We start from the raw sequence: 57,465 nt of genomic DNA, 5'->3' as shown, positions 1-57,465 counted from the left end.
GTCCTATCTCGATACACTCAATGCCGGCAGGCAGCGCAGGCCGCAGACCACGCTCGAGCAGTTGAACCAGTCGCTGGAGACGCTGGAGCAGCGGCTGGAGCGGACGCGCGAGGATCCGATGGCACGTCCCGATCCCCGCCAACCAGATCTGCGCCAACCCGATCCCCGCCAATATGGTGCCGACGCGCGCTATCCCGCCGCCCGGCCCTCTGGCCAGCAGCGCTGGTATGAGGACCCGCAGCCCGCGCCGCGTCCGAAGAGCCCGCTGCAGGGAGCCGCCGCTTTCGAGCAGAATTACCAGGCCATTGCCCGCGATATCGATCGCGTGCGCGGCCAGGAGGATGGCGTTGCCATGGTCGGCAAGATCGCCGGCGAATTGCGCGGCATGCGCGAGGAACTGCGCCACCAGATGACCGCAGGTCTGCAGCGGGAATTCGAAGCGCTGCGCAAGGACATCGAGCGGGCATTCCAGTCAGGCGCAAGGCCCGGTGCTTCGGCCAAGGGCAGTGCTGAACTCGGCCTTGAGTTCGAGCGGCTTTCGGGCGCCATCCAGACCCTGGCCGAGAAGAGCGACGACAGAAGCGTCAACATGCTGCGGCTCGAGCTTGAACAGGTCAAAGCCGCACTCGAAACGCTGGCACGCGAAGAGAGTGTGCAGAAGGTCGACCGCCGCTGGGACGATTTCGATCGCCGCTGGACGGCGTTCGAAGACCGCGTCGACGCCGACCAGCGCAAGCGCTCGGACGACCCGGGCCTGTCCGCTCTGACCGCCCGGCTGGAGCAGATCAGCAATGCCGTCAACAATTTGCCGGAATCGTTGTCGCTGCGCTCGCTGGAGGAGAAGGTGCGCACGCTTGCCGGCGCTGTCGACCATTTCGCCAGCCAGCAGGACAATCGCGGCAGCGACACACTTGGCATGATCGACGAGCGGCTGGACGAGATCTCCCGCGCCATCGTCGCATCCACGGTCGCGGCGCAAGCCAATTCATTCGACCACGAGGCTTTCGAGCGCATCGAGAGGCGGATCGACTCGCTTGCCAGCCAGATCGAGGAAGTGGCGCAGGATCGTCCAGGCAACGCGGTCATGGACCGGCTGAGCACGCTGTCCGGTCGGGTCGACGAGCTCGGCGGTCGCGCCAATCTGCCCGAGCAGGCGATGGAGCGCCTGGCCAAGCAGATCGCACTCATCGCCGACAAGATCGACCAGGCGCCCGCCATGCCTGACGCCGACTACATCTTCCATGGGCTGGAGCAGCGCTTCGACGTGCTGTCGAGCATGATGGAACGCCGCCAGGGTGACGCCATCGAACAGGGCAACATGCTGTTCCGCGATCTCGAGCGCAGACTGGACGAGGTTGCCGACAGGCTCGACCAGCGCATGCCGCAGGTCGACAGCGCCGGCATCATGGAAGCCATCGATGCCCGCTTTACGGCGCTCGCCAAGCGTATGGAAACGCGTGTGCCCGATCCCGCGGGCGAAGCCGCGATCCGCGGCCTGGAGAGCCGGCTCGAAGACATTTCAAGCCGGCTGGACGCGTCGGCCGCACAGGTCGCCGGCATCGATCCGGCGCTGATCCGCAGCCTGGAAGCACAGGTTGCCGGCCTGTCCGCTCATCTTTCCAAGCCCAGCACCCCGCTGCCGGAATTCGAGGACATCAGCCCGCGTCTCAACGAAATTGAAAAGTCGCTCGCAGGAACCCGCGATTCCATCCTTGGCGCGGCGCGCGAAGCGGCCGAGAACGCAGTGCAATCGCTGGCCGGTTCGAGCGCCAATACGACCGCGGTTTCCGGCCTCGCCCAGGATTTGAAGACACTTGAAACGCTGACGCGGCGCTCCGACGAGCGCAATTCGAGAACGTTCGAGGCCATCCACGACACGTTGCTCAAGATCGTCGACCGGCTAGGTTCGCTCGAACCCGGCGAGCCGGTCGAGGCGATGAGCGAATTGCTGGATGCGGCACCGGCCGAGCCGAGCAACTGGCGCGGCGCCCGGCGGCCCAAGATGGCTGTCGACGCGCCGTCGATGGATATCGATCAGCCCCTGCCATTGACCGGGGACATGGCCGATCTCGATGGCCGTGCCGCCGCCATCCTGCGCAACGAGCCGAGTGCGCGTGGCGACCTGGGTACGCGTGGCGACCTGGGTATTGGTATCGGCACGCGCACGCCGGCCGAGGCTGCGGCGGCGGCTGCCATGGCCGCGCTCGGTTCGGACACGATCGCCGAGAAAGGCGAACAGGCAGGCGGCCGCAAGTCGTTGTTCGGTGGCCTGGCTCGCGCCTTCAAGGGCAAGAAGGAGGCGGACATGCCGCCACTGGCCGGCTCGGCGCCGAGTGCCCCGATCCCGAGCGTCGATCTCGACGAGCCGCTCGATCCGAAAATGGCCAACCGGCCGCTGGAGCCCGGCTCCGGCGCACCTGACCTCAATGCCATCATGAAGCGCGTGCGTGACGAGCGCGGCCAGCCGGCCAAGCCCAGCGACACCGATGCCGCCAAATCGGATTTCATCGCCGCGGCCCGGCGCGCGGCGCAGGCCGCGGCCGGCGCGGCCGGTGCGCGGAAGCGCCAGTCGACGGTGACCGGACCGGTGAAGGCGCTGCGGATCGGCGACCTGCTCAAGGCACGGCGCAAGCCAATCCTGATGGGGACAACCGCGATCCTGCTGGCGCTGGGCGCTCTGCAACTGGGCAAGGCCTTCTTCGCTGATCCGGCCCAGGTGGCGAGCAACGATGTCGCGCCGATCGTCGCCTCGCAGCCGGTGCAGACCGCCTCGCTCGATGCCGCGAGCCAGCCAAAGACGGACGCGCAGCCCGCGGCAGTGGAAAGCGCGCCGGACCATGCCGTCAGACAGGCCGAGCCGTCCGCACCGGCAACCAAGGACGACATGGCCGCGCAAAGCATGATTGCCACGCCGTCAGGCGCCGAGCCGTCGATGGGTGCCGCGCCGACCGCCGAGCCGGTTCCGGCGCCCGTCGCCTTGGCCACATCGGCCGATGCGAACCCAGCGGTGTCCGAGACAACAGCCCCGGCTGCGCCGCCCTCGACCGTTCCGGTCGCCCCGGAAGCTGCCGATACCGACACCGGCATCCAGCCTATGGCGGCAGAGCCGACCATCGCCAAGGACACCACGGGCGCGGTTCCGCCGGTGGACGCTTCGCCGGCGACGACGGCAAAGTTCGACATTCCCGCTGACGCCGGCCCGCCCGCCTTGCGTGATGCCGCCGCCGGCGGCGACGCCAAGGCGCTGTTCGAAATCGGCTCGCGCTATGCCGAGTCGCGCGGCGTCAAGGAAGACATGGCGGCAGCGGCCAAATGGTACGAGAAATCGGCGGAACTCGGCTTCGCGCCGGCCGAATACCGCATCGGAAATTTCTACGAAAAGGGCATCGGCGTCGCGCGCGACATCAAGAAAGCGAAGACCTGGTACCAGCTTGCCGCAGCACAGGGTAACGCCAGCGGCATGCACAATCTGGCCGTCCTGTTCGCCATGGCGGCAGACGGCGTGACCGACAATGAATCGGCCGCGCACTGGTTCCAGGCGGCGGCCGACGTCGGCGTCAAGGACAGCCAGTTCAACCTCGGCATCCTCGCCGCCAAGGGCGTCGGCATGAAGCAGAACCTCGAGGAATCCTACAAATGGTTCGCGCTCGTCGCCAAGACCGGCGACAAGGATGCGGCGGCCAAGCGTGACGAGATCGCCAATGCGCTGCGGCCCGAGCAACTCGAACGCGCCCGCGCCGCGACCGAACTGTGGAAGGCCAAGCCGCTGGATGCGGCGGCCAATTCGGCCGACATTCCCGAATCCTGGCAGGACGGCACACCGCAGACGACAGCCAGCATCGACATGAAGAAAGCCGTCCAGAACATCCAGCGCATTCTCAACAAGAACGGCTACGACGCCGGCGGCGCCGACGGCAAGATGGGCCAGAAGACGAAGACCGCGATCATGGCTTTCCAGACCGACAACAAGATGCCGGCGACCGGCGAAGTCGATGAAAAACTGGTCAAGGCGCTGCTGGCGCGCAAATAACGGCAGAGGCGTCGTTTCCACGACGCCTCTGCCACACATTCGCCTGTTAACTGATTGAGATGTTTTTTGTTTCGGCGGCGTAGCGTGGTTTGACTTCGCAGCACCTCCGGCGCAAGAACGAATTGGCTTGTCGGTCCAAGATGCCCGCAACGGTTGCATTCGCCGACAGGCAGAACTGATCGAGACTGACGGGTGGGCATCTATCTCCCGATCGCGGAAATTTCCGTCAATATCTTCGTCCTGCTGGCCATGGGCGCGGCGGTGGGTTTCCTGTCGGGCATGTTCGGCGTCGGCGGCGGCTTCCTCATCACGCCGCTGTTGATCTTCTACAACATACCCCCGGCGATCGCTGTCGCCACCGGCGCCAACCAGGTCATCGCCTCCTCCGTCTCCGGCGTCCTTTCGCACATGAAGCGGGGTACGCTCGATTTCAAGCTCGGCGGGGTGTTGCTGGCCGGCGGCATTGTCGGCTCCACCGGCGGCATCTACGTCTTCGCCTTCCTGCGCCGCCTCGGCCAGCTCGACCTGTTCATCTCGCTGCTCTACGTCGTGCTGCTCGGCACCGTCGGCGGGCTGATGCTGGTCGAAAGCGTCAATGCGCTGCGCGCCACGCGCAGCGGTGCGGCGCCGGTGCTGAAGAAATCCGGCCAGCACAACTGGATCCACCGCTTGCCGCTGAAGATGCGGTTCAGGGCGTCAAAACTGTTCGTCAGCGTCATCCCCGTACTTGGCCTTGGCGCCGGCATCGGCTTCCTGTCGTCGATCATGGGCGTCGGCGGCGGCTTCATCATGGTGCCGGCACTGATCTATCTGCTGAAAGTGCCGACCAACGTCGTCATCGGCACCTCGCTGTTCCAGATCATCTTCACCTCCGCCTATACGACGCTGGTCCACGCCACCACCAACCAGACGGTCGATGTCGTGCTGGCCTTCCTGCTGATGGCGGGCGGCGTTGCCGGTGCGCAGTACGGCGCCAAGGCAGGCCAGAGGCTGCGCGGCGAGCAGCTCAGGGCCTTGCTGGCGCTGCTGGTGCTGGCGGTGGCGATACGATTGGCGATCGATCTTTTCGTCACCCCGCCCAACCTCTATTCGCTGTCTGCCGCAGGCCTCAACTGATGAAGGCTCGCAACACATTCGCAACCGCCATTCTCCTGACGCTGCTTGCGGCCGCCGTGCCGGCGAAGGCACAGGTCCCGCTGACCGAAGGCATCCAGATCGGTCTCTCCACCGACAACGTCTCGATCACCGCCGGCTTTTCCGGGGCTGACCTGACCATCTTCGGTTCGCTGGAAAACCCGGATCCACTCGTCGCGCGCCAGGGCCGCTACGACGTCATCGTCGTGCTCGAAGGTCCGCCCAAACCGGTGGTGGTGCGCCGCAAGGACAGGGTGCTCGGCGTCTGGGTCAATCTGGACTCCGAGACCTTCGAGAACGTGCCGGTCTCCTATTCGGTGGCGACGACGCGGCCGCTGCAGGACATCACCGAACCCAACAGCTACAAGCAGCTGTCGCTCGGCGCCTCCAATCTCTACATGCAGCCCGCCGATGCCGGCGACAGCCCGGCGACGATCGAGGAGTTCACGGCGGCACTGCGGGAGCGCAAGTCGGCGACCGGCCTCTACAGCGAGAATGTCGGCGGCGTGCAATTTTTGTCGCAGAACCTTTTCCGCGCCACCGTCAGGCTGGCACCGAATGTGCCAGTTGGAACCCATAAAGCCCGCGCGTTCCTGTTCAAGAGCGGCCTGTTCATCAAGGAAAGCTCGGCCCAGCTCGAAATCCGCAAATCCGGTTTCGAGCAGTCGATCTTCCGTGTCGCGCACAATTACTCCTTCCTCTATGGCGTCTTCGCGATATCGCTGGCCATGCTGACCGGCTGGCTCGGAAGGCTGATCTTCCGGCGGGATTAATGCATGTCGCCCAAAAGTGGCCCCGGTTTTGGGAGACGACATGCATCGAACCAAAGACCTGAAGTGCGTCGCGTGAATCCGCTCAAACGCGACGCACTTCAGAACTTTTCCCGAAAAGTGGTTTCCCTTTGCCGAGGCATGCGGTAGACCGCGCTCCCCAGCCAAATGGCAGACACAAACAATTCGGTTCGGCAGAGCAGCCCGTCCCCGGACAGCGCGCGATTTCTCATGGCGCCTCTTGGCTCGCCGACGACAAATACAGGAACTTGTCATGCGACCAGCCTTCGGCGGCATCGACTTCGGGACTTCGAACTCCACCGTTGGCGTGGTCCGCAACGGGCAGCCGCGCCTCGTCGTGCTTGAGGACGGCCAGGTCACGCTGCCCAGTGCCGTGTTCTTCAACTTCGAGGACAACCGCACCTGCTTCGGCCGCCACGCCATCGCCAACTACACCGACAGCATCGAAGGCCGGCTGATGCGCTCTCTGAAGAGCGTGCTCGGCAGTTCGCTGGCCCATGAAAAGACCCGCATCAAATCGCGGTCGATCGGCTTCATGGAGATCGTCGGCATGTTCCTCGGCCATCTCAAGAAGAGGCTGGAAGCAGATGCCGGCGATACGGTCGAGACCGTCGTGCTTGGCCGGCCGGTGCAATTCGTCGATGACGATGCCGAGGCCGACGCGAAGGCGCAAAGCGAACTCGAGAACGCCGCGCGTGCCCAGGGCTTCAAGCACATCGCTTTCCAGTTCGAGCCGATCGCGGCGGCGCTCGACTACGAGCAGAAGGTGACGCGCGAGGAACTGGCGCTGATCATCGATATGGGCGGCGGCACGTCGGACTTCTCGATCGTGCGCGTCTCGCCGCAGCGCTCCCGGTCGCTCGACCGCAAGGACGACATCCTGGCCAGCCGCGGCGTCCATATCGGCGGCACGGATTTCGATCGGCAGCTGAGCATCGCCCATGTGATGCCGCAGCTCGGCTATTTGACGCCAACCAAGGACGGCAAGCGCAATCTGCCGGCAAGCTATTTCATCGACCTCGCGACATGGCAGCGCATCAACCTGGTCTACACCGCCAGGGCGATGACGCATCTGCGCCAGATCCGTTACGAGGCCGAGCGCGCCGACCTGGTCGACCGCTTCATCCACATCGTCGAGCACCGCTACGGACATGCGCTGGCGGCTCTTGTCGAGAAGGCCAAGATACAGCTGACCGACAGATCGTCCGCAGATGTCGCGGTGAAGCTGCCGGGTGCGGAGTTCGCCGCCGAAATCACGCGCAACGGGCTGGATGCCACGATTGCCCGGGACATCGAGCGGATCACGGCGACGGTGGCGCAGACCATCCGGGACGCTGAGGTGAAGCCATCCGATATCACCGCGGTGTTCCTGACCGGCGGATCGACCGCGATCCCGCTGGCAAGGCGAGAAATCCTGTCGCTGGTGCCGCAGGCGTCCGTCATCGAGGGCGACATGTTCGGCTCAGTCGGACTTGGCCTGGCGCTGGACGCCCAGCGGAAGTTCGGCTGATCCGGCCTGCCTCACCCATGGTCTGCTGACGTACCCAGATGCGCCTTGAGCGCCATCTGGGCCAGGCTTGCCTGGCGATCGCGATGAGTGATCATGGCGAAGTCGCGTTTCGGCAGTTCGAGCGGCACCGATCTCAGACTGCCTTCGGCCACGGCGCGGGCCACGACAAGCTCCGAAATGATGGTGGCGCCGGCTCCTGCCTCGACCGCCTGGCGGATAGCCTCATTACTCGGCAGCACCAGGAATATCTGGAGGTCGGCGAGCGAAATCCCTTCGTGGCGCGCCAGATCCTCCAGCACCTCGCGCGTACCCGAACCACCCTCGCGGATGATCCAGCGCAGGCCCTTGATGTCAGGGCGGCCGGGCGCGACTTCGGGGATCTCCGGATGCGCGCTGGCAACCACCAGCATCAGCCTGTCGACGTCGACCTTGGTGCGGCGCAGTATGTCGGACTCGGTCCGGCCTTCGACCAGGCCGAGATCGGCCGCGCCATCGAGGACATTGGCCTCGACCTGCCTGGTGTTGCCGATGGAGACGCTCAGCCTGACGGCCGGATAGGCTTCGTGGAAGGAAGCCAGCCGGCGCGGCAGCCAGTAGCTGGCGATGGTCTGGCTGGCGGCGATCGAGAGGCTGCCGGTGACGGTCTGTGAGACATGCTCCAGCACATTGCGCGCGGCGGCGGCCCGCTCGAGCACGGCCTTGGCCTCCGGCAGGAACCGGTGGCCGGTCTGGGCAAGCTCGATGTTGCGGCCGACGCGGTTGAACAGATGGACGCCGTGCTGTTCTTCAAGCGCCCGGATGGCGGCCGATGCGGCCGACTGCGAAATGCCCAGCAGTTCCGCCGCCTTGGTCATATGGCCGCGCTCGGCGACGGCGACGAAAATCCGCAACTGGTCCAGGGTCATGTCTGCATTAAGAACCAATATCGATCGAATTTACAAGAACAACTGATTAGACAGATCGATAGCTTTATTCTAAGTTTTCGAACGAAGTTAGAAAAAATTCGCCGAGAGATCGCAGAGAGCAGAATGGTCGGGCGGTTCAGATCCCTGCTTGCGCATTGGACCCGCGGCATAAGACGGCGGCTGGCCGGCGATCGCTACCACCCGGAAGAGCATTACATGCGCGGCCCCGGACCGAAGACGCGGGCCAAGTCCATGGGTCGTACAGGCGCCACCGGATCATGATGCAGGGACCGCCGCGCGGCGCGAATTCGGCACCATCGCAACGCCCGCTTGCCGACACGCGCGCGCCCGATGAAGGCGACGGCGTCGACACCTCGCCTGATGTTTCCGACAGCATCGCCAAGACGACCTGCTACATGTGCGCCTGCCGCTGCGGCATCGATGTGCACATCAAGGATGGCAAGGTCCGCTACATCAACGGCAACAAGGACCACCCGGTCAATCGCGGCGTGATCTGCGGCAAGGGCAGCTCCGGCATCATGCAGCACTACAGCCCGGCTAGGCTCAAGAAGCCCTTGCTGCGCAGCGGGCCGCGCGGCTCGGGGGAGTTCCGCGAGATCGAGTGGGAGGAGGCGTTTTCGATCGCCACTGAACGGCTCTCGGCCATCCGCCGGACCGACCCCAGGAAACTCGCCTTCTTCACCGGCCGCGATCAATCCCAATCCTTGACCGGCTGGTGGGCGAGCCAGTTCGGCACGCCGAACTTTGCCGCCCATGGCGGCTTCTGCTCGGTCAACATGGCGGCGGGCGGCCTCTACACGATCGGCGGTTCGTTCTGGGAGTTCGGCGAGCCCGACTGGGACAACACCCGGTATTTCATGCTGTTCGGGGTCGCCGAAGACCATGATTCCAACCCGATCAAGATCGGCCTCGGCAAACTCAAGGCGCGCGGCGCCAAGGTCGTCTCGATCAATCCGTGCCGCACCGGCTACAATGCCATTGCAGACGACTGGATCGGCGTTCGGCCCGGCACCGATGGGCTGTTCGTGTTCGCCCTCATCCACGAATTGCTCAAGGCGGGCCGCGTCGATCTCGATTATCTGCTGCGCTACACCAATGCCCATGTTCTCGTCATGCAGGAGCCGGGTGCCGCCGATGACGGGCTGTTCGTGCGCGACGCCGACGGAAATCCCCTGGCGTGGGACAGGGTTGCGAAGACGCCTGTCGGCGCCACCGATGCCAGTGCGAAGCCGGCACTGACGGGCAGCTTCACGATCGGCGGGCGCCACTGCGTCCCGGTGTTCCAGCTCATCGCCGACCGCTACCTCGATGAGAGCTATGCGCCGGACGCGGTCGCCGAGCGCTGCGGCATTGCCGCCGATACGATCCGCAGGATCGCCGCCGAACTTGCGCATGTCGCCTTCGAACAGACGATCGAACTGCCGATCGCCTGGACCGATTGGGCCGGGCGCCGGCACGAGACGATCAAGGGGCGGCCTGTCTCGATGCACGCCATGCGCGGCATCTCGGCCCATTCGAACGGCTTTCACACCTGCCGCGCCATCCATCTCCTCCAGGTGTTGCTGGGCACGGTGGATGTTCCCGGCGGTTTCCGTTTCAAGCCGCCCTACCCCCGCTCCGCTCCGCCCGGTCCCAAGCCAGCCGGCAAGACCGTCAAGCCGATGACGCCGCTTGACGGCATGCCACTCGGTTTCGTCTGTGGGCCGGACGATTTGCTGGTTGATGAGGCCGGCACACCGCTTCGTATCGACAAGGCTTATTCCTGGGACGCGCCGCTGGCCGCGCACGGCCTGATGCACACGGTTATCCGCAATGCCTGGGCCGGCGATCCCTACAAGATCGACACGCTGATGATGTACATGTCGAACATGGCGTGGAATTCCTCGATGAACACCGTCGAGACCATTGCCATGCTGACCGACAGCGACGAAGCGGGCAACTACAAGATCCCCTTCATCATCTATTCCGATGCCTATTATTCCGAGACCGTGCCGTTCGCCGACCTCGTGCTGCCCGACACCACCTATCTCGAGCGCCACGACTGCATCAGCCTGCTCGACCGGCCGATCAGCCATGCCGATGGACCGGGCGACGCCATCCGCCATCCCGTCGTCGAGCCTGACCGCGACGTCCGGCCGTTCCAGTCGGTGCTGATCGAACTTGGCGCCCGGCTCGGCCTGCCCGGTTTCATCAACGGCGACGGCTCGGCCAAGTATGCCGACTACGCCGACTACATCGTCAACCATGAGCGCACATCAGGCATCGGCCCGCTCGCCGGCTGGCGCGGCAAGGACGGGACCTCGACCGGCAGGGGCGAGGCCAATCCCGACCAGTTGCAGCGCTACATCGACAATGGCGGCTTCTGGCACCACGATTTCGCGGATGACCAGCGCTACTACAAGATGGCCAACCGCTCCTATCTCGATTTCGCGGTGCAGATGGGTTTTATCCCGAAAGCCGAACCGATCGTTTTCCAGCTCTATTCCGAGCCGCTGCAGCGCTTCAGGCTCGCCGCGCGTGGGCATGGCTCTGTCTTGCCACCAAAGGGCGATCGCCAGCGCATCGAGACCTACATGGACCCGCTGCCCTTCTGGCACATGCCCTTCGAGGAAGCGGCCGTCGATCTCGAAAAATATCCGCTGCATGCCCTGACGCAGCGGCCGATGCACATGTACCATTCCTGGGGCTCGCAGAATGCGTGGCTGCGGCAGATCACCAGCCAGAACCGGCTGTTCGTGCATCACCGGACGGCAGCCGGCCTTGGCCTTGTCGATGACGACTGGGTGTGGATCGAAAGCATCAACGGCAGGGTGAAGGGGCAGATCAAGCTGATCGACGGGGTCAACGAAAGCACGGTCTGGACCTGGAACGCCATCGGCAAAAGGCGCGGCAGCTGGGGGCTGAAGGACGACGCGGCCGAGAGCAACCGCGGCTTCCTGCTCAACCATATCATCGGCGACCAGACCTCGGCTGACGCTCAGGGCAAACGCTATTCGAACTCCGATCCTGTGACCGGCCAGGCGGCATGGTTCGATTTACGCGTGCGCATCGTCAAATGCGCGGCCGAAGAAGCCGGCTTCACCGAGCCGCAATTCGAGCGTTTCCAGCAGCCACCGCATTTCGAACCCTCACCCGACAGACTGACTTTCGGCGCTGAATTCCGCCGGGCAAGAGAGGCGACCGAATGACCTGTCTGCCAAGCCAAAGCGGCAAGAAACTCGGCCTTGTGATCGACCTCGATACCTGCGTCGGCTGCCAGGCCTGTGTCACCGCCTGCAAGGAATGGAACACCGGCGGCCACATGGCACCGCTGACCGACATCGACCCTTATGGCGGCCATGTCGACGGCGTCTGGTTCAACCGCGTGCACGCTTACGAGCACACGACCGAGATGGGCGGGCGCACCGTCAATTTTCCGCGCTCCTGCCTGCATTGCGAGACGCCGGCCTGCGTCACCGTCTGCCCGACCGGCGCGTCCTACAAGCGGGCCTCGGACGGCATCGTGCTGATCGACGAGGACAAATGCATCGGCTGCAAATTGTGCAGTTGGGCCTGCCCGTATGGCGCGCGCGAATTCGATACTGATGTCGGGGTGATGAAGAAGTGCACGCTGTGCGTCGACCGCATCTACAATGACAATCTGGCCGAAGAGGACCGCGTGCCGGCCTGCGTCGCCGCTTGCCCGACCAGTGCCCGCCATTTCGGCGATCTCGGCGATCCCCTGTCGGCGGTTTCGCAACTGGTGGCGGAGCGTGGCGGCGTCGACCTGATGCCTGAGCTCGGCTATCGCCCGACCAACAAATATTTGCCGCCGCGCGCCCACACCACGCGCGCCGCCTCGGTGGCCGCGCCCGCCCTCGAACCGGTGCGGGCCGAAGGCGGTTTCCTCGGCTGGGTCGACCGCATGCTTTCGAACTGACCCATGCATCCAGCCTTCTCCGTCGTCTTCTTCACCACCGCCACCGGTGCGGGCTATGGCCTGCTCGCGCTGCTGGGCGTGCTCGGAGGCTTCCAGATCATCCCGCCCGATTTCTGGCTGGGCTTCATCGGCATGGGGCTGGCACTCGGCCTGATCGTGGCCGGCCTGTTGTCCTCAACGGGTCATCTCGGCCGCCCCGAACGCGCCTGGCGGGCGTTCTCGCAGTGGCGCAGTTCCTGGCTGTCGCGCGAGGGCGTCGCCTCGGTCATCACCTTCATTCCGGCGGGGCTGTTCGGCATCGGCTGGGTGTTTCTCGGCAAGACAGATGGCTGGGCCGGCATCGCCGGATCTCTGGCCGCCATCGGCGCAATCATTACCGTCTGCACCACCGGCATGATCTATGCGTCGCTGAAGCCGATCGCCCAATGGCATAGCCGCTTCACCCTGCCCGGCTACCTCATCTTTTCGGCGATGACCGGCAGCGTGCTGCTGAACGCGCTTTTGCAGGGGTTTGCTCTCGGCTCGAAAATTCTTCTGGTGGCTTCCGCGCTGCTCACCTTGCTCGGCTGGGGCTGGAAGCTCGCGACCTGGCGCTACAACGACCGGCTGGAAATCTCGACCAACGCCAACACCGCGACCGGGCTGGCTGGCGGCACGGTGCGGTCACTTGAATGGCCGCATACCGAGGAGAACTACCTGCTCAAGGAAATGGGTTTTCGCATCGCGCGCAAGCACAGCGCGCGGCTGCGCCAGATCACGCAGGTTCTGGCTTTCGTGTTGCCCTTGGGGCTGCTCGCCATTGTGTTCGCCCTGCCATGGCCGCTGGCAGCGTTGCTGTCGGTACTTGCTGCTGCAATCCAGTTCGCCGGCATGCTGGTCGAACGTTGGCTGTTCTTCGCCGAAGCGAAGCACACGGTTACGCTCTACTATGGCAGGTAAGGTTTGTTTAGCCCGGCCGCAGCATCGAGCCGGAAATGGCAAAGATGCGTTGGGCGCCCAGCATATAAGCCATCAGCGTGTCCAGCCGGAACAGCCCGGCATAGGCGCGGTCGAGCACGTTGAGCGAGCCGGTATAGGCGCCGAAGGCGGGCATGATCATGCGGCCGCCATCGCCGGCAAAGCAGCGGCGCCGCACCGAGCGGCCCTGCTGGACTATGCGGGCGCAGGGATGCAGATGGCCCGCTATTTCGCCTTCGACACGCTGCTTCGACGGCTCATGCCGGAACAGCAGCGAGCCTATAGCAAGTTCACGCACCGTTTCGCCGGGCAGATCGGCTGGCGCTTCCGGGTCGTGATTGCCGGTGACCCAGAACCATTGCCGGCCTGATATCAGCGCTTCCAGCCGCTCGCGGAAACTTGCGTGCATACGTTGGGCGCCGCCGCCATCGTGAAAGCTGTCGCCCAGGCTGATGACGATCGAAGGCTGGTAGTCTGATATCACCGCCTGAAGCCGCAGCAAGGTCGCACCGGTGTCGTAGGGCGGGATCAACGTGCCGCGCCGTGCCAGCGACGAACCCTTTTCCAGATGCAGATCGGACACGGCCAGAAGCCGCAGATCCGGAAAATAGAGCACGCCGCGCGGGTCGCAGACAGCGCGCTCGCCGGCGATGCCGACGAGATCGGCCTCGGCGATCAGCGATATGCGCGCCAGCGAAAATTTCATTCCACACTCATTCCCGGCCCCATGGCCTCCTCGACCAATGTCGCCGCATCCATCAAAAGCGTTTCATCGGCTTCGCCATGGACCGGCATCTTGCCGATCTCGAGCATGATCGGCACGGCGAGCGGCGATATCTGTTCGAGTGCCTTATGCACGATTCGACCCTGGATGCGCGAGAGCATGTCGGCAAGTCTGCTGACATCGAGCAGACCGGTCGCTGCGTCGGCGCGTGTTGCCTGCAGCAGAATGTGGTCCGGTTCATGGCTGCGCAGCACATCGTAGATCAGGTCGGTCGAGACCGTGACCTGGCGGCCGCTCTTTTCCTGGCCGGGGTGGCGTTTCTCGATCAATCCCGAAATCAGTGCACAATTGCGGAAAGTGCGCTTGAGAAGCCAGCTGTCGGCCAGCCAGGCTTCGAGGTCATCGCCCAGCATATCCTGGTCGAAAAGCGCGCCAAGCGAAGGCTTCCTGGCTTTGAACATCGCGCCCATGTCGCCCAATGACCATATCGCCAGCGCATAATCGGTGGCGACAAAGCCGAGCGGCCTGGCTCCTGCCCTGTCGAGACGGCGGGTGAGGAGCATGCCGAGCGTCTGGTGCGCCAGCCTGCCCTCGAACGGATAAGCCACCAGATAATGGCGGTTGCCTCGTGGAAAAGTCTCGATCAGCAGGTCATCGCGTTTGGGCAGCACCGATTTGTCGGCCTGGAATCGCAGCCAGTCGGCGACCTGCTCGGGCAGCTTCTTCCATCGCTGCGAGTCGTCCAGCATGATGCGGACCTGTTCGGCGAGATAGGTCGAAAGCGGGAACTTGCCGCCGCCATAGTAAGGCACCTTGGCATCGCTGCCGGGCGCGTTCGACACGAAGCATTCATTCTCGCGGATGCCTTCGAAGCGCAGAACCTTGCCGGCGAACATGAAGGTGTCGCCATGCGTCAACGTTTCGAGGAAGGCCTCCTCGATCTTGCCGAGAACCCGGCCGCCGCGCGAAGCCGCACCTTTGCCGCCGGCCTTGATATAGCGCACATTCAGCGCCGGAACCTCGATGATGGTGCCGACATTCAGCCTGTATTGCTGGGCGACGCGCGGATTGGACACCCGCCAGAATCCATCCTTGTTCAGGCGTATGCGGGCGTAGCGCTCGTAATTCTTGAGCGCATAGCCGCCGGTGGCGACAAAATCGATGACGCGGTCGAAAGTCGGCCGGTCGAGGCTGACATAGGGTGCTGCCGTTCGCACTTCCTCGAACAGATCATCGGCACGGAACGGCGCGCCGCAGGCGCAGCCGAGTACATGTTGCGCCAGCACGTCGAGACCGCCATCGATCAAGGGAGGCGTGTCCTGCGCGCCGAGATAGTTGGCGTCGAGGGCGGCCCGGCATTCCAGCACCTCAAAGCGGTTGGCCGGGATGAGGATCGCCTTGGACGGCTCGTCCATGCGGTGGTTGGCGCGGCCGATGCGTTGCGCCAGCCGGCTCGCCCCCTTCGGCGCACCGACATGCACAACCAGATCGACATCGCCCCAGTCGATGCCGAGGTCGAGCGTCGAGGTGGCGACGATGGCGCGCAGTGCGTTTTCCCCCATCGCCTTTTCGACGCGCCGACGCTGGGCGACGTCGAGCGAACCGTGATGCAGCGCGATCGGCAACGTATCCTCGTTGACCCGCCACAATTCCTGGAACAGCAGCTCCGCCTGGCTGCGCGTGTTGACGAACAACAGGGTCGTCTTGTGGCGCTTGATCTCGCGATAGATTTCCGGCGTGGCGTAGCGCGCCGAATGTCCCGCCCATGGCACCCGCTCTTCGGAATCGAGGATGGAAATCTCCGGTTTCGCGCCCCCGGTGACGACGATCAGTTCCGCCATGTCATGGCCTGTCGAACCCTTGGGCGGATTCTGGCTGACCAGCCAGCGCCGCAACTCGTCCGGCTCGGCCACCGTCGCCGACAGCCCGATGGTTTGCAGACCAGGGACAAAGCTGCGCAACCGCGCCAGACCGAGCGCCAGCAGATGTCCGCGTTTCGACGTCACCAGCGAGTGCAGTTCGTCGAGCACGACGTAGCGCAGATCTTCGAAGAAACGTTTTGCATCGCCTGCCGCTATCAGCAGCGCCAGTTGCTCGGGCGTGGTCAGCAGGATGTCGGGCGGCACCAGCTTCTGGCGCTGGCGCTTGTGCGCCGGCGTGTCGCCGGTGCGCGTTTCGATGGTGACGGGCAGGCCGATCTCTTCCACCGGCTTGCCGAGATTGCGCTCAATATCGACGGCAAGCGCCTTCAGCGGTGAGATGTAGAGCGTGTGGATACCGCGACGCGCCTGGCCCGGCTTTCTCTTGGGCCGGTTGGCCAGTTCGGTCAGCGAAGGCAGGAACCCGGCCAGCGTCTTGCCGGCACCGGTCGGCGCAATCAGCAGGACTGATTGCCCGGCCTGGGCTTTCGCCAGAAGTTCGATCTGATGGGCGCGCGGCGACCAGCCTTTCTCGCCAAACCATCTGATGAATGGTTCGGGCAGGGCCACGGCGGCATTCTGTTCGGCAAGGCGCGGCTGCTCTGTCACCTGCCAGAGGTAGCGCGACGGCAGTCAATCGCCAAGAAGAATCGGAACAAAAGGGGATCGTTCTTCCCTAAGGCCGCCGAAACCCTGTCGGGCTGCCATAGAGATAGCCGATGCGCGCGACGGCGTCTTTCAGTCTCTCGTGCGACACCAGCATGGTGTGGCCGTTGGCGTGGATCATCGTGTCGGCATCGGTCATGACGGCGACATGGCCCTTCCAGAACACCAGATCGCCACGTCGCAACCCGGACAAATCAGGTGCCGGTTCCAGCGGCTCGCCAAGTGTCGCCGCCTGCATATCGGAATCGCGCAGCACGTCTCTGCCGGCCATGCGCATCGCCAGTTGCACCAGCCCCGAACAGTCGATGCCGAAACCGGAAGTACCGCCCCAGAGATAAGGTGTTCCTAGAAACGCCTCGGCAACCGCGACATAGTCGGAGGCAGCTTCACTGAGCGGCCGCAGGTGACCTGCGATCAGCGCCTCGCCGGAAGGCAGGACCGCATAGTGCGTACCGCGCGTCTCGGCGGCCTCCGTCACTGTCACCGTCGATCCCATCGACAATTGTCCGGCGATCGGAAAGCGCAGATCCGGCCCGGGGTAAAGGAAGGTGCGCGGCACGCAGACGATGTGAGTGGCCGCGTGATCCCGGCCCCCGAGCATCGTGTCGGCGACATAGCCGACATAGCCGTCGCGTTCGGCCTGGACCCAGGCCCAGCCTTCAGCGACATCGAAGACCAGAACATCGTCGCCGAACAGCGCTTGCGTGTTGACGCCGGCAGCAGGCCGCGGCGCCTTGCGCATATCGGCCACTGACGCGATGACCCGCGCCGGCCGGCCGGCGACGAAGCGGTCGGCGGCGACCTCGCCCTTCAGCCTTGCATCGGCGAGGTCGGAACGAAAAGCGTGAAGGCGGGCATCCCTGGCAGTCAAATCGAGCACCTATGCTGAAAAGGTAATCCGCTCACATCGGCAGTTCGAGCGCCTTGGCGATGATACCATCGCCGAAGCGCTCGACAAAGAGCGCGCCCTCGACCGTGCGCCTGATCAGAACATTGCGCTTGTCGAGTTCGTCGCGATGGCGCGAGACGAGTTTCAAAGCGCCCATCGTGTCGAGCGCGCGGGTGATCACGGGCTTGGTGACATTGAGGCGCGCGGCGAGCCCGCGCACGGTGTGCGGCGGCGGGTCGAGATAGATGGTGAACAGGATTGCCGTCTGGCGCATGGTCAGATCGGGCGCGTCGTCGCGCACCTGCGACAGCATCACCTGCTGCCACAGTCGCAAGGCCTGGCTCGGGCGCATCGCAATCGACATCGCGCCAGCATGACGGCAAATTGTTTCGGTTCCGTTTCAGTCAAAGCGATTGCCGTCTCTCGCCTGCAACCGTCAGCCGTAGCGTTTCGCGATGATCCGCTCCAGCGCGCGGATGCCTTGTGCCTCACCGCCGGCGGGGCCATGCGGACGGTCAGCCGGGTTCCAGGCGAAGATGTCGAAATGCGCCCAGCCCGCGGTTTTTTCGACGAAGCGCTTGAGGAACAGCGCCGCGGTGATCGAGCCGGCGAAACCATCCGGGGTGACATTGTTGATGTCGGCGATCTTCGACGACAGTTTTGCATCGTAGGGCTGCCACAGCGGCATGCGCCACAGCGGATCCTCGACCGCGACGGAAGCCGCCGCAAGATCGGATGCCAGCATTTCGTCGCCGGTGTAGAACGGCGGCAGATCGGGGCCGAGCGCGACACGGGCAGCCCCGGTCAGCGTCGCCATGTCGACCAGAAGCTGCGGCTCCTCCTCGTCGGCCAGCGCCAGCGCATCGGCCAGCACCAGCCGTCCCTCGGCATCCGTGTTGCCGATCTCGACAGTGATGCCCTTGCGGCTCACCAGCACGTCGCCAGGCCGGAAGGCGTTGCCGGCAATCGAATTTTCGACCGCGGGAATGAGCACGCGCAGCCGCACATTCAGCCCGGCAGCCATGATCATCGAGGCAAGGCCAAGGACATTGGCGGCACCGCCCATGTCCTTTTTCATCAGCAGCATGCCGGACGATGGCTTGATGTCGAGACCGCCCGTGTCGAAGCAGACGCCCTTGCCGACCAGCGTTACCTTCGGCGCCCCTTGCTGCCCCCACTGCATATCGATAAGGCGCGGCGCGCCGGCCGACGCACGGCCGACAGCATGGATCATCGGGAAATTCCGGTCGAGGAGATCGTCACCCTTGACCACCGAGACTTCGGCCTTGTGCCTGGCAGCCAGGGTCCGCACCGCCTCCTCCAAATCTTCCGGGCCCATATCGCTGGTCGGCGTGTTGACCAGATCGCGTGTCAGGAAGACGCCATCGGCAATGCGGCGAACGCGCCCGGCATCGACGCCTGCCGGCAGGCCGAAGCGTAGCGCCCTGCCTGACTTCTTGCCGTAACGGGTGAAGACATAGCCGCCGAGCACCAGTGCGGTGGCCGCGAGTTCGGGCTCGACCGGCGCCGAGGCGAAATGCCAGTCGCCTTCCGGCAAGGCCTTCGACAGTGCGCCGAGGGCGAGCGCGCCTTCGCCATCGCCGACGCCGAACAAGGCGCCGCCGAGCGCCCCGTTTTCGCTGGGCACGACCAGCGTCCTGCCTGCCTCGCCGGAAAAGCCGTTGGCCCTAGCCCAGGCGACAGCGGCCGGCGCAAGGCCGGCCGCGTCCAGACCGTCCCTGGCGACCAGATGGACCGGCAGCGCGCCCGGCAATGTCTTCCCGACGAGTTCGACAGGCATGCGATGTTCTCCGTGTGAGTCGCCGTTCTTAACCGTCCGTTAGGGTTAACAGAATATTTCTGCGGGAGGGAAGACGGCCACGCAATGGCCGCGCATGAATGGAGGCTTAGGGTGCCATGCCGACCAACCGCAGGATGAATGCCAGGGGAAAACGGCTCATCACCACGGCTCTTGTGCTGGCGCTGACGGCGGGCGTCGCCGGTTGCGGAACCGACAAGCTCTCCACCGGCTCTATCGCACGCACCAGCGGCAAACCGCTGGAAAGCATGTCGGCCGGCGAACTGCACAATGCCACCGGCGCACTTGGCCAATCCTACGCGAAGAACCCCAACGACAAGCGGATAGCGACGAACTATGCGGCGGCATTGCAGATGGATGGCGACGCCGATCAGTCGCTGGCCGTGATGCGCAAGCTCGCCATCGCTTTGCCCAAGGATCGTGACGTGCTTGCCTCCTATGGCAAGGCGCTGGCCGCCAATGGCCAGTTCGAGGCGGCGCTCGACGCCGTGCGCCGCGCTCAGACACCGGAATATCCCGACTGGAAGCTGGTGTCGGCCGAAGCGGCCATTCTCGACCAGACCGGTCAGAAGGACGATGCGCGCAGGCTTTACCGCAAGGCGCTCGACCTCAAGCCGAACGAGCCTTCCGTGCTCTCCAATCTTGGCATGTCGTATGTGCTGGAAGGTGACCTGCGCACCGCCGAAACCTACATGCGCTCGGCCGCGCAACAGCCGAACGCGGACAGCCGCGTCCGCCAGAACCTGGCACTGGTCGTCGGCCTGCAAGGCCGGTTCGACGAGGCCGAGAAGATCGCCTCGCAGGAGCTCTCGCCCGAACAGGCGCAGGCAAACGTCGCCTATCTCAGGCAGATGTTGGCCCAGCAGAATGCCTGGAGCCAGCTCAAGGACCAGGACAAGCCGAAATCCGCGACCAACTGAGACCACAATCCCGATGCCCAACGAAGAAGCCGCGCTGCATGCGCGGCTTCTTCGTTTGAGGGAATGCAGGAATTTACCTCGCCGCTACTGGGCGTTTGTTGCCGGCGCCGCATGATCGCCGAAGATACCGCGTTGGCTGACCTGAATGCCGGCGGGACCCAAAATGATGGCGAAGAGCACCGGCAGGAAAAACAGGATCATCGGCACGGTAAGTTTTGGCGGCAGGGCGGCCGCCTTCTTCTCGGCCGCATTCATGCGCATGTCGCGGCTTTCGGCGGCAAGCACGCGCAGTGCATGCGCCACCGGCGTGCCGTAACGCTCGGCCTGGACGAGCGCCTGCGACACCGACTTGACCGAATCCAGGCCGGTGCGGCTTGCCAGGTTCTCGTAGGCCTGCTTGCGCTCCGGCAGATAGGAAAGCTCGGCGTTGGTGAGGATGAATTCTTCCGCCAGCGCCACCGATTGCGCACCGATCTCGTCGGCGACCTTGCGCAGTGCCGCTTCCACCGACATGCCCGATTCGACGCAGATCAGCATCAGATCGAGCCCATCCGGCCATGCCATCTGGATCGACTGCTTGCGCTTGGTGGCGCGGTTGTTGACGTAGATGACCGGTGCGTAGAAGCCGCCGTAAGCAACGAGGACGCAGACGAACAGCCTGATGACCAGTGGCTTGTCGGGCAGCCCTCCGAGCACGAAGATGTAGATTGCGGCCAGCGCGAAACCGACAAAAGGAAGCACGAGACGGAAGAAAAGGAACCGCGTCAGCGGATTCTGTCCACGAAAACCGGCCACCTTGAGTTTCTGCAATGTGCTCTCATCGGCGAGCGCGCGTCTCAGATCCAGCCGGTCGACAATGTTGCGCATGCCGATCGACTGTTCCTCGCGCAAGCCCTTGCGACGGCGGTCGGCCTCGACCGCAAGCCGGGCGCGCTGTTGCGCACGCAGTTCGTCGCGTTCCAGCGCAACGGATTTCATGCGTGACTTGAGCTGGTTTCCGCCAAACGCCGGCAGCAAGGTGAGGACGGTCGCAAACACCGCTATCGCGACCAGCATCGCGATCAGGAAGCTCGGATCCGTCAGGGTCTTGATGACTTGCTCGGTCATGCCAGCATCCTAGACTTCGAAGTTCATCATCTTGCGCATCACCAGGATGCCGATCGACATCCAGACCGCAGAGCAACCAAGGATCAGGTTTCCGACGCTGGTGTTGAAGAGCGGCATCAGGTAGGCCGGGCTCGACAGGTAGACGAGAAAGGCGACGATGAAGGGCAGCGCACCGATGATCGCGGCGGACGCCTTCGCTTCCATCGACAGCGCCGCGACCTTGGCTTTCATCTTCTTGCGATCGCGAAGCACGCGCGAAAGATTGCCCAGCGCCTCGGAGAGATTGCCGCCGGCCTGCGATTGAATCTGGATAACGATGCCGAAGAAGCTTGCCTCGGTGCAAGGCATGGTTTCGGGCATGCGCAAGGTCGCGTCGGGGATAGAGAGGCCCATCTGCTGTGAATCGACGATGCGGCGAAACTCGGTCTTCACGGGTTCGGGCGATTCGTTGGCGATCAAGCGCACGGCGTCGTTCAGCGGCAGGCCGGATTTGACCGCGCGCACGATGATGTCGAGCGCGTTTGGAAATTCGTTGAGGAATGCCTTGACCCGGCGGGCGCGACGAAACGTGACGAACCAGCGCGGCAGGCCCAGCCCCCCGGCCAACAGCACGCCCGGCAAGGCGATCAGCGGGGCTCCGGCCACAAAGGCGACCATCGTCAAAACGATGCCGCATATTGCGGAATATATATAGAAACGCTCGATGGTGGTCTTGAGGCCGGCCTGACGAAGCTGGGCTTTCAGCGGCGGTTTCTTGACGCGGCTGTCCTTGGTTTTCTGCTTGGCGTCGAGTTCGTTGAGAGAATCCTGAACCGATTTGCGCCGCTTGGTGGCTTCCGCCACGCGGTCGCGCGAGGCCTTGACGACGGAGCGATCCGTCTCGGCGGTCCTGATCGTTTCGAGCCGCTTGCCGGCCTGTTTCTCGTTGCTGATCCGGGTGAACAGAAATGCATAGGCGACGGCGCCGGCGCTGAAGCCGGCGAGCACGACAAACGCCAGTACTGTGCCGTCAATTCCAAACATTGGCCCGAACCCTTACACCCCAGCATACGTCAGTCAGCGCGTTTCTCCATCGCCTCGAGCGCAATGGCGAGACGCTGCTCCTCGCCGTAATAGCGTGCACGCTCCCAGAAATGCGGACGGCCGATGCCGGTCGATACGTGCTCACCCAGCAGCCGGCCGTTGGCGTCCTCGCCCTTGATGTTGTAGAGGACGATGTCCTGCGTGATGATGACGTCGCCTTCCATCCCGATCACCTCGGTGATGTGGGTGATGCGGCGCGATCCGTCGCGCAAGCGCGCCGCCTGGATGATCACGTCGATGGAGCCGACGACGATTTCGCGCACTGTCTTTTGCGGCAGCGAATAACCGCCCATGGCAATCATGGATTCGATACGGTTCAGGCATTCGCGCGGGCTGTTCGAGTGGATCGTGCCCATCGAGCCGTCATGGCCGGTGTTCATCGCCTGCAGCAGATCGAACACTTCGGGTCCACGCACTTCGCCGACGATGATGCGCTCGGGCCGCATGCGCAGACAGTTCTTGACCAGGTCACGCATCGTCACCTCACCCTCGCCCTCCAGATTGGGCGGGCGGGTTTCGAGGCGTACCACATGCGGCTGCTGCAATTGCAGCTCGGCCGAGTCTTCGCAGGTGATGACGCGCTCCTCGCGGTCGATATAGTTGGTCAAGCAATTGAGCAGCGTCGTCTTGCCCGAACCGGTGCCGCCCGAGATCACGATGTTGCAGCGAACACGGCTGATGATCTTGAGGACTTCGGCGCCCTGCGGCGAGATGGCGCCGAACTTGACCAATTGATCGAGCGTCAGCTTGTCCTTCTTGAATTTGCGGATGGTGAGCGTGGCGCCATCGATGGAGAGTGGCGGCGCGATGACGTTGACGCGGGAGCCGTCGGGAAGGCGCGCGTCGCAGATCGGGCTGGATTCGTCGACGCGGCGGCCAACCTGGCTGACGATGCGCTGGCAGATGTTGAGGAGCTGCTGGTTGTCACGAAAGCGGATGCCGGTCTGTTCGACCTTGCCGTTGACTTCGATGTAGACGTTCCTGGAGCCGTTGACCATGATGTCTGCGATGTCGTCGCGGGCGAGCAGCGGCTCGAGCGGCCCATAACCGAGCACGTCGTTGCAGATGTCCTCGAGCAGCTCTTCCTGCTCGGCGATCGTCATTGCGAAGTTCTTGATCGCGATGATGTCGTTGACGATATCGCGGATTTCCTCGCGCGCGCTTTCAGGATCAAGCTTGGAAAGCTGCGACAGATCGATGGTGTCGATGAGCGCGGAGAAGACCTGGCTCTTGGTATCGTAATAAGTTTCGCTCTTTTCGCGCTGTGCCCGCTTCGGCTCAGGCGCCAATGGCGGTGCCTCGACCGCACGGCGCGCCGGCGGTGCGACAGGCGCGCTTGGCGCCGCCGCGGGCCGGATCAGAACCGCCGTGTCCATGGAACCTGCAGCCGGCGGCGCAACGGGCGCCGGTGCTGGCTGGCGAAATTCCGGCGTGAACCGGTTGCCGTCGTCGCTGCCTCTTTTACCAAACATGATCGACTACCGATTCCACTGCTGAAGCGTCACTTCTTGTTGCGCGAGAGCTTGCCGAGCAGGCTGCCGAGCCCGGCCTTCTTCTTGATCTTGATTTCGCTGCGCCCGGTCAGCACATGCGCCATTTCGTTGATCATCGCGACGACCGGGTTCTTGGCATCCATTTCGCCAAGCATGCGTCCGTTGTTGGCGGCATTGCCGAACAGCAACGGATCAAAAGCAATGACCGACATTGGCGACAAGCCGAGCGGCTCGGCGAAGTCGGACGGCGAAATCTCCGGGCGCTTCGGCACGCCGGCCTGGTTGATGATCAGCTTGGGCGGCGGATCATTGGGACGAAGCCGCTTGAGCATATCGACGAGGTTCTTGGTGTTGCGCAGATTGGCAAGTTCCGGTGTCGCGGTGATGACGATCTCGTCGGCCTTGACCAGGGTGTTCTTGGTCCAGCCCGTCCAGGCATGGGGGACGTCTAGCACCAGAAGCGGCACGCTGCGCTGGGCGGTGTCGATGAGCTGAACGAAGGCCTCGGGATCGAAATCATAGACCCGTTCGAGCGTCGAAGGTGCTGCCAGCAGCGACAGATGCTCGGCGCACTGGGTCAGCAGCCGGTCGAGATAGACTTCATCGATGCGTTCCGGTGAAAACACCGCCTCGGCGATGCCTTGCGCCGGATCCTGGTCGAAATTCATGTTGGCGGTGCCGAAAGCCAGATCGAGATCGGCGACGACCACTTCGGATTTGAACAGGGAGGACATCGCCCAAGCCACATTGTGGGCGATCGTCGAGGAGCCGACACCGCCCTTGGCGCCGACGAAGGCGATCGAGCGGCCGAGCGGCTCGGCTTCCGGATCGATAAAAATCGACGACACCACGCTGACGATGTCGGCCATCGAGACCGGCGCGATCACATATTCGGAAATGCCGTTGCGGATGAGCTCGCGGTAAAGGCCGACATCATTGTAGTGGCCGATCACCACCACCTTCGACGTCGGATCGCAATATTCCGAAAGCTGGGCGAGTTGTTCCAGCAATTGCTTGGGCTCGCTGCGCGATTCCAGCAGGATCAGGTTGGGCGTCGGCGCCGATTGGTAGAATTCGATGGCGGTGGGGACGCCGCCCATATGGACCTTGAGATGCGCCTTCGTCATGCGGCGGTCCTCGCCGGCGCGCTCGACCGGGTTGGCGACACCCTCGGTCTCGCAGAATGCCTGGATCGAGATGCGCGGGATCGGCCGCAACGCCTGCATCGCGGCGATGTCCTGCTGCGAGGTATCGCTGCCATCCACCGGGGCGTCGTAGGCAAGGTTGCTCATCGTCATGCTCTTTCCCGTGGCCTGTTCTATCCGAGACTGGCGGCTTAGTAGTCTACTTCCGAATTGCCCAGGAACTCATCCGAAAGGCCTCTTGCACGGTAGACATCGATCACCGCGCCGCGATTTTCAGCATCGATTGTGGACGGCTTGCGCGGGCCGAGCAGATCGGCCGGGTTGGCCATCTGGGCGGCAAGATTGTTCTGATAGGAGCAGCCGAAGTCGGCATAGTGCTTATTCTCCGACGTATCGACGAGGTCGGCTGGCCAGCGTCCGCATTTGTCGGTCTGCGCCCTCACCGCAACATAAGCGACGCGGACCGGCGAGGATATCTCGCTCGAGGCGGCCTGGTAAGAGGTGACGACAAGCCGGTTGCGCTTGACGCCGCTGGCGATCGCGAGCCGGGCGAAATCACGGGCCGCCGCGGTCGCGGCGACCTCGTTGGCCGATCCGCTCGGGACCTGGATCGTCAGCGTCGGGGCGGCACTTCTGTCATAGCCATCGAGGAAGCCAAGAAGTGTATCGCGCTGAGAGCCGGTCATGCCGCGGTCACCGGCACCAACCGGGAGGTCGATCTTTTGATTCTTCTCGGCGATCACGATCGGATGGTTGGTGCGGTAATCGTCCGGAATGGCGCCGACCGTGATGCTGTCGCGCTGGGCGCAGCCGGCCAGCAGAGCCGCCACCGCAACCGCCAGGACAGGAACGGCTCCCCGGCAGACCCGCGAGCGGCCAAAGCGCATCGCTGCCGCGATGGTGCTTGCCTTCAATGCTGACTGAGACATGTCCGCTTCCCCGCTCACTTGTAGATGAAGCCGACAACGCCGTGGTAGCGGCCGTTGGGCTTGTCTGTCTGCATGGTGCCGTAGACGCGATTGACGCGGCCAAGGAACATGCCGGCGCCATCGCTGGCGGCGTTGAAATTGTCGTCCGGCTTGGCAAGGTCGTTGCGTGCTACCGGCTTCACCAGATAGGGCGTGATGATGATCACGAGCTCGGTCTCGTTGCGCACGAAGTCCCTGCTGCGGAAGAGCGCGCCGAGCACCGGTATCTTTGTCAGTCCGGGCAACCCATTGACGGCTTGCCTGACATCGTCGCGAACCAGGCCGGCGATCATCATGGAGCCGCCTGAGGGCAGTTCCACCGTCGTATCGGCAAGACGCTTGCGCAGCGACAGGGCATTCATTCCGGGACTGGTCACGCCCGAGGAGAGCGATACGGATCCCTCGGTTGTCGGCTCGGAAACCGACGTCCTGACCTTCAGGCTTATGCGGCCGGGAGACAACACCACCGGCTGGAATTCCAGGCCGATGCCGTACTCGATCTTGTCGAGGGTGTAGGTTTTCAGGCCAGTCTGGTTGTCGGAGGATACGTTCTGGGAGACGCTGCTCACCATATTGTATTCACCGCCGACCTTGAAGGTCGCCTTCTCGCCTGATACGGCGGTCAGGGTCGGCTCGGCCAAGGTCTTCATGACCCCGGACTGCTCCATGGCGTTGATATAGGCCTGCAGCCCCGACGCGCCGATCTGGAAGCCCGAATTCGACAGCTGCTTGCCAAGGCCGGTGAAGTTGTCGCTGATCGAGCCGTAGCTGATGCCGTTGCTGCCACCGCTGCCGACCATGTTGACGCCAAGTTGCTTCATCACCGAACGGCTGACTTCGGCGACCGTGACCTTCAGCGTGACCTGGTCGTCGCCAATGATCTGCAGCAGGTTGACGATCTTGCTGGTGCGGCGCTCCTGGTCCGGGTTGTTGATGTCGACACCGCTCTGGGCCGAACCGCCGGCCGCCGTCTGCGAATATTGTCCCGTCGTCGCTTCACCACCCGAAACGAAGATCGTCGCCAGGTCGACCGCGCGTTTTGCGTCCAGCGGCGTGTCGACCGTTCCGGTCAGGACGACGTTGTCGTTGAGCAGTTCCACCTTGATGGTGGACGTCGGCAGGAAGCGCCTGATATAATCCTCAAGGCCGGCAACATCGCGTTCGACAGCCAGGTCCAGGCTGACGATCTGCTCGCCATTCGGGCCGAAGACAAAAATGTTCGTCTCGCCGACCGCCTTGCCGAACAGATAGATGCGCCGCGCGGTGCGGGTCACCGCATCGGCAACTGCCGGGTTGGCAACGAGAATGTCGTAGGCATCGCTCGGCAGGTCGATGACCACAGACTTGTTGAGGCCGAGCTTGACGCGCTGGGTGGCCGTCGATGCCGTGACCTGCGCGTTCTTTGCCTCGACGACGCTGCCTTGCAAATTCGATCCGACGAGCAGCAGGCCGAACGCCGCGGCTACAATTGCCGGCAGTTTACCGCTTAGCCTCATTTCCTTGCTCCCACTTCGGAAACTTCGCCCGACTTGATCAGCCTCACCGTTCCCCTGCGGCCATTGCCGGAAACGAGATAGTCGGCCTCACCCAGATTCTTTTCCTGCGTGTCCGCGACTGCCCGCAGCGCCAGGGTCAGGCGATCCGCCATCTGTTGGGCGACGGTGATGATCTCCGCCTGCTTGGGCGTCAGTTCCAGCGTTGCAGTCTGACCTACCCTGGTCTTCTTGCCTTCCTCGTCCTCCTGAATGGTCTGGTCGATGGCCAGGACGCGGATGTTCTTGAGGATGGTCTCGGTGTTGAAGCCGGCGGCGCCGCTGGCGGCATCGGCCCTGCGGGTCATGATGACGTCGACGAAATCGTTGGGAAGAATGAAGCCGCCGGCCGACGTATCGGCCGAGATGGCCGTGGCGACCGCCCGCATGCCGGAAGGCAGGATCGACGACATGAAGCTCTGCCCCTCGCCGATCAGCTTGGACCGCCGCAGCGGTTCTCCGGCATACATCGCCACACGGGCAACGGAACTCTTCAGCTTGTCCAGTGCCTCGGGCTCGGCGGTGCGGGTGATGAAATTCGCGTTGACGCCGTCGGCGGGCCAGGATTGCCAGGCGATGTTGTTTTGGATCGGGCTGCCCATCGGAACGTCGCCTGAAAGCACAAGCACATCCTGGAGTGCCACTGCCGGGGCCTGGGGACCGGAATCGACGACGACCTGGGGCGGCGGTGCCACCATGTTCTTCGCGACATAGCCAGCGCCACCCGCCGCGGCCACCGCCACGCTCAGAATTATCAATCGCGATGCTGGCATTTGTCCGAACCCTTGCCCTGGCAAACCACGTAGCCAAGCCGGACTTTGCAGCGGCAATCGTCAAAACAAGGTTAATGTAATGCTTACGATCGTGATTAATTTAAGGTTTACATAAATTAGCCGGAATGTGGTCTGGACGGCCAAAATGGCCGGGCCGGCCCTGTTGAGAACGGGGTTTCGGCAATGCTGACAGACAATAAAAATAAGATCGTGCTCAAGCCGCCAGCCTGGCAAGCGCCCATACCATCAAAGGCGAATCCGGATAGGTCAGCAACCCGCCAAGGCCGAGCGCGACGCCATAGGGGACACCTTTTGCCTCGTCGGCGAAATGGCGCAGAAACGGATTTTGGCCGGTAACGGCCGCAAGCAGCGACTTCCGGTAGAGGATGATGGCGAGCGTCAGCAGGCCGCCGATGATTGTCGAGGCGACAAAATATTCGACGAGATTGATATTGAGGCCCATCCACATCGCGCTGGCGGCCAGAAGCTTGGCGTCGCCGCCGCCCATGCCGCCCATTGCAAACAGGCCGAACGTCACAGCCAGGACCAGGGCGCCGGCGGCGAAATGTCCGCCATAGACCGCCCAGTCCATACCCGTCAGCGGCGCGACCAGCGCGAAAACGACGACGAGCAGCACCGGCACGCGATTGGCGATCGTCATCGACAGCATGTCGGAGATCGCGGCAAACAGCATGCAGAACGGAAAGACGACGAAGATCAGGGCTTCAAGCATCGGCGCTATGCCTATTGTCCGATTTCACGGGGCTCAATCTAAGTATGTTCGATTAACGATTGATGAGGCCAGGAACGAAAAGACGACCTATACTGGCGGCGGCATAGAAAAAGGGCCACCACGTGGCGGCCCTTTTCCAGAACGCAATCCAAATGCTCGGCGATAAGGCCGATCAGCTGCCGCTCGGCGTGCCGTTCAAGGTGGTTCCGATGTTGGTGAACTTAGCATTGAGCGCATTGCCGAGCGTGCCGGCGCCAGTGATGATGGCGAGCGCGATGAGAGCGGCGATCAGACCATATTCGATAGCGGTCGCGCCGGATTCGTCCTTCACAAAACGTGCGATGAGATTAGACATTCGAGAGCTCCTACTCCACGTGTTACAGCACTTCCGTCAACTTCTGTGATGGTTGATCGGATGCTGCCAATCTAGGGAGAAGCTCTTTCGATCGGCTTAAGAAACAGCCTTACCGATTCCTTTCCCGGTTCGAACATATTGCGTGGTTAACCTGGGGCTAATATACCACTGAGCCTTCTCGCCCCGGGTTTGTGGACTTCCGGACAGCGCCCGGCGGGCGTCCTTGTCTGCCATCGCATCATTGGCGACACCGCATGCTTAACCGTTGGTTCACCAATCTCGTTCATGTTCCGTTGATCAGTCCGCCTGCGTGGAGCGCCTCAATGGCCCAGCCGAGATCGTCAATCCTGATTGCCGCGCTTCTTGCCGTCTCGAGCTTCGTCGCGCCCGCCATGGCCGGCGCCGGCATCGAGGTCACGATGAACCAGGCCAAGATCGTCAAACTGTCGCGTCCCGCCGACACCATCGTGGTCGGCAACCCGGCAATCGCCGACGCTTCGGTGCAGGACGCTTCAACGATCGTGCTCACCGGCAAAGGCTTTGGGGTCACCAATCTGGTTGTGCTCGATACGGACGGCAGCCCCATCGTCGACGAGCAGGTTACCGTGGTGCGGCAAGCCGCCTCGTCCGTGCGCATCTATCGGCGCGCCGAAATCCAGACGATGTCGTGCACACCCTATTGCGAAAGCTCGTACAAGAGCGAAGCGGAGAAGTCTTCGGAAGCGGAGATGAGCGTCAGCCGATAGGTGGCGTTGCCGACTGCCGTTCCGGTTATTGGCTGGTTAAGAGGCCTGCGCCGACTTTAACGATCATCCAAACCGGACCTCAATCGGTTTGCGCTAATGCTCCTTCCGAGACCGCATAGAGATCGGCAGGATTGGACATGAGCACGGAATTCGGCTGCGCAGGCGACCACAGAGCGGGACGCCGAAGGTTTTTCGCCCGCTTCCTTCGTGACCGGCACGGCGCCACGGCAATCGAATTCGCGATCCTTTCAGTCCCCTTCGCGCTGCTTGTCTTTGCCATTCTGGAAAGCTGCATCTCGTTTGCCGGCCAGGAGGTGATGGCCAACGTCACCGACGATGTGGCGCGCAAGCTGCGCACCGGCCAGTTGAGGGCGGCTGACGTTGCCGGAACCAATTTGAGGGACATGATCTGCACGAAACTGCAGATCATCGTTTCCCAGGATTGTCCCAATCAACTGCTGGTGGATCTTCGCCAATATACGTCGTTCGCCGATGCGGCCACGGCTGGCTTCAAGATCCAGAACGGCGATGTCGTACTGACGAAAGGCACCGCAACCCAATCGTTCTCAGTGACAGCGGGTGCGGCGGAGTCGAGGAACATGCTTCGGGTCTTCTACAAGTGGCCTGTTATGACCGATCTGCTGGCGCAGTCGATGGGCGGCAACAAGACCCTGCATTTCGCATCGGTGACCTGGCAGAACGAGCCGTTCGACAACTGAGCGGAATGCACGAGCAGTATAAGAAAAGGGCAAGGGCATGATGCGTGCGGGGGCACATCTTATGATTACGGGAGTTTGGCGGAAAGCAAGTCGATTCTGGTCCGATCGCCGTGGCATCGCGGCGGTTGAATTCGCGTTGATCATGCCAATTCTGCTGATCATGTATTTCCTCACAATGGAAGCGTCGCAAGCCATCGAGACCAGCAAGAAGGTCAGCCGTATCGGCAGCATGGTGGCCGATCTCGTCACCCAGCAGACAAGCGTCCTCAAGGCGGATGTCGACGCCATCATGCAGATCGGCAGCGTCACCCTTCAGCCCTACAACCGCTCGCCCCCTAGCATCACCATCACGGCGATACAGGTTACGCCCGATGCGACGAGGGCACTGGTGGTTTGGTCACGCAAATTGGTCGCCGGCGTCGCCAGCCGTGGCGCCGGCGCCACCACCGAGACAACGATCCCGACGTCGCTCAGAGTCGCCAACACGTTTCTCATTCGCGTCGAAAGCAACCTCGGCTATACGCCAGCCATCGCGTGGAGCGCGAGCAGTCAACAGAAGCTTGGACTGACCTCGGCTTTCAGCAACATAACCATGGGCGAAACCTATTATCTGCGCCCCCGCAGAAGCGTGACGATCCCTTGCAGCGACTGTTGAACAGAACCAGCTAGGCCCTGCGCAGGGCCGCTACTGCTGCGGCTCACGGTCCGAAACGAAGCGCACGATAGCAGCGGCCATCTCGTAGTCTTTTGGCGCCACGCGAGCGAAGCCGCCGGAATGTCCCGATTCCAGGAGGGCGTAGATATCGGGCGTCGTCGACTTGAGGTTGGTGAGGAACACGGCAAGTCGACGCTTGGCTTCCGGGTCGAGATCGCTGCGGACCGCGTGCGGGCCGTATCTCAGCAGACCCGACGTCCACACGACACGAAGCGCCGTCACCGAGAGCCCTGCCGCCTCCAACCTGGCCTGCGTGCCCGACGGTTCTCGCGGGCCGTCGGCAGCGGCCGTCACCCAGCCAAACAGGCCATCAGCCTTGCCGTCGACCAGCATCGTCTCGGCCGCCGCGGCCGAATCGGCACGGGCCAGAAACGGTGCATCTTCCGCGATCTTGCGGCCTTCCGCGGCCAACGCCGCCAATGGCAGGAGAGAACCGCCGACGCTGTCCGAAGGCGCCATGGCGATACGATGGCGGTCCATCGCCGCAAGGTCGGGCAGCTTGCCGTCCCGCGTCAGCAGAACGGAGCGGATGCCGATCGCGCCGTCTGAATCGACCGGAGCGACAAGCGGTTCGATACATAAGCAGCGCTGCGAGGCCGTTGCATAGGCGGTGGCCGAATAGATCGCATATTCGATGCGGGAATCGGCCTGCGCCTCGATCAGCGCGGCATAATTGCGGGCAACGACAAACTCGACCTTCATGCCCAATGCTTTGGTGTAGGCGTCGGTCAACACAGCCAGCCCCGGAACGGCGTTGCCGGCACCTGGCTCGGCAACGATGCCTATGCGAAACGTGCCGATATCATCGCGCCAGTCGGCATGCGCCGGGTTGGACCAGAGCCCGACGAGCGCGCCCGGCCCCAGCAACAGAGCGGCATATGTCTTTAACGCAACCCTCATGACAGAACCGCCGTCTGTTTTCCCGGATCGATGCTCAGATCGTCATTCCCAAACCGCTGCGCACTTTTGGGCGACGCACTGCTTGCTTTGGGCAAGTCGTTGCCCCCAAAACCGCTGCGCACTTTTGGGCGATATGCACTGATTGTCACGCCTGCCCGTTGCCGTTTGGTTTCCGAATTGCCAATGAAGTCGCGGAACCCTATGTCTGGTCGGTCAAACTGGCAACAACTTGATGGCGCGCGCTTTCCTCTTCGTCCTGGATTCCTTCGGCATCGGCGGCGCGGCCGACGCCGACCGCTACGGTGACGCCGGCGCCAACACATTCGCGCACATCGCAGAGGCCTGTGCGGAGGGCCGTGCGGATCGCGAAGGGTCTCGTAGTGGACCGCTGTTTGTCCCTCATATGGCCTCACTCGGGCTTGGCAAGGCTGCCGAAACCGCGACGGGACTGGGATTTGCCAACAGCGGGGCGGATATGCTCCCAACTGCCTTTCACGGCGCCGCACAGGAGGTTTCGAGCGGCAAGGATACGCCATCCGGCCATTGGGAAATCGCCGGCCTGCCGGTGCGCCTCGACTGGGGCTATTTCCCGGATACGGTTCCGGCCTTTCCGGCCGAACTGACCGAGGCGATCATCCGTGAAGGCAAGGTGCCGGGCATTCTCGGCAATTGCCATGCGCCGGGCACCGAGATCATCGAGCGCTTCGGTGAGGAGCACATCCGGACCGGCAAGCCGATCTGCTACACGTCGGTCGACTCGGTCCTGCAAATCGCCGCGCATGAAGTCCATTTCGGCCTCGACCGGCTTTATGAATTCTGCCAGGTGGTGCGCAGGCTGGTTGACCCGCTGAGGATTGGACGGGTGATCGCGCGGCCGTTCGTCGGCGAAACCACCGCCACTTTCGAGCGGACATACAACCGTCATGACTACGCCGTGCCTCCGCCGGAACCGACCCTGCTCGACCGGCTGACGGCGCGTGGCAGCCGTGTCATCGCCGTCGGCAAGATCGGCGACATCTTCGCCCATCGCGGAATTTCGCAAGTGCGCAAGGCGGCAGGCAACATGGCGATGTTCGACGAGGCGCTGGGTGCGATCGATGATGCCGGCGACGGTGACCTCGTCTTCGCCAATTTCGTCGACTTCGACACCGAATTCGGTCACCGCCGCGATGTCGCAGGCTATGCTGCCGCGCTCGAGGCCTTCGACCTGCGGCTGCCGGAAGCATTTGCGAGGCTGCGGCAGGGCGATCTTCTCATCCTGACGGCCGACCACGGCAACGACCCGACCTGGGGCGGGACCGATCACACGCGCGAGCGCATTCCGGTGATCGGCACTGGACCGGGTCTCAAGGGCGGCGACATCGGACTGAGAACGACATTCGCCGACATTGGCGAGACCCTGGCCGAGCATCTCGGGCTGGCGCCCGGACGCTACGGCACTTCTTTCTATACGGCGATCGGCGGTCATGCCTGAATTGCCGGAAGTCGAAACCGTCCGGCGCGGACTTCAGCCGGTTCTGGAAGGCGCCACCATCGCCCGCGTCGAGGCGCGCCGACCGGATCTGCGCTTTCCATTTCCCGAGAAATTCGCGCAGCGGCTGACCGGCAAGACGATCACGGCACTCGGCCGCCGGGCCAAGTATCTGACGATGGACCTGGAAGGCGGGCCCGTGCTGATCTGCCATCTCGGCATGTCGGGCTCATTCCGCGTCGAGACGGCCGATGGCAGCGACATGCCCGGCATCTTCCGGCACGACCGCTCGAAAAGCTCCAATCACGACCACGTCGTCTTCCATGTCGAGTCTCCAACCGGTGCCCGGTCCCGCGTGATCTTCAATGATCCGCGCCGCTTCGGCTTCATGTTGTTTGCGGAGGGACTGCCGGACGTTCACCCGATGCTGGCTGGACTTGGCGTCGAGCCTACGGGCAACACATTGGACGGTGCGCTGCTCGCCTCATTGATGAAGGGGCGGCGATCACCACTGAAGGCAGCGCTTCTCGACCAGAGGCTGATCGCCGGGCTCGGCAACATCTATGTGTCGGAGGCGTTGTGGCGTGCCGGCCTGTCGCCGCTGCGCGAGGCGGGCACGATCGCCAGGCCCGGAAAGAAAGCCCAAGCCCAAAGCGAACACCTCGCGCAAGCCATTCGTTCGGTGATATCGGATGCGATCGCAGCCGGCGGCTCCTCACTGCGGGACTATATGCAGACCGATGGGTCGCTGGGCTATTTCCAGCACGCCTTCGCCGTCTACGACCGCGAAGGCGAGGCCTGCTCCAAGCCCGGCTGCGGCGGCCACATCGAACGGATCGTGCAGAGCGGCCGATCGACCTTTTATTGCCGGACATGTCAGCGGTGAGTTTGAGCAATTCCAGGAAAAGTGTGAAACGGTTTTCCGTCGAGAATTGCGTCGAGACAAGGAGATGGGAGCGGTTCTGCGTTTCCGTGAAACGATGAACCGCTCTAGACGAGCGTGAGCAAGGAGAAGCAGCCATGGCCTATGAGACGATCATCACCGAGACGCACGGCAAGGTTGGGCTGATCACGCTGAACAGGCCGCAGGCGCTCAACGCGCTGAATTCGCAGATTCTGACCGAAGTGGTGGCAGCCGTGAACGGGTTCAGCGCCGATCCAGATATCGGCGCCATGGTCATCACGGGTTCCGAAAAGGCTTTCGCCGCCGGCGCCGATATCAAGGAGATGCAGTCCATCTCCTACGCGGACGCCTACGCTCAAGACTTCTTCGTCGGCTGGGAGGAACTGACGCGGGCGCGAAAGCCTATTATCGCGGCGGTGGCGGGCTATGCACTCGGCGGCGGCTGCGAGCTGGCGATGATGTGCGATTTCATTATCGCCGCCGACACGGCCAAATTTGGCCAGCCCGAGATCACCCTCGGCGTCATTCCAGGCATGGGCGGGTCACAAAGGCTGACCCGCTTCGTCGGCAAGTCGAAAGCGATGGACATGTGCCTGACCGGGCGGATGATGGATGCCGCCGAGGCCGAGCGTTCTGGTCTGGTGTCGCGGGTCGTGCCTGCCGGCGAGCTTGTCGAGGAGGCGCTGAAGGCCGCAGCCAAGATCGCCGCTTTCTCACTACCATCGGTGATGATGGCGAAGGAGGCTGTCAACCGCGCCTTCGAGACGACGCTTGCCGAGGGATTGCGGTTCGAGCGCCGGCTGTTTCACTCGCTGTTTGCACTGGACGATCAGAAGGAAGGCATGGCGGCCTTTGCCGAGAAGCGGAAGCCGAATTTCACCAACCGCTGACGCCAATCCCTTGGCCGCGAAGAAGATGGCTGTTGGCCGCCAAAAAGAAGACCGGGCAGCGTTGACGCGCCGGAAAAGCTGAACTATAAGCCGCACCAACCGAGGCGGCCCCGTGGCTGCCCGTTTGTTTTTTGCGCCCTGCGGCATTCCGCATGCGCCGACCAGATCAGAAGAGAGGCATCATGGCCAATACATCCTCGGCCAAAAAGGCAACGCGCAAGATCGTCCGCCGCGCAGCGATCAACAAGAACCGCCGCTCGCGCGTCCGCACCTATATCCGCCAGGTCGAAGAGGCGCTTGCCTCCGGCGACAAGGCTGCCGCACAGGCTGCCTTCAAGATCGCGGAGCCGGAATTGATGCGCGCCGCGACCAAGGGCGTGATTCACAAGAACACGGCGTCCCGCAAGGTGTCGCGACTGGCTCAGCGGGTCAAGGTACTGTCGGCCTGACATTACTTGCCTAGACTGACGTTCTTCGAACCCGGCCGTTTGTGCCGGGTTTTTTCGTTTGCCGGCAAGCACTTAAAAAGAATGTCCGGAAACGGCGTCTTAGGCGGATTTCACAATTGGGAATAGTTTGCCGGCATATGCATGCCTGCTGTTGATCGGCATGCTTGAAAAGGGCCAGCTTAATGATTCTTAACTGTCAGAAATAGCTTATAATTTTCAGACACTTACTGATGGTGATCCACAGCTTGTCCACACCGGGCCGACCCGATCGGGGACAAGTCGCTGTCAAGCGAATTATTTCAGAATATTTCTCTCAGCGTCCGGTTTTTCATATTCGCCGGAAAAGGGTTTGAATCACAATGGCTTTGTTAAAATGTGCCGTCACGGCACGCCACTCGAACCCGCCTCCAGTAACCAGATTCCTTAAAAATCCGTTAGACGTGGCCTTGCCCTATCCACAGCGATTTCGGTAGTGTCGATCTATCGAAAGGGACGGGCTCTGGCTCTTAACCCAAGCCTGAATCGGCCAGCTTAAATTGGCGGGATTTGCAACGCGGATCAAGTCCGCGGACGGGTTTGGTTTGTCTTTTTCGATACGGTAGGGGACTGGCGTAACTAGACATGGCAGGTAGACGGCGCGCCGGCGCTCCTTTCGCCGGACGGTGTTGTATTGCCCTGACATACCCAACGCGGACTGGCTTCCATGGGCCGGCACCGGTTCCCGCAGATAATGGGCGACGTTCATCTGCCGGCGGCGGCAGCGGACATCGTAGCAAAGACTTAGGTCGCCGGAACCGGATGCAGGAGGCGCATCCCCGGTGGAAACAGGTACGGAAGAACAAGGAAAAGATCATGCAGAGCGGCATCGAAAGGGAGCTTACGGGCGACCTCCCATTTCCTGGAACTTTGATCGGAGCAAACGACATGGCGGTGTCCAGCGACGCGGAACAGAAATTCGACCGGGTCAAAGCCCAGTTGAAGGCGCGCCTGGGAACCGAAGTCTATTCGAGCTGGTTTGGCCGCATGAAGGTCGCCGAGGCTTCCAAGGGCATCGTCCGCATCTCGGTGCCTACTGCCTTCCTGCGCTCATGGATCAACGGCCACTATCTCGACCTCATCTCCGAGTTGTGGAAGCAGGAGGATCCCGATCTCCTCAAGATCGACATCGTCGTGCGCACGGCAACCCGTCAGGGACGCAGCCAGGCCGAGCCAGAGGTAACGCCAGCACGCAGCAAGGTGACACGGCAGACGCAGACGGCGCTTGCCGCCGGCACAGTCAGCCCCAGCCGGGTGGAGCGCGCACCGGCTCCGCGTCCGGGCACACCGATCGAGAGCGAATTCCGCCACAACGTTTTGGGATCACCGCTCGATCCGCGCTACACGTTCGGCTCCTTCATCGAGGGACCGTCGAACCGGGTGGCCTTCGCCGCCGCCAAGGCAGTGGCGGAATCGCAATCGAGCGCGGTGCGCTTCAATCCGCTTTTCCTTCACGCAACCGTCGGGCTCGGCAAGACACATTTGCTGCAGGCCATCGCCGCGGAATCGCTGAAGCAGAACCCCAAGTCGCGCGTCGTCTATCTCACGGCCGAGTATTTCATGTGGCGCTTTGCCACCGCGATCCGCGACAACAACGCGCTGACGCTCAAGGAACAGCTGCGCGACATCGACCTGCTCATCATCGACGACATGCAGTTTCTGCAGGGCAAGTCGATCCAGCACGAATTCTGCCACCTCATCAACATGCTGCTCGACAGCGCCAAGCAGGTCGTCGTCGCCGCCGACCGGCCGCCATCGGAACTGGAATCGCTCGAACCGCGGGTCCGTTCGCGCCTCAATGGCGGTGTCGCGCTTGAAATGTCGGCGCCCGATTTCGCCATGCGCCTCGGCATGCTCAAATTGCGCCTTGCCACGGCCAGGAGCGACGACGCGTCGCTCGACATTTCGGAGGAGATCCTCAATCACGTCGCCCGCACCGTGACCGGCAGCGGACGCGAGCTGGAAGGCGCCTTCAATCAGCTTTTGTTCCGTCAATCCTTCGAGCCGCAGATCACCATCGACCGGATCGACGAAATCCTCGGCCACATCTATCGCACCGGCGAGCCGAAGCGTGTCCGTATTGAGGACATCCAGCGCATCGTGGCGCGTCACTACAATGTGTCGAAGACCGAATTGCTGTCCAACCGGCGCACGCGCACCATCGTCAAGCCGCGGCAGGTCGCCATGTACCTGTCGAAGGTGATGACGCCGCGCTCGCTGCCTGAGATCGGACGGCGTTTCGGCGGCCGCGATCACACCACGGTGCTGCATGCCGTGCGCAAGATCGAGGACCTTTCCGGCAACGACAACACGCTGGCGCAGGAACTTGAGCTTCTGAGGCGGTTGATCAACGACCAGGCCTGATCCTCCGGGGATGGCAGAGCCGGAACAATACCGGAATTCAAGCAGTGCGGCGCTGGGCCTGGATCGGGCTCGTGGCGCCGCCTGGGAGCGATCTGGATTTCGGTTTTACGACACTGGCTAGCGGACTTCGGGCGCGTTATCCCCAGAAAGCCCGCCTAGCCGGCCTGAACCGGTGGCGCGGGCTTGCGTTTGCTGGTTTTTTCCTGTCAGTTTACGCAGATTCTGAGCCTGTTCAGACCTTTCGCGGGACGCCGCCCACTGGTGACCCGTCATTCATTCAAGCGAGCCTGTTTCGTCATGCGTGTTATCCTGGAACGGTCAAATCTCCTGAAGTCGCTCAACCACGTCCATCGTGTGGTCGAGCGGCGAAACACCATACCGATCCTGTCCAACGTGCTGCTCAGCGCCGAAGGCGCCAGCCTTGAAATGAAGGCGACCGATCTCGACCTCGAGGTGACCGAAGCGACGCCCGCCAAGGTGGAGCGCGGCGGGGCGACGACAGTCCCGGCACATCTGCTCTACGACATCGTGCGCAAGCTTGCCGATGGCGCCGAGGTGATGCTGAAGACGGACGAGGACGGCAACGCCATGACGGTGACGTCTGGCCGCTCGAGCTTCCGCCTTCAGTGTCTGCCGCAATCCGACTTCCCGGAGCTCTCGGCCGGATCCTTCTCGCATATCTTCCGTCTCGACTCGGTTGCCCTGAAAGGCCTGATCGAGAAGACCCAATTCGCCATCTCCACCGAGGAGACGCGCTATTACCTGAACGGCATCTACCTGCACACGCATGAGGTCGGCGGCAAGCTGAAGCTGCGCTCGGTGGCGACCGACGGCCACCGCCTGGCGCGCGCCGAGATCGATGCGCCAGCGGGTTCCGAAGGCATGCCGGGCATCATCATTCCGCGCAAGACGGTGAGCGAGCTGCAGAAGCTCGTCGACGATCCGGATGTCGCGGTCACCACCGAACTGTCGGACACCAAAATCCGCTTCACCATCGGCAGCGTGGTTTTGACCTCGAAGCTGATCGACGGCACCTTCCCCGACTATCAGCGGGTCATTCCGACCGGCAACGACAAGAAGCTCATCATCGACCGCCAGAGTTTTGCCGCCGCCGTCGATCGCGTCTCGACCATCTCTTCCGAACGCGGCCGCGCGGTGAAGCTGTCGATCAGCGAGGGTCAGGTGACGCTTGCGGTCAACAATCCCGATTCAGGCAGCGCCACCGAAGAGCTGTCCGCCGACTATTCATCCGATCCGATCGAGATCGGCTTCAACGCCAAGTACCTGCTCGACGTTGCCGCGCAACTGACCGGCACGGAAGCCAAGTTCATGCTGGCCGACGCCGGTTCGCCGACGCTGATCCACGACATGGCCGACGAGACCGCACTCTATGTGCTGATGCCGATGCGGGTGTAGCGGCACGGTGTCAGCACTTCGGTCCTGTTGTGGACCGGCGGCAAGCGCGATATTTACGGCAACTCCTAGAGCAATTCCAGGAAAAGTGTGAAGCGGTTTTCCGTACGGAGTTGCGTCAAAACAAAGAGATAGAGCGGTCCTGCGTTTCCGTGAAACGATGGAGCGCTCTATAGGCGGATAGCGGTTGCCGGGACAGAACCATATAAGTAAGCTAACACTTACTAATTTCCGCAACTATGCGGCGCTGACGATCGATCTGGCGCCAGGTGCCGTGGTTTTTTCCGGCGACAACGGCGCCGGCAAGACCAATCTCCTCGAAGCGATCTCCTTTTTGACACCGGGGCGTGGCTTGCGCCGCGCCCCTTACGCGGATGTCGCACGCGAGGGCGGCGACGGCGGCTTTGCATTGCATGCCCGGCTCGACGGACCTGACGGCCAAGTCGAGATCGGAACAGGCATTTCCGGCGGCGACACCGCCGGCGAAGGCGGCAGGCGGGTGCGCATCAACGGAGCTCCGGCGCGTTCGGCCGAGGACATGCTGGAATGGCTGCGCGTGGTGTGGCTGACGCCGGCCATGGACGCGTTGTTCACCGGGCCGGCCGCGGATCGCCGGCGCTTTCTCGACCGGCTGGTGCTGGCGATCGATCCCGGCCACGGGCAACGTGCGATCGATTACGAGAAGGCGATGCGTGGCCGTAACCGCTTGCTTACTGAAGGCTCTCGAGACGACCGCTGGTTCGACGCAATCGAGACGCAGATGGCCGAAACCGGTGTGGCGATCGCCGCCGCGCGAGCCGAGATGGTGCGCCTTCTGACCGCCATGATCGACAGGCTGCCCGACACGGGGCCATTTCCGCAGGCCGATATTGGCCTTTCGGGAGACCTGGAAGCCGAAATTGCGACCGCGCCGGCAGTCGATGTCGAGGAGCGCTTCCGCCGAACCCTTGTCGAGGGTCGTGACCGCGATCGCGCTGCCGGGCGCACGCTCGAGGGCCCGCATCGTTCGGACCTGATGGTTCGGCACCGCCCCAAGGCGATGCCGGCCGAGCTTTGCTCGACAGGCGAGCAAAAGGCGCTGCTGGTCGGCATCGTGCTGTCGCATGCAAGGCTGACCGGCGAAATGTCGGGCATGACGCCGATCCTGCTGCTCGACGAGATCGCCGCGCATCTCGACAGCCGGCGCCGCACGGCGCTGTTTTCCATCCTGGAGGAACTGAACTGCCAGGCGTTCATGACAGGAACCGATGCTGCGCTGTTTTCCAGTCTCCAGGGACGCGCGCAATTCCTGACTGTCGACCATGGGACGGTTGGGCCAACCGAAGACCACTGACAAGGTTTTTCAGTCCCTGTATGATCAGGCAATGACCACTGCCGCCCTGACCGCAGACGAGATCGAACGCTATGCCCGCCACATCGTGCTGCCGGAGATCGGCGGAGCCGGCCAGCAAAGGCTGAAACAGGCCCGGGTGCTGGTCATCGGCGCTGGCGGGCTGGGCGCGCCGGTGCTTGAATATCTCGCCGCCGCCGGCGTCGGCACACTAGGCGTGGTCGATGACGACACCGTTTCGCTGTCCAATCTGCAGCGCCAGGTCATTCACGGTACCGACACTGTCGGCCTGCTGAAAACCGATAGCGCCAAGGCGGCAATCGTTCGCATCAATCCCAACACAATTGTTGAAGCGCACGCAATCCGGCTGACCACGGACAATGCGCCCGCCCTCGTCGCCCGCTATGACATCGTCGTCGACGGTTCCGACAATTTCGAAACGCGCTATGCCGTGGCCGATGCCTGCGCGAGCGAAGGCAAGCCGCTGGTGCATGCCGCCGTCGGACGCTTCGATGGTTCGGTAACGGTGCTGAAGCCATTCGAAGACGGCAAGGACGGCAAACCCAATCCAGGCTATCGCGATCTGTTTCCCGAGGCGCCGCCGCCGGGCCTGGTGCCGTCCTGCGCCGAAGCCGGCGTGCTTGGCGCGCTGACCGGCGTCGTCGGCACGCTGCAGGCCATGGAGGCGATCAAGCTGATCACCGGCGTCGGCGAACCGCTGGTCGGCCGGCTGCTGCTCTATGACGGGCTGGCGGCGCGCTTCGACACCATCCGCTACAAGAGAAGCTGAATTCTTGGACCGGATCGAAGCTGCCTCCATCACGCGGATCCCGACCGATTTCGACCGCTGGGACGATGTGCTCGCATTGATCATGCGCGCTTTCGCCTCGATGGACGGCGTCATCGACCCGCCCTCCTCGGCCCACCTTTTGACCACCGACACTCTGCGGGACAAGGCGCGGTGGGAGACCGGCTTCGTGGCGCTCAAGGGCGATCGGATCGTCGGCTGCGTCTTTGCCCTTGAAAAGGTGACAGAGTTCTATGTCGGCAAGCTCGCGGTCGCGCCGGACTGCCAGGGACAAGGCATTGGCCGGCGGCTGATGCAGGCGGTCGAAGACCTTGCCCGCAGCCGCGGCAAGGCGGCAATCGAGCTTCAGACGCGGATCGAGCTGACCGGGAATCATGCGGCCTTTGCTCGCCTCGGCTTTCGCGAAACTGAACGGACGGCGCACGAGGGCTATGCCAGGCCGACCTCGATCACCATGCGCAAAGCTATCCCGTAAGGTTTATCTTACGGTTTGTGGGCCGCGACAGCGTCAGGTCCTGAGCGGCAGCACGCGGTCTGGTGGGCGGTGGCCGTCAACGAAGGCGCGGATATTGATGATGACCTTTTCACCCATGTCGATGCGGCCCTCGAGCGTCGCCGAGCCCATATGCGGCAAAAGCACGACCTTGTTCTTGGCGGCGAGCTTCAGCAGCTTGCTGTTCAAGGCCGGCTCATGCTCGTAGACATCGAGCCCGGCGCCGGCGATCTTGCCGTCCTGGATCAGCTTGACCAGCGCTTCCTCGTCGATGATGTCGCCACGTGCGGTGTTGACGACATAGGCAGTCGGCTGCAGCAGCGCCAGCCGCCGCGCCGAAAGCAGATGGAAGGTTGCCGGCGTCGAGGGACAGTTGACCGAGATGATATCCATGCGGGCCAGCATCTGGTCGAGGCTTTCCCAATAGGTCGCCTCCAACCCGTCTTCCACGGCCGGCAGCACGCGGTGGCGATTGTGATAATGGATCGACAGTCCGAAGGCCTTGGCCCGCCTGGCGACGGCGGTGCCGATGCGGCCCATGCCGACAATGCCGAGCCGCTTGCCCCAGATGCGCCGGCCCAGCATCCAGGTCGGCGACCAGCCGGCCCATTTCTTGTCACCGGTGAGCACATTGGCGCCTTCCGCCAGCCGCCGCGGCACCGCCAGCATCAGCGCCATGGTCATGTCGGCGGTGTCCTCGGTCAGGACATTCGGCGTGTTGGTGACGGTGATGCCCCTCTTGGCCGCGGCCGCGACATCGATCTTGTCGACGCCATTGCCAAAATTCGCGATCAGTTTGAGGTTGTCGCCGGCCTGGGCGATCAGTGCGGCGTCGATCTGGTCGGTTACCGTCGGCACCAGCACGTCGGCCTCCTTGACCGCCGCGACCAGTTCCGGCTGCGTCATCGGCCGGTCCTCGACATTCAGCCTTGCGTCGAACAACTCGCGCATGCGGGTCTCGACGGGGTCGGGCAGCTTTCGCGTGATGACGACGAGAGGCTTCTTTTTGCCTGCCATTGTTTCCCTCTCGAGTACTTGCCGCAATTCCGAACGCAAAACCGCTTCACACTTTTGCTGGAATTGCTTCTAACCCGATCTCGTTGAGACCTCTTTAACCAAGACCGGCGAAACTGAAAGCCGGTCGCGGTGCCGATTACTCCCTGTAACAAGCGGTGCCGCCGAAGACAAAGAAAAAGGGGCGCCGAGGCCGATGGGCAAGCGCCGAAAGGAATGAAAGTGTCTGGTTTCGCGTCGCTTCGCCTGACCCTCAGCGCAGCATTTCTCGGCGCTCTGCTTTATTCTCCGCTTGCGGGCGCGCAGAGTGCCGCAGCACCTGCCCAGGGCGTCGTCACGCTTGGTCCGAGCGGCCTGCCGCTGCCGCGCTTCGTCAGCCTGAAATCCGGCCGCGTCAACTCGCGCGTCGGTCCCGGGGCCAACTACTCGGTCGACTGGATGTATATGAAGGCCGGCCTGCCGATGGAGATCATCCAGGAATTCGACACATGGCGCCGCGTGCGCGATGCCGATGGTTCGGAAGGCTGGATCAACCAGTCGCTGCTTTCCGGCCGACGCACGGCAATCGTCGCACCATGGCAGCGCGGCAAGGGCGCCCAGATCGACCTTCTCAACAGTCCCGACAAGGACGCAAGAGTGGTCGCGATGATTGAACCTGGCGTCATGGGTACGATCAAATCCTGCGACGGCCAGTGGTGCGAAATGACGTTCGACGGCCACACCGGCTGGCTTGCCCAGTCGGTTGTCTGGGGCGCCTATCCCGGCGAACGGGTCAAGGACTGACAACTTCATCGCGAGGCTCGGAAGAACTCGGGATCAGAAATAGGCCGGCAATCACGGATACGGCAACAAGGTGCTTGCGCCTCCGCTTCATCAAACTCAATTGCAGCATTGTCATTCACGCCGCCGATCGCTCGCGTCCGTTGCGAATGCGGCAGCGATTGCGCCTCTCAGCGGGTTGCTCAACCGTGTCAGGAGCGTAATCCGGCTGGCTGGCAAATCCGGCAATCCATGCGACCGGTTCAGTATCACGCAATCGGCCGGTACCTGGCTCTGCCCGATCGCCGCCACTCCCAAGCCCGCGCTGGCGGCCGATTGCAACGCAGTCACCGAACCGCCGGTGAAGGCGAGGCGCCAGGCGGTATTGCTGCCATCGAGCGCGCGTTCCGCTGCCAGTCGGACGGTGCAGGATCCGGGCAATGCCAACAGCGGCAACGCGGCAGACGACCGCCAGACGTCAGGCGACCTTGCACACCAGACAAGCTGGTCTCGGTAGAGCGGGATGCCCTGGCGCCGGCTGATATCCATGCGCACGACGGCAAAATCGGCCTTGCCTGCGTCGTAGCGGGCCTGCATCTCGGCTGAGAGACCCACCGACACTTCCAGCAGCAATTCCGGAAAGACTTGGCTCAGACGCCCAAACGCCGACTCCAGAAGCGCACCGGCGGCGTGATCGCCGATGGCCGCCCGGAGCGTGGTGGTTTGCGTGCCAGCATCGAATGTAGCCACGGCCCGGTCATGAGCCTCGAGGACCTGCCGCGCCGAAGCAAGGAACCGCGCGCCTTCGGGCGTCAGCGAAACCGCGCGCGGCGTCCGCGCCAGGAGACGCCGCTCCATCGCTTGCTCGAGCTTGCGGACCCGCAGGCTGATCGCCGACTGGGTGGTCCCGAGAAGATCGGCCGCGGTGGTGAAGCTCTCGCAGTCGGCAACAAGCACGAAGCTGCGAAGCTGTTCGATGGCAAGATGCTTCATTTCGTACTCATATCATAGAGACAGCTACTATGACATTTCCAAATGCTCCTCGTCGAGTCATATGGATTCCGACGAAGCACGGCGGTTGCCGGCTGACCCGGAAGGAGAATGATTAGATGTCTCGCCTATCGCCAATAAACGAAGATTCCGACACGGAAGCCGGCAAGCTTCTGGCGGAAACGCGACGCCAGCTCGGACGCGTCCCGAACCTCTATCGCGTCCTGGCCAACTCTCCGGTCGCTCTCAAAGGTTATCTGCAATTTCGCGAGTCGCTGCAGAGCGGCCGTCTCAGTTCGAAATTGCGCGAGCAGATCGCCCTGATAACTGCTGAGGTGAACCGCTGCGAATACTGCGTTTCGGCCCACGCATTTCGCGGATCCAAGATCGGCATCTCCGATACGGAATTGGAGCTAAATCGCAGGGGCGATTCAAGCGATGCCAGAGTGGCGGCCACGCTGGCGTTGGCTGCGGATGTGGCGCGTAGCCGCGGAGCCGTCACCGACCAGGCATTCGGCGCCGCCAGGGCCGCGGGGCTCGACGACGAGGAACTGGCAGAGGTGATCGCGCATGTCGCACTCAACTTCTATTCCAACATCCTCAATCACTTCGCCCAGCCAGAACTCGACTTTCCACGGACAGTGCTTCTCAATGACTGACCTCGTGACCCTCGATCCGAGTTCGATGGCGACCATTCCGCGTCACCAGATCGTCGTTTCCTCCAGCTATGGTTTCGATGAGACACTGCAACGGCTTCGCGACGCCATCGCTGCTGCCGAGCTATGGATCATCCATGAGATCGATCCGCAGGCCCTGCTCAGGAAAGGCGGGATCTCCACCATTCGGCTCCGTCAACTGCTTTGGTTCCACCCGCGATACATGGCGCGCCTGTTGCTGACCGATCCTGGCGCCGTGCCCGAAGCGCCGTTCAAGTTCGTGGTCAGCGAACAAGCAGCCGGCGTGACGGTCTGCGCCTTGAACCCGATTTTGGTGTTCTCGCCATATCCCCGGCTTTTTGGTCTCGCCCATGAACTGTTCGACGCGACGGAGCGAATGCTCGAGACGGTTTCCACGATGCCGGTGTCGGGAGGCGATATCTAGCGGAGCCATGAGCGGTCCGGCCGCCTGCATCAGGCGTGGTCATCTAGTCCCGATGCGGCCGAGATGGTGTCCGGAAAGCCGGTCGACAGCTTCAGGCCATAGCCCAGCGCACGGTCGATGGCGATGTGGGCGATCCAGATCAGCAACCGCCATCGCATTGCCCCACATGTGCCCGGCGAGCAGCAACAGCGCGGGCACGGTCTGGGGGCCTCGCCGGTCATTCGCGGCGTTTGGGGCGCAGCCTCACCACGATGTCGACATTGGCGATCTCCATCCCTTCCGGAGGCTCCGGCAGGTTGGCAACCGTCACCGGACCGCTGTCGATGTCGAATATGCGGTTTTCGCCTTCGATGTAGAAATGGTGGTGGTCGGAGGTATTGGTGTCGAAATAGGTTTTCGCGCCCTCGACGGCGAGGATGCGCAAAAGTCCCGCCTGGGTAAACTGGTGAAGGGCATTGTAGACGGTGGCCAGCGACACCGGCACGCCGGCGGCAACCGCCTCCTCGTGCAGTTCCTCGGCCGACAGATGCCGGTCGCCCTTGGCGAAAAGCAGATCGGCCAGCGCAATGCGCTGACGCGTCGGCCTCAGGCCGGCTTCACGGACCCGCTTGTCCACAGCGACATTTTCCTTCCGGCCGTCCAGGTCCATCTTCTCGTCGAACCCCACAGTTCCGCCCCAAGACACGCCCAGAATGGCAAAAAAATGAACGTCTGCCGAAACCGGACCTCTCAGGACATATATTCTGTCGTCCGAATGCGATCAATAGCGCGCATTGACCCAGGCAGACGAGCAGGCTAAGCGCAAACGCCGGTTTCCGGCCTGAAACAGATTGTGTTAGGAAACCAACGACAAGGGCACCCGATAGCCCGGAACGATATGGGATGAGATTGATGGCGGGTAAATCCAGCTACGAGTACGACGAATTGCTGGCCTGCGCCCGCGGCGAACTGTTCGGACCGGGCAACGCCCAGCTTCCTTATCCGCCGATGCTGATGTTCGACCGCATCACCGAGATCAGCGAGACGGGCGGCGCCTTCGAGAAGGGTTTCATCCGCGCGGAGTTCGACATCAAGCCGGACCTGTGGTTCTTTGCCTGCCATTTCATCGGCAATCCGATCATGCCGGGGTGCCTCGGCCTCGACGCCATGTGGCAATTGACGGGCTTCTATCTTGGCTGGCTGGGCGAACCCGGCAAGGGGATGGCGCTGTCGACCGGTGAAGTGAAATTCAAGGGCATGGTCACGCCCTCGGTGAAGAAGGTCGAATATGGCATCGACTTCAAGCGCGTGATGCGGGGCCGGCTGGTGCTCGGCATCGCCGATGGCTGGCTGAAGGCGGATGGCGAACCCATATACGCGGCAACGGATTTGAAAGTCGGTCTGTCCAAGCAGTCGGCGGTTGGCTGACCGGCATCCCTGGCCAGCTCTCTGGCCAGCATCCCTGGAAGGAGTTGCGAATGAGACGTGTCGTAGTCACAGGCATCGGCGTTGTGTCGTCGATCGGCAACAATGCCAACGAGGTGCAGACCTCTCTGCATGACGCCAAATCCGGCATCAGCTTCTCCGATTCCTTCGCCGAACACGGCTTCCGTTGCCAGGTCTGGGGAGCGCCGACGCTCGATCCATCGGCCATGATCGACCGCCGTGCGATGCGCTTCCTGAGCCAGGGGGCTGCCTGGAACCATGTCGCCATGGATCAGGCGATCGCGGATGCGGGCCTCGGCGAGAGCGACATCACCAATGAGCGCACCGGCATCGTCATGGGATCGGGCGGACCATCCACCCGCACCATCGTCGAAGCTGCCGAAACGACGCTGAAGAATGGCAGTCCCAAGCGCATCGGTCCGTTCGCGGTGCCGAAGGCAATGTCATCAACCGCATCGGCAACGCTTGCCACCTGGTTCAAGATCCACGGCGTCAACTACTCGATCTCGTCGGCCTGTTCGACCTCGGCGCACTGCATCGGCAATGGCTACGAATTGATCCAGTGGGGCAAGCAGGACATCATCTTTGCCGGCGGCCACGAGGATCTCGACTGGACGATGTCGGACCTGTTCGACGCCATGGGCGCGATGTCGTCGAAATTCAACGACAAGGCATCGACCGCTTCCCGCGCCTATGACGCCAATCGCGACGGCTTCGTCATCGCTGGCGGCGCCGGGGTGCTGGTGCTGGAAGAGCTTGAGCATGCCAAGGCGCGCGGCGCCAAGATCTATGCCGAGATCGTCGGCTATGGCGCGACGTCGGATGGCTACGACATGGTTGCTCCTTCAGGCGAGGGCGCGGTCCGCTGCATGCGCCAGGCGCTGGCCACGGTTTCCACACCGGTCGACTACATCAACACCCATGGCACCTCGACGCCGGTGGGAGATTCCAAGGAAATGGGAGCGATCCGCGAGGTGTTCGGCCCAGAGATGCCGTATATCACCTCGACGAAGTCGCTGACCGGCCATTCGCTGGGCGCGGCCGGCGTGCAGGAATCCATCTATTCGATCCTGATGATGCAGGGCGGCTTCATCGGCGAAAGCGCCCATATCGAGACCCTCGACCCCGAATTCGAGGGCATGCCGATCGTGCGAAAGCGCATCGACGACGCCAGGATCGATACTGTCTTGTCCAATTCGTTCGGCTTCGGCGGCACCAACGCCACGCTCGTTTTCCAGCGCTATTCCGCATAAGGATTTGCCGGCCATGGACGGATTGATGAAGGGCAAGCGCGGGCTTGTCATGGGTGTCGCCAACGATCATTCGATCGCTTGGGGAATTGCCCGGAAATTGTCCGAACATGGGGCGGAACTCGCCTTCACCTATCAGGGCGATGCCTTCGGACGCCGGGTCAAGCCGCTGGCCGACAAGCTCGGCGCCTCGCTGGTGGTGCCGTGCGACGTCGAGGACAGCGCTTCGGTCGCCGCCACATTCGAGACCCTGGGCAAGGAATGGGGCGGGCTGGATTTCATCGTCCACGCCATCGGCTTTTCCGACAAAAACGAGTTGAAAGGCCTCTACGCCGACACCAGCCGGGACAATTTCGTCCGTACCATGGTGATCTCTTGCTACTCCTTCACCGAGGTCGCCCGCCATGCAGCCACCTTGATGCAGGACGGCGGATCGATGATCACGCTGACCTATGCGGGCTCCGTCCGCGTCATGCCGAACTACAATGTCATGGGCGTCGCCAAGGCAGGGCTGGAGGCGAGTGTCCGCTACCTCGCCAACGATTACGGTCCGCGTGGCATCAGGGTGAACGGCATATCGGCTGGACCCGTGCGCACGCTCGCCGGCGCCGGTATTTCCGATGCGCGCCATATGTTCTCCTACCAGCAGCGAAACTCGCCGCTGCGCCGCACGGTGACCATCGACGAGGTCGGCGGCTCGGCACTTTATCTGTTGTCGGATCTGTCTTCCGGGGTTACCGGCGAGATTCACTATGTCGATTCCGGCTATCACATCGTTTCCATGCCGACACTCGACGAATTGAAGCAGACCGACGGCGGACGAGACTAACGCCTGTCGCCCAAAGGTGCGCGGCGGTTTTGGAATGGCGACATTTGAAGACACGAAGCTTAAAGCGCGCCAACTGAATCCGTTTCAGCGCCAGGCGTATTGATCCGCTCAAGAAATACTTTCGGTCCAATAAAATTGGATTCATTCGCGGAAACTCATTTTAAGGAGATATCCGCTAGAAAGCCCCGTACTCAGGGGAACTTTCAATGCTCGCCGTCAGCAACCCGAAGCGAACACCGGTGTTCCGACTGCTCACCATAGCGAGTTCGGGTCTCGGCAGTTTCGTCCTCGGGCTCTGGGGCTTGAAGCTCGGTCTCGGCGAAGGTTTTGCCGGCATCTCCGCGGATATGATGGTCTCGGTGATGGCCGCTCTTTGCGCACTGGCGGCCTCGGTCGCCGCGATGTCCTTTTTCGCCGGCGTCGATGAATCGGCGGATTTCGTCTTCACGGAAACCCATTTCGACAAGCTGACCGGCCTGGTGGCACGCCCGGCGATGGTCGGCAAGATTGCCGAGGCGGCATGCGCGACCAGCCGGACCGGCGAGCCGATGTTCCTCATCGATATCGACATTGACCGCTTCAAGCAGATCAATGACGCCATCGGCTACAGCCAGGGCGACGAGTTGATCCGCGCCTTCACCAAGCGCTTAAAGACGTGCGTGCCGCCGCGCGCTCTGATCGGACGCATCGGCGCCGGTGAATTCGCGATCCTGCTGCCCGACAATCAGGTGTCCGGATCGCTGGAAAGCACCGTCGAGAGGCTCATCGACGAGATGATGGAGCCCTATGATCTCGGTACGCACCTGCAATCGGTCAGCCTGTCGGTCGGCATCGTGGCGATGCCAAAGGACGGCGTCGATCCGGTCCTCATCCTGCGCCGCTCCAATCTGGCGCTGCAGAACGCGCGCGCCAGTGGCGTCGGCAACTGGTCGGTCTTCCATGCCGAAATGGGCAGGGTCGCCGACCATCGCCAATGGATCGAATCCGAACTGCATATAGCCTTCGAGCGTGGCGACTTCGACCTTCATTACCAGCCGCAGCTCGATCTCCCGACCGGCCGCATCGTCGGGTATGAAGCGCTTATCCGCTGGCGGCATCCGGAACGCGGCATGATCCCGCCGATGGAGTTCATTCCGATCGCCGAGGAAACCGGCATGATCGGCCCGATCGGCGAATGGGTGCTGCGCAAAGCCTGCAGCGACGCACAGCATCTGCCCGATGATTGCTTCGTCGCCGTCAACATCTCGCCCGTCCAGTTCATGACCAAGGACTTCGTCGGCATCGTGCGCGACACTATGACGAGCACCGGCATCAAGCCGTCGCGGCTGGAGCTGGAAGTGACCGAGACGGCGATGATGCAGGACCGCGACCGCGCCGCCGCCATCCTGAAGGAGCTTGCGGATATGGGCATCTCGGTCGCCGTCGACGATTTCGGTACCGGCTATTCCAATTTGAGCTACCTGATCGATTTCTCATTCGGCAAGCTGAAGATCGACCGGTCCTTCGTCAGCCGCCTCGACACCGATTCCAGCTCCGGCGCTGTCGTCTCGACCATCGTCGGGCTTTCGCGCGCGCTCGGCGTCAGCATCATTGCCGAAGGCGTCGAGACCGAAAGCCAGGCGACGCTGCTCAGGGCGGCCGGCTGCGAGGTGGTGCAAGGCTATCTTTACGGCAGGCCCGCCCCCCTCAAGATCAGGGTCGGCGACGTGCATGTCACCGATGAGGTCCGGCGCGTCGCCAATCTGCATTGAGTGCGACGCGATGCCTGCTTCTGTCTGAGCATGATCTTTTCCGAAAACCGGTATCCACTTTTCGGGATCATGCTTCAACGACGAGCGGAAAGCACCTTGAACATGCCGTCGCGGGCGAGTTCGGCATGGCTCGAAAAGGCAGCCGCCAGGATCGGCTCATAGGGAAGCTGACGGTTGGCGACCATGAGCAGCCGCCCACCCGGCTTCAAGGCCTTGGCCGCCGCGCGGATCATGCCGGCGCCGATCTCCGGCTCGGCCGCCCGGCTGCGATGAAAGGGCGGGTTCATCGCAATCGCGTCGTAGCGCTTCTCGACTGGTTCCTTCAACAGATCGATCCAGAAGAAGTTTCTGGCGATCGACTGGGTGACCCCTGTCAGATTGAGCTTTGCGGCTTCGAGCGCGGCGAAATCGGCCTCATAGAGGTCGAGCGCCTGAACGCCGGGGGAGCGGGCGGCGATCTCGGCAGCTACATAGCCCCAGCCGGCGCAGAAATCGGCAATGTTGCCACGCAGATCATTGGGCAGATTCTCGACCAGCAATTTCGAGCCAGTATCGATCCGGTCGAAGGAAAACATGCCGGGCGCGGTGTGGAACCGGCTTTCAACCAGCAGAGCGGGATTGGCGGCGCGCAATTCTTCCGCGGCGGCCAGATCGGCGGGACGTCGCAACCAGAAGGCAATGCCGTGATATTTGGGCAAATGGCCTTCAAGCGGCACAAGCTCGTCAACGCGCTTGCGCAGGCTGGCAATGCCATCGTCCTTGCCGCCGGCAATGACGACCAGGCCGCCCGGCGCCACGCGCTCAAGCGCCTGCGCGAGGCGCACTTCGTTCAGGCCGCGATGCCGGCCGGCAAGCACAAGTGCCATATCGAAGCCATCGCCTTCCACTTGCGCGGTGACGACGAAGCCCGACGCCTGCAGCGCGCTAAAATGCGGCCGGAAGCCCTGCACGAGGTGAAGGGTCGCCTCAAAGCCTTCAGGCAGGCGAAAACCCGGCTCAGCGCCGAGAAACAGGGCGCGCGTGCCCTTTCCCGGCAGAGGAACAGCCTCGGCCTCGAAGGGATGGAAAAGCGTCTTCAACGGCTCGGCGGACATTGTTCGATCTCGACTTGTCTAAGCGCTTTGAAACCCAGGCTGAAAATGAAAACGGGCGCGACATAAGCCGCGCCCGTTTCGATTCATGGCTCAGACCAATCAGGCGGCGTTTTCTTCGCCTTCGGTCTTCTTGTCGCGGGCGAGTTCCTTGCCGGTGGCCTGATCGACGACTTTCATCGACAGGCGGACCTTGCCGCGCTCGTCGAAGCCCATCAGCTTGACCCAGACCTTGTCGCCTTCCTTGACCACGTCCGAGGTCTTGGCGACCCGGTCGTTGGCAAGCTGCGAGATGTGGACTAGGCCGTCACGCGGACCGAAGAAGTTGACGAAAGCGCCGAAGTCCGCGGTCTTGACGACCGTACCTTCGTAGATCTCGCCGACTTCCGGCTCGGCGACAATGGTGTGGATCCACTTCTTCGCCGCCTCGATCTCCTTGGCATTGGACGAAGCGATCTTGACCGTGCCGTCGTCCTCGATGTTGATCTTGGCGCCGGTCTTTTCGACGATCTCGCGGATCACCTTGCCGCCCGAGCCGATCACGTCACGGATCTTGTCGGTCGGGATGTGCATCACTTCGATGCGCGGTGCGAACTCACCCAGTTCCGAACGCGCGCCGGTCAGAGCATGCGCCATCTCGCCGAGGATGTGCTGGCGGCCATCCTTGGCCTGGTCCAGCGCGATCTTCATGATCTCCTCGGTGATGCCTTCGATCTTGATATCCATCTGCAGCGAGGTGATGCCGCTGGCGGTGCCGGCGACCTTGAAGTCCATATCGCCGAGGTGATCTTCGTCACCCAGGATGTCGGACAGAACGGCGAAACGCTCGCCTTCCTTGATCAGGCCCATGGCGATACCGGCGACCGGCTTGGCCAGCGGCACGCCTGCATCCATCAGCGCCAGCGAGGTGCCGCAGACAGTGGCCATCGACGACGAACCGTTGGACTCGGTGATCTCCGAGACGACGCGCAGCGTGTAGGGGAACTGGTCGGCACTCGGCAGCATCGGGCGAATCGCGCGCCAGGCGAGCTTGCCATGGCCGATTTCGCGGCGGCCCGGCGAACCCATGCGGCCGGTCTCGCCGACGGAGTAGGGAGGGAAGTTGTAGTGAAGGAGGAACTTCTCCTTGTACATGCCGGTCAGCGAGTCGACATACTGCTCGTCCTCGCCGGTGCCGAGCGTGGCAACGACCAGCGCCTGGGTCTCGCCGCGGGTGAACAGCGCCGAACCGTGGGTGCGCGGCAGAACGCCGACTTCGGAAACGATCTTGCGAACCGTGCTCAGGTCACGACCGTCGATGCGCGAACCGGTGTCCAGGATGTTCCAGCGCACGACCTTGGCCTGGAGTTCCTTGAACACGCTGCCGATCTGCTCGGAAGTGTATTTGGCGTCTTCACCTTCGGCCGGGGCAAACGCTGCCTTGACCTTCGCCTTGACGGCGTCGACGGCGGCGTAACGCTTCTGCTTGTCGACGTTCTTGTAGGCATTGCTGAGTTCGTCGCCGACGATCTTCAGCATCTCGGCTTCAAGCGCGGAATAGTCCGGCGCGGTGAAGTCGCGCGGCTCCTTGGCGGCAACTTCGGCCAGCTTGATGATGGCGTCGATAACCGGCTGGAAGCCCTTGTGGCCGAACATGACCGCGCCGAGCATCAGCTCTTCGCCGAGTTCCTTGGCTTCGGACTCGACCATCAGCACGGCATCTGTGGTGCCGGCGACGATCAGATCGAGCTTCGATTCCTGCATCTCGTCGACATGCGGGTTGAGCACATATTCGCCGTTGATATAGCCGACGCGAGCGCCGCCGATCGGGCCCATGAAGGGAACGCCGGAGAGCGTCAGGGCGGCCGAAGTGGCAACGATCGACAGGATGTCCGGATCGTTCTCGAGATCGTGCTGGACGACGGTGACGACGATCTGGGTGTCGTTCTTGTAGCCGGAGGCGAAGAGCGGGCGGATCGGGCGGTCGATGAGGCGGGAAACCAGCGTTTCCTTCTCGCTCGGACGGCCTTCACGCTTGAAATAGCCACCCGGGATCTTGCCGGCGGCGTAGGTCTTTTCCTGGTAGTTGACGGTCAGCGGGAAGAAATCGAGGCCGGGCTTCGGCTCCTTCATCGAAACGACGGTGGCGAGAACCTTGGTCTCGCCGTAGGTGGCGAGCACCGCGCCGTCAGCCTGGCGTGCGATCTTGCCGGTTTCGAGGATGAGCGGACGGCCGCCCCATTCGATTTCCACTTTGTGGTGATTGAACATGTCTTGTCCTTAATATGAGGAAAGGGCCGCGCCGTTTCACGGTGCGCGGATGCCCTTTCCCTGGCTTCCTTTCTCGGGCAGCCACGGGCAAGACAACGGGAAGCTCGGGTGATTTCGGCGCGGTGCGCGCGCGAGCGTCCTGCAATCCTGCCCCATGACCGTCCATGGGCGGTTTCGAGTGCCCTCTGCACGATCGAAACCGGGTCTGGCCAGTCGATGCGACTGGCAGAATGCGCGACCGGCGGGCTCTCCTTCGAAAGCCCGCCGGTCAATTCGTCAACGGCGCAGACCGAGCTTCTCGATCAGCGTCTGGTAGCGCGCGTCGTCCTTGCGCTTGAGATAATCAAGCAGGCTGCGGCGCTGGGAGACGAGAGCAAGCAGACCACGGCGGGAATGGTTATCCTTCTTGTGGTCCTTGAAATGGTCGGTCAGGTTCTTGATGCGCTCGGAAAGGATGGCCACCTGGACTTCCGGAGACCCGGTATCGCCCTTGGCGGTTGCGAATTCACCCATCAATTCCTGTTTGCGCTCGGCAGTAATCGACATCGTGTTTTTCCTTATCTGTTTGAGGAAACGGGTCGCCCTCAGCCGGGATGTCGTCCAGCAGGGGCCGGTGCAAGCAAAACGTCATAGCGCTATGCTGCGGCGCATATAGTGCAATTCCCCGGAAAACACCAGCCCAATTCACAAGCCGGCTTTTCAGGCTAAAATGGCAGGTTTTAGCCTTGTCAAAGCCATTTCTTCCATTTGAAGAAGGCGATCAGCCCGAACGCGACAAGCGCCATGAACAGCAGCGACAAGGGATAGCCATAATAGGCCTTCAGTTCCGGCATGTTCCAGGGCGAAGACTCCGGATCGAAATTCATGCCCCAGATGCCGACCAGGAAGGTGAGCGGCATGAAGATGACCGAGACGATGGTGAGATAGCTGATGACGTCGTTGGTGCGCGCCTGGCTCAGCGACAGGTGCATCTCGATCAGGCCGGTCAGCATGTCGCGCTGGGTTTCGACCAGTTCGATCAACCGTAGCGCATGGTCGAGCGTGTCGTTGAGGAAGATCTTGGTCTCGGCCTTCACATAAGGCACATCGTTGCGGATCAGCGTCGCCAGCGCATCGCGCATCGGCCACAGCACGCCTTTCAGCACGTTGGCGTCGCGCCGCAATTCATGCAGCTGCCGCATCTGATGCTTGTGCGGCGAATGCAGCATCTGGTCCTCGATGCTGTCGACCGTATCGCCGGCGGCCTCGATCGGCGGAAAGTAGCTGTCGACGATGGCGTCGATCAGCGCATAGGCGAGGTAATCGGCACCGCGGGCGCGCAACCGGTTGGGCGCTGAGCTTTCGATGCGCTTGCGCACGGGATCGAACGGATCGCCTTCACGCTCCTGGAAGGTGACGACGAAATTATTGCCGAAGAAGACGGCGATCTGCTCATAGCGGTGCGAGGCGACGTCGTCGATCATCCTGACGACGACGAAGGCATGATCCTCGAAAAAGTCGACCTTCGGCCGCTGGCCGGTGTTGACGACGTCCTCCAGCGCCAGCGGATGCAGGCTGAAAATGCGGCCGATCTCCTCGATCAGCGGGATGTTGGCGAGGCCGGTACAATCGAGCCAGATAACCGGCCACTTGTCGCAATGGGTGTTGAGGTCGTCGATGCTGGCATTTTCGATAGTCTTGAATTTTTCGGGCGAGATCAGCGTCAGCCTGAGTTCGCTGCGCCGCGCCGAGGGATCGGCGATCAGCGTGCCGGGCGACGCACCGACCGGCGGCCGCCGCGTTTTCACTGGTGCCCGCGTCTTCACGGTCTCAGCCTTTGCCATATGCCCCTCGTGCGAGTCCTCGCCTCGACATTAGACGACAGTAGTCACCCGGCAAAGACCCGCTTGGGCTTGAACATGCCTTGCTCGATGGCACCGATGGCGACCAGCTTGCCGCGCGCCGTGGCGCAGGCTTCCTCGGCTACCACCGGTGCATCACGGCCGCGGATGATGACTGGATTGCCGAGGCGGACCTTGGTCGCCGCATCGTCGCTGATGGCGATCTGCGGCAGGCAGTCAAGGGCGGCCGATGTATCGACCAGAAGCGCATCGATGGCGTCGAAGTCGATTGGTACTTCCACCTTGTCGACAGCCTCTGTCGTGTCAGCGGCTTCCGTTGCGTCCGTGACGTCCGTCGTGCTGTCTTCGTCCTGGACACCGAAACGGGCGGCTTCCAGTTCGGCGATGGTGACGAAATCCTCCGCCGTGAACGGCTCGACCTCGACCCGGCGCAATTCGGAAATGTGGCCGAAACAGCCCATGTCGCGGCCCATGTCGCGGGCCAGCGCGCGCACATAGGTGCCCTTGCCGCATTCGACCTCGAAAACAGTATG

General features: G+C 62.7%; 52 protein-coding genes (2 of these 52 cut by a window edge). 27 read left to right on the top strand and 25 right to left on the bottom strand.

The window, feature by feature from the left end:
- The 4 genes from NKI69_RS01815 to NKI69_RS01800 form a co-directional block, all read left to right on the top strand.
- Positions 1-4,030: the 3' portion of a peptidoglycan-binding protein gene (locus NKI69_RS01815; protein ID WP_352719728.1), read on the top strand. Its footprint begins 14 nt before the window's first position; 4,030 of the gene's 4,044 nt are visible here — the last part of the coding sequence; its start codon lies beyond the left edge, outside the window; it ends in the stop codon at positions 4,028-4,030.
- 192 nt (positions 4,031-4,222) lie between these two features.
- Positions 4,223-5,146 (top strand): sulfite exporter TauE/SafE family protein, encoded by a 924-nt coding sequence (locus tag NKI69_RS01810; protein ID WP_023811359.1) that lies wholly within the window; start codon positions 4,223-4,225, stop codon positions 5,144-5,146.
- Positions 5,146-5,937: a TIGR02186 family protein gene (locus tag NKI69_RS01805; protein WP_352719726.1), complete on the top strand. Its 792-nt coding sequence runs from the start codon at positions 5,146-5,148 to the stop codon at positions 5,935-5,937. The genes NKI69_RS01810 and NKI69_RS01805 overlap by 1 nt, the downstream gene beginning before the upstream one ends.
- A 271-nt stretch (positions 5,938-6,208) precedes the next feature.
- The gene (locus NKI69_RS01800; protein WP_023811361.1) at positions 6,209-7,465 is read left to right on the top strand and encodes an Hsp70 family protein; all 1,257 of its coding nucleotides are present in this window, start codon (positions 6,209-6,211) and stop codon (positions 7,463-7,465) included.
- Positions 7,466-7,476: 11 nt separating this feature from the next.
- On the opposite strand, the gene NKI69_RS01795 is transcribed toward NKI69_RS01800, so the two are convergent.
- Positions 7,477-8,370 carry a LysR substrate-binding domain-containing protein gene (locus NKI69_RS01795; RefSeq protein WP_023811362.1) on the bottom strand — a complete coding sequence of 298 codons (894 nt, stop codon included), beginning with the start codon at positions 8,368-8,370 and terminating at the stop codon, positions 7,477-7,479.
- A gap of 278 nt (positions 8,371-8,648) precedes the next feature.
- Between NKI69_RS01795 and NKI69_RS01790 the strand changes: the two genes are divergently transcribed.
- The 3 genes from NKI69_RS01790 to NKI69_RS01780 are packed head-to-tail and all read left to right on the top strand — an operon-like array spanning position 8,649 to position 13,249.
- Positions 8,649-11,579 carry a molybdopterin oxidoreductase family protein gene (locus NKI69_RS01790; protein ID WP_031213297.1) on the top strand — a complete coding sequence of 977 codons (2,931 nt, stop codon included), beginning with the start codon at positions 8,649-8,651 and terminating at the stop codon, positions 11,577-11,579.
- Positions 11,576-12,310 carry a 4Fe-4S dicluster domain-containing protein gene (locus NKI69_RS01785; RefSeq protein ID WP_023811364.1) on the top strand — a complete coding sequence of 245 codons (735 nt, stop codon included), beginning with the start codon at positions 11,576-11,578 and terminating at the stop codon, positions 12,308-12,310. Before NKI69_RS01790 ends, NKI69_RS01785 begins: the two co-directional genes overlap by 4 nt.
- A gap of 3 nt (positions 12,311-12,313) precedes the next feature.
- Positions 12,314-13,249: a dimethyl sulfoxide reductase anchor subunit family protein gene (locus tag NKI69_RS01780; protein WP_023811365.1), complete on the top strand. Its 936-nt coding sequence runs from the start codon at positions 12,314-12,316 to the stop codon at positions 13,247-13,249.
- Positions 13,250-13,256: 7 nt separating this feature from the next.
- On the opposite strand, the gene pdeM is transcribed toward NKI69_RS01780, so the two are convergent.
- The 5 genes from pdeM to NKI69_RS01755 form a co-directional block, all read right to left on the bottom strand.
- Complete coding sequence (pdeM, locus tag NKI69_RS01775) at positions 13,257-13,973, bottom strand: ligase-associated DNA damage response endonuclease PdeM (protein ID WP_023811366.1); 717 nt, start codon at positions 13,971-13,973, stop codon at positions 13,257-13,259.
- A complete protein-coding gene (locus tag NKI69_RS01770; RefSeq protein ID WP_023811367.1) occupies positions 13,970-16,519 on the bottom strand; it encodes a ligase-associated DNA damage response DEXH box helicase in 2,550 nt (849 codons plus the stop codon). Before NKI69_RS01770 ends, pdeM begins: the two co-directional genes overlap by 4 nt.
- Positions 16,520-16,586: 67 nt before the next feature.
- Positions 16,587-17,447, bottom strand: a complete 861-nt coding sequence (locus NKI69_RS01765) for a C40 family peptidase (RefSeq protein ID WP_023811368.1) — start codon at positions 17,445-17,447, stop codon at positions 16,587-16,589.
- Positions 17,448-17,478: 31 nt separating this feature from the next.
- On the bottom strand, positions 17,479-17,829 hold the full coding sequence (locus tag NKI69_RS01760) for a MarR family winged helix-turn-helix transcriptional regulator (RefSeq protein ID WP_013533675.1): 351 nt from the start codon (positions 17,827-17,829) through the stop codon (positions 17,479-17,481).
- Between the two features lie 72 nt (positions 17,830-17,901).
- Positions 17,902-19,266, bottom strand: a complete 1,365-nt coding sequence (locus tag NKI69_RS01755) for a leucyl aminopeptidase family protein (protein ID WP_352719722.1) — start codon at positions 19,264-19,266, stop codon at positions 17,902-17,904.
- A 116-nt stretch (positions 19,267-19,382) separates the two neighbouring features.
- Here NKI69_RS01755 and NKI69_RS01750 point away from each other — a divergent pair, with 116 nt between their 5' ends.
- Positions 19,383-20,204, top strand: coding sequence for a tetratricopeptide repeat protein (locus NKI69_RS01750; protein ID WP_023811370.1), 822 nt, complete (start codon positions 19,383-19,385; stop codon positions 20,202-20,204).
- Between the two features lie 84 nt (positions 20,205-20,288).
- Here NKI69_RS01750 and NKI69_RS01745 read toward each other — a convergent pair whose 3' ends face one another.
- The 9 genes from NKI69_RS01745 to NKI69_RS01705 all read right to left on the bottom strand — a co-directional run bounded on the left by NKI69_RS01745 (position 20,289) and on the right by NKI69_RS01705 (position 29,393).
- Entirely contained in the window at positions 20,289-21,311 is a 1,023-nt protein-coding gene (locus NKI69_RS01745; RefSeq protein WP_023811371.1) for a type II secretion system F family protein, read from the bottom strand.
- Positions 21,312-21,320: 9 nt separating this feature from the next.
- On the bottom strand, positions 21,321-22,334 hold the full coding sequence (locus tag NKI69_RS01740; RefSeq protein WP_352439644.1) for a type II secretion system F family protein: 1,014 nt from the start codon (positions 22,332-22,334) through the stop codon (positions 21,321-21,323).
- Positions 22,335-22,363: 29 nt separating this feature from the next.
- Positions 22,364-23,866: a TadA family conjugal transfer-associated ATPase gene (locus NKI69_RS01735; RefSeq protein WP_023811373.1), complete on the bottom strand. Its 1,503-nt coding sequence runs from the start codon at positions 23,864-23,866 to the stop codon at positions 22,364-22,366.
- Positions 23,867-23,895: 29 nt separating this feature from the next.
- Entirely contained in the window at positions 23,896-25,185 is a 1,290-nt protein-coding gene (locus NKI69_RS01730) for a CpaE/TadZ family protein (RefSeq protein WP_032909185.1), read from the bottom strand.
- A 38-nt stretch (positions 25,186-25,223) separates the two neighbouring features.
- A complete protein-coding gene (locus NKI69_RS01725; protein WP_023811375.1) occupies positions 25,224-25,961 on the bottom strand; it encodes a CpaD family pilus assembly protein in 738 nt (245 codons plus the stop codon).
- A 14-nt stretch (positions 25,962-25,975) separates the two neighbouring features.
- Complete coding sequence (locus NKI69_RS01720) at positions 25,976-27,496, bottom strand: type II and III secretion system protein family protein (protein WP_023811376.1); 1,521 nt, start codon at positions 27,494-27,496, stop codon at positions 25,976-25,978.
- Positions 27,493-28,305: a Flp pilus assembly protein CpaB gene (gene cpaB, locus NKI69_RS01715; protein ID WP_023811377.1), complete on the bottom strand. Its 813-nt coding sequence runs from the start codon at positions 28,303-28,305 to the stop codon at positions 27,493-27,495. The genes NKI69_RS01720 and cpaB overlap by 4 nt, the downstream gene beginning before the upstream one ends.
- A 214-nt stretch (positions 28,306-28,519) precedes the next feature.
- A complete protein-coding gene (locus NKI69_RS01710; RefSeq protein WP_023811378.1) occupies positions 28,520-29,038 on the bottom strand; it encodes an A24 family peptidase in 519 nt (172 codons plus the stop codon).
- 172 nt (positions 29,039-29,210) lie between these two features.
- On the bottom strand, positions 29,211-29,393 hold the full coding sequence (locus NKI69_RS01705; protein ID WP_023811379.1) for a Flp family type IVb pilin: 183 nt from the start codon (positions 29,391-29,393) through the stop codon (positions 29,211-29,213).
- Positions 29,394-29,716: 323 nt separating this feature from the next.
- On the opposite strand from NKI69_RS01705, the gene NKI69_RS01700 reads away from it, so the two are divergent.
- The 3 genes from NKI69_RS01700 to NKI69_RS01690 all read left to right on the top strand — a co-directional run bounded on the left by NKI69_RS01700 (position 29,717) and on the right by NKI69_RS01690 (position 31,513).
- Complete coding sequence (locus NKI69_RS01700; protein ID WP_013533687.1) at positions 29,717-30,139, top strand: pilus assembly protein N-terminal domain-containing protein; 423 nt, start codon at positions 29,717-29,719, stop codon at positions 30,137-30,139.
- 137 nt (positions 30,140-30,276) lie between these two features.
- Positions 30,277-30,858 carry a TadE/TadG family type IV pilus assembly protein gene (locus NKI69_RS01695; RefSeq protein ID WP_023811380.1) on the top strand — a complete coding sequence of 194 codons (582 nt, stop codon included), beginning with the start codon at positions 30,277-30,279 and terminating at the stop codon, positions 30,856-30,858.
- Between the two features lie 37 nt (positions 30,859-30,895).
- Positions 30,896-31,513, top strand: a complete 618-nt coding sequence (locus NKI69_RS01690) for a TadE/TadG family type IV pilus assembly protein (protein ID WP_023811381.1) — start codon at positions 30,896-30,898, stop codon at positions 31,511-31,513.
- Positions 31,514-31,543: 30 nt separating this feature from the next.
- Here NKI69_RS01690 and NKI69_RS01685 read toward each other — a convergent pair whose 3' ends face one another.
- The gene (locus tag NKI69_RS01685) at positions 31,544-32,473 is read right to left on the bottom strand and encodes a phosphate/phosphite/phosphonate ABC transporter substrate-binding protein (protein ID WP_023811382.1); all 930 of its coding nucleotides are present in this window, start codon (positions 32,471-32,473) and stop codon (positions 31,544-31,546) included.
- A gap of 232 nt (positions 32,474-32,705) precedes the next feature.
- Between NKI69_RS01685 and NKI69_RS01680 the strand changes: the two genes are divergently transcribed.
- The 9 genes from NKI69_RS01680 to NKI69_RS01640 all read left to right on the top strand — a co-directional run bounded on the left by NKI69_RS01680 (position 32,706) and on the right by NKI69_RS01640 (position 42,613).
- Positions 32,706-33,947, top strand: a complete 1,242-nt coding sequence (locus NKI69_RS01680; protein ID WP_023811383.1) for a phosphopentomutase — start codon at positions 32,706-32,708, stop codon at positions 33,945-33,947.
- Positions 33,940-34,830, top strand: a complete 891-nt coding sequence (gene mutM / locus NKI69_RS01675) for a bifunctional DNA-formamidopyrimidine glycosylase/DNA-(apurinic or apyrimidinic site) lyase (RefSeq protein ID WP_023811384.1) — start codon at positions 33,940-33,942, stop codon at positions 34,828-34,830. The genes NKI69_RS01680 and mutM overlap by 8 nt, the downstream gene beginning before the upstream one ends.
- Positions 34,831-34,964: 134 nt before the next feature.
- Complete coding sequence (locus tag NKI69_RS01670; protein ID WP_023811385.1) at positions 34,965-35,738, top strand: enoyl-CoA hydratase; 774 nt, start codon at positions 34,965-34,967, stop codon at positions 35,736-35,738.
- 182 nt (positions 35,739-35,920) lie between these two features.
- Positions 35,921-36,187 carry a 30S ribosomal protein S20 gene (gene rpsT / locus NKI69_RS01665; protein WP_013533694.1) on the top strand — a complete coding sequence of 89 codons (267 nt, stop codon included), beginning with the start codon at positions 35,921-35,923 and terminating at the stop codon, positions 36,185-36,187.
- A 924-nt stretch (positions 36,188-37,111) separates the two neighbouring features.
- A complete protein-coding gene (dnaA, locus tag NKI69_RS01660) occupies positions 37,112-38,587 on the top strand; it encodes a chromosomal replication initiator protein DnaA (RefSeq protein ID WP_023811386.1) in 1,476 nt (491 codons plus the stop codon).
- A 297-nt stretch (positions 38,588-38,884) separates the two neighbouring features.
- A complete protein-coding gene (dnaN, locus tag NKI69_RS01655; protein ID WP_023811387.1) occupies positions 38,885-40,003 on the top strand; it encodes a DNA polymerase III subunit beta in 1,119 nt (372 codons plus the stop codon).
- Positions 40,004-40,187: 184 nt separating this feature from the next.
- On the top strand, positions 40,188-41,333 hold the full coding sequence (gene recF / locus NKI69_RS01650) for a DNA replication/repair protein RecF (RefSeq protein WP_023811388.1): 1,146 nt from the start codon (positions 40,188-40,190) through the stop codon (positions 41,331-41,333).
- A 31-nt stretch (positions 41,334-41,364) separates the two neighbouring features.
- Positions 41,365-42,120, top strand: coding sequence for a molybdopterin-synthase adenylyltransferase MoeB (locus NKI69_RS01645; protein ID WP_023811389.1), 756 nt, complete (start codon positions 41,365-41,367; stop codon positions 42,118-42,120).
- Positions 42,121-42,124: 4 nt separating this feature from the next.
- Positions 42,125-42,613 (top strand): GNAT family N-acetyltransferase, encoded by a 489-nt coding sequence (locus NKI69_RS01640; protein ID WP_023811390.1) that lies wholly within the window; start codon positions 42,125-42,127, stop codon positions 42,611-42,613.
- 33 nt (positions 42,614-42,646) lie between these two features.
- Here the strand turns inward: NKI69_RS01640 and NKI69_RS01635 are convergent, their stop codons facing one another.
- Positions 42,647-43,648, bottom strand: coding sequence for a 2-hydroxyacid dehydrogenase (locus NKI69_RS01635; protein WP_023811391.1), 1,002 nt, complete (start codon positions 43,646-43,648; stop codon positions 42,647-42,649).
- Positions 43,649-43,867: 219 nt separating this feature from the next.
- Between NKI69_RS01635 and NKI69_RS01630 the strand changes: the two genes are divergently transcribed.
- Positions 43,868-44,428 carry an SH3 domain-containing protein gene (locus NKI69_RS01630; protein WP_023811392.1) on the top strand — a complete coding sequence of 187 codons (561 nt, stop codon included), beginning with the start codon at positions 43,868-43,870 and terminating at the stop codon, positions 44,426-44,428.
- A 111-nt stretch (positions 44,429-44,539) separates the two neighbouring features.
- On the opposite strand, the gene NKI69_RS01625 is transcribed toward NKI69_RS01630, so the two are convergent.
- A complete protein-coding gene (locus NKI69_RS01625) occupies positions 44,540-45,397 on the bottom strand; it encodes a LysR family transcriptional regulator (protein ID WP_023811393.1) in 858 nt (285 codons plus the stop codon).
- 116 nt (positions 45,398-45,513) lie between these two features.
- Between NKI69_RS01625 and NKI69_RS01620 the strand changes: the two genes are divergently transcribed.
- On the top strand, positions 45,514-46,053 hold the full coding sequence (locus NKI69_RS01620; RefSeq protein WP_023811394.1) for a carboxymuconolactone decarboxylase family protein: 540 nt from the start codon (positions 45,514-45,516) through the stop codon (positions 46,051-46,053).
- A 4-nt stretch (positions 46,054-46,057) separates the two neighbouring features.
- Complete coding sequence (locus NKI69_RS01615) at positions 46,058-46,495, top strand: DUF302 domain-containing protein (RefSeq protein WP_352439651.1); 438 nt, start codon at positions 46,058-46,060, stop codon at positions 46,493-46,495.
- Positions 46,496-46,524: 29 nt separating this feature from the next.
- Here NKI69_RS01615 and NKI69_RS01610 read toward each other — a convergent pair whose 3' ends face one another.
- Both NKI69_RS01610 and irrA read right to left on the bottom strand, forming a co-directional pair.
- Positions 46,525-46,653, bottom strand: coding sequence for a DUF4260 family protein (locus NKI69_RS01610; protein ID WP_245486205.1), 129 nt, complete (start codon positions 46,651-46,653; stop codon positions 46,525-46,527).
- Positions 46,654-46,712: 59 nt separating this feature from the next.
- A complete protein-coding gene (irrA, locus tag NKI69_RS01605) occupies positions 46,713-47,144 on the bottom strand; it encodes an iron response transcriptional regulator IrrA (RefSeq protein ID WP_024503471.1) in 432 nt (143 codons plus the stop codon).
- Positions 47,145-47,386: 242 nt separating this feature from the next.
- Here irrA and fabA point away from each other — a divergent pair, with 242 nt between their 5' ends.
- The 4 genes from fabA to NKI69_RS01585 all read left to right on the top strand — a co-directional run bounded on the left by fabA (position 47,387) and on the right by NKI69_RS01585 (position 51,750).
- Positions 47,387-47,902 carry a 3-hydroxyacyl-[acyl-carrier-protein] dehydratase FabA gene (gene fabA / locus NKI69_RS01600; RefSeq protein WP_013527885.1) on the top strand — a complete coding sequence of 172 codons (516 nt, stop codon included), beginning with the start codon at positions 47,387-47,389 and terminating at the stop codon, positions 47,900-47,902.
- A 50-nt stretch (positions 47,903-47,952) separates the two neighbouring features.
- On the top strand, positions 47,953-49,173 hold the full coding sequence (gene fabB, locus NKI69_RS01595; protein ID WP_023811398.1) for a beta-ketoacyl-ACP synthase I: 1,221 nt from the start codon (positions 47,953-47,955) through the stop codon (positions 49,171-49,173).
- 13 nt (positions 49,174-49,186) lie between these two features.
- On the top strand, positions 49,187-49,999 hold the full coding sequence (gene fabI / locus NKI69_RS01590) for an enoyl-ACP reductase FabI (protein ID WP_023811399.1): 813 nt from the start codon (positions 49,187-49,189) through the stop codon (positions 49,997-49,999).
- A 206-nt stretch (positions 50,000-50,205) separates the two neighbouring features.
- The gene (locus NKI69_RS01585; protein WP_352719711.1) at positions 50,206-51,750 is read left to right on the top strand and encodes a putative bifunctional diguanylate cyclase/phosphodiesterase; all 1,545 of its coding nucleotides are present in this window, start codon (positions 50,206-50,208) and stop codon (positions 51,748-51,750) included.
- Positions 51,751-51,824: 74 nt separating this feature from the next.
- On the opposite strand, the gene NKI69_RS01580 is transcribed toward NKI69_RS01585, so the two are convergent.
- From NKI69_RS01580 to truB, 5 genes are all read right to left on the bottom strand, one after another.
- Entirely contained in the window at positions 51,825-52,844 is a 1,020-nt protein-coding gene (locus tag NKI69_RS01580) for a class I SAM-dependent methyltransferase (protein WP_023811401.1), read from the bottom strand.
- A 99-nt stretch (positions 52,845-52,943) separates the two neighbouring features.
- Positions 52,944-55,091 (bottom strand): polyribonucleotide nucleotidyltransferase, encoded by a 2,148-nt coding sequence (pnp, locus tag NKI69_RS01575; RefSeq protein ID WP_023811402.1) that lies wholly within the window; start codon positions 55,089-55,091, stop codon positions 52,944-52,946.
- A 276-nt stretch (positions 55,092-55,367) separates the two neighbouring features.
- Entirely contained in the window at positions 55,368-55,679 is a 312-nt protein-coding gene (rpsO, locus tag NKI69_RS01570; protein ID WP_269470859.1) for a 30S ribosomal protein S15, read from the bottom strand.
- 140 nt (positions 55,680-55,819) lie between these two features.
- The gene (gene corA, locus NKI69_RS01565) at positions 55,820-56,914 is read right to left on the bottom strand and encodes a magnesium/cobalt transporter CorA (protein WP_023811403.1); all 1,095 of its coding nucleotides are present in this window, start codon (positions 56,912-56,914) and stop codon (positions 55,820-55,822) included.
- 44 nt (positions 56,915-56,958) lie between these two features.
- Positions 56,959-57,465: the 3' portion of a tRNA pseudouridine(55) synthase TruB gene (gene truB / locus NKI69_RS01560; protein WP_023811404.1), read on the bottom strand. 501 nt of this gene lie beyond the right edge of the window; 507 of the gene's 1,008 nt are visible here — the last part of the coding sequence; the start codon falls outside the window, past its right edge; the stop codon is at positions 56,959-56,961.

The sequence above is a fragment of the Mesorhizobium sp. M0491 genome, assembly GCF_040321265.1.
In the GTDB taxonomy this organism is placed as follows: domain Bacteria; phylum Pseudomonadota; class Alphaproteobacteria; order Rhizobiales; family Rhizobiaceae; genus Mesorhizobium.
The sequence above is the reverse complement of the archived record's forward strand: the minus strand, read 5'-3'. Positions and strand labels throughout refer to the sequence as shown.

Bases quoted from the DNA above. Each gene is read 5' to 3' on its own strand.
- NKI69_RS01805 (WP_352719726.1), top strand. From the start codon at position 5,146: ATGAAGGCTCGCAACACATTCGCAACCGCCATTCTCCTGACGCTGCTT.
- NKI69_RS01800 (WP_023811361.1), top strand. From the start codon at position 6,209: ATGCGACCAGCCTTCGGCGGCATCGACTTCGGGACTTCGAACTCCACC.
- NKI69_RS01795 (WP_023811362.1), bottom strand. From the start codon at position 8,370: ATGACCCTGGACCAGTTGCGGATTTTCGTCGCCGTCGCCGAGCGCGGC.
- NKI69_RS01790 (WP_031213297.1), top strand. From the start codon at position 8,649: ATGATGCAGGGACCGCCGCGCGGCGCGAATTCGGCACCATCGCAACGC.
- NKI69_RS01785 (WP_023811364.1), top strand. From the start codon at position 11,576: ATGACCTGTCTGCCAAGCCAAAGCGGCAAGAAACTCGGCCTTGTGATC.
- NKI69_RS01780 (WP_023811365.1), top strand. From the start codon at position 12,314: ATGCATCCAGCCTTCTCCGTCGTCTTCTTCACCACCGCCACCGGTGCG.
- pdeM (WP_023811366.1), bottom strand. From the start codon at position 13,973: ATGAAATTTTCGCTGGCGCGCATATCGCTGATCGCCGAGGCCGATCTC.
- NKI69_RS01760 (WP_013533675.1), bottom strand. From the start codon at position 17,829: ATGTCGATTGCGATGCGCCCGAGCCAGGCCTTGCGACTGTGGCAGCAG.
- NKI69_RS01755 (WP_352719722.1), bottom strand. From the start codon at position 19,266: ATGCCTGTCGAACTCGTCGGGAAGACATTGCCGGGCGCGCTGCCGGTC.
- NKI69_RS01750 (WP_023811370.1), top strand. From the start codon at position 19,383: ATGCCGACCAACCGCAGGATGAATGCCAGGGGAAAACGGCTCATCACC.
- NKI69_RS01745 (WP_023811371.1), bottom strand. From the start codon at position 21,311: ATGACCGAGCAAGTCATCAAGACCCTGACGGATCCGAGCTTCCTGATC.
- NKI69_RS01740 (WP_352439644.1), bottom strand. From the start codon at position 22,334: ATGTTTGGAATTGACGGCACAGTACTGGCGTTTGTCGTGCTCGCCGGC.
- NKI69_RS01735 (WP_023811373.1), bottom strand. From the start codon at position 23,866: ATGTTTGGTAAAAGAGGCAGCGACGACGGCAACCGGTTCACGCCGGAA.
- NKI69_RS01730 (WP_032909185.1), bottom strand. From the start codon at position 25,185: ATGACGATGAGCAACCTTGCCTACGACGCCCCGGTGGATGGCAGCGAT.
- NKI69_RS01725 (WP_023811375.1), bottom strand. From the start codon at position 25,961: ATGTCTCAGTCAGCATTGAAGGCAAGCACCATCGCGGCAGCGATGCGC.
- NKI69_RS01720 (WP_023811376.1), bottom strand. From the start codon at position 27,496: ATGAGGCTAAGCGGTAAACTGCCGGCAATTGTAGCCGCGGCGTTCGGC.
- cpaB (WP_023811377.1), bottom strand. From the start codon at position 28,305: ATGCCAGCATCGCGATTGATAATTCTGAGCGTGGCGGTGGCCGCGGCG.
- NKI69_RS01710 (WP_023811378.1), bottom strand. From the start codon at position 29,038: ATGCTTGAAGCCCTGATCTTCGTCGTCTTTCCGTTCTGCATGCTGTTT.
- NKI69_RS01705 (WP_023811379.1), bottom strand. From the start codon at position 29,393: ATGTCTAATCTCATCGCACGTTTTGTGAAGGACGAATCCGGCGCGACC.
- NKI69_RS01700 (WP_013533687.1), top strand. From the start codon at position 29,717: ATGGCCCAGCCGAGATCGTCAATCCTGATTGCCGCGCTTCTTGCCGTC.
- NKI69_RS01695 (WP_023811380.1), top strand. From the start codon at position 30,277: ATGAGCACGGAATTCGGCTGCGCAGGCGACCACAGAGCGGGACGCCGA.
- NKI69_RS01690 (WP_023811381.1), top strand. From the start codon at position 30,896: ATGATGCGTGCGGGGGCACATCTTATGATTACGGGAGTTTGGCGGAAA.
- NKI69_RS01685 (WP_023811382.1), bottom strand. From the start codon at position 32,473: ATGAGGGTTGCGTTAAAGACATATGCCGCTCTGTTGCTGGGGCCGGGC.
- NKI69_RS01680 (WP_023811383.1), top strand. From the start codon at position 32,706: ATGGCGCGCGCTTTCCTCTTCGTCCTGGATTCCTTCGGCATCGGCGGC.
- mutM (WP_023811384.1), top strand. From the start codon at position 33,940: ATGCCTGAATTGCCGGAAGTCGAAACCGTCCGGCGCGGACTTCAGCCG.
- NKI69_RS01670 (WP_023811385.1), top strand. From the start codon at position 34,965: ATGGCCTATGAGACGATCATCACCGAGACGCACGGCAAGGTTGGGCTG.
- rpsT (WP_013533694.1), top strand. From the start codon at position 35,921: ATGGCCAATACATCCTCGGCCAAAAAGGCAACGCGCAAGATCGTCCGC.
- dnaA (WP_023811386.1), top strand. From the start codon at position 37,112: ATGGCGGTGTCCAGCGACGCGGAACAGAAATTCGACCGGGTCAAAGCC.
- dnaN (WP_023811387.1), top strand. From the start codon at position 38,885: ATGCGTGTTATCCTGGAACGGTCAAATCTCCTGAAGTCGCTCAACCAC.
- NKI69_RS01645 (WP_023811389.1), top strand. From the start codon at position 41,365: ATGACCACTGCCGCCCTGACCGCAGACGAGATCGAACGCTATGCCCGC.
- NKI69_RS01635 (WP_023811391.1), bottom strand. From the start codon at position 43,648: ATGGCAGGCAAAAAGAAGCCTCTCGTCGTCATCACGCGAAAGCTGCCC.
- NKI69_RS01625 (WP_023811393.1), bottom strand. From the start codon at position 45,397: ATGAAGCATCTTGCCATCGAACAGCTTCGCAGCTTCGTGCTTGTTGCC.
- NKI69_RS01620 (WP_023811394.1), top strand. From the start codon at position 45,514: ATGTCTCGCCTATCGCCAATAAACGAAGATTCCGACACGGAAGCCGGC.
- NKI69_RS01610 (WP_245486205.1), bottom strand. From the start codon at position 46,653: ATGCGATGGCGGTTGCTGATCTGGATCGCCCACATCGCCATCGACCGT.
- irrA (WP_024503471.1), bottom strand. From the start codon at position 47,144: ATGGACCTGGACGGCCGGAAGGAAAATGTCGCTGTGGACAAGCGGGTC.
- fabA (WP_013527885.1), top strand. From the start codon at position 47,387: ATGGCGGGTAAATCCAGCTACGAGTACGACGAATTGCTGGCCTGCGCC.
- fabB (WP_023811398.1), top strand. From the start codon at position 47,953: ATGAGACGTGTCGTAGTCACAGGCATCGGCGTTGTGTCGTCGATCGGC.
- fabI (WP_023811399.1), top strand. From the start codon at position 49,187: ATGGACGGATTGATGAAGGGCAAGCGCGGGCTTGTCATGGGTGTCGCC.
- NKI69_RS01585 (WP_352719711.1), top strand. From the start codon at position 50,206: ATGCTCGCCGTCAGCAACCCGAAGCGAACACCGGTGTTCCGACTGCTC.
- NKI69_RS01580 (WP_023811401.1), bottom strand. From the start codon at position 52,844: ATGTCCGCCGAGCCGTTGAAGACGCTTTTCCATCCCTTCGAGGCCGAG.
- pnp (WP_023811402.1), bottom strand. From the start codon at position 55,091: ATGTTCAATCACCACAAAGTGGAAATCGAATGGGGCGGCCGTCCGCTC.
- corA (WP_023811403.1), bottom strand. From the start codon at position 56,914: ATGGCAAAGGCTGAGACCGTGAAGACGCGGGCACCAGTGAAAACGCGG.